Annotated in this window: 52 protein-coding genes and 1 pseudogene (1 of these 53 running past the window's edge); 25 read left to right on the top strand and 28 right to left on the bottom strand. The window is 44.8% G+C overall.

Features of this window, described 5'->3' with window-relative positions; translation table 11 throughout:
• From BLV54_RS02040 to BLV54_RS01990, 11 genes and pseudogenes are all read right to left on the bottom strand, one after another.
• Positions 1-827, bottom strand: the 5' portion of a protein-coding gene (locus BLV54_RS02040) for a CpaE/TadZ family protein (RefSeq protein WP_090567050.1). 340 nt of this gene lie to the left of the window's left edge; only the first 827 of its 1,167 coding nucleotides appear in the window; its start codon is at positions 825-827; the stop codon falls past the left edge of the window.
• 264 nt (positions 828-1,091) lie between these two features.
• A complete protein-coding gene (locus tag BLV54_RS02035; RefSeq protein ID WP_176969641.1) occupies positions 1,092-2,282 on the bottom strand; it encodes a pilus assembly protein TadG-related protein in 1,191 nt (396 codons plus the stop codon).
• A 64-nt stretch (positions 2,283-2,346) separates the two neighbouring features.
• On the bottom strand, positions 2,347-2,781 hold the full coding sequence (locus BLV54_RS02030; RefSeq protein WP_090567044.1) for a TadE/TadG family type IV pilus assembly protein: 435 nt from the start codon (positions 2,779-2,781) through the stop codon (positions 2,347-2,349).
• Between the two features lie 20 nt (positions 2,782-2,801).
• Positions 2,802-2,987: pseudogene (locus BLV54_RS02025) on the bottom strand (IS1595 family transposase); the annotation flags it as partial.
• Between the two features lie 51 nt (positions 2,988-3,038).
• Positions 3,039-3,380 carry a hypothetical protein gene (locus BLV54_RS02020; protein ID WP_090567038.1) on the bottom strand — a complete coding sequence of 114 codons (342 nt, stop codon included), beginning with the start codon at positions 3,378-3,380 and terminating at the stop codon, positions 3,039-3,041.
• Between the two features lie 13 nt (positions 3,381-3,393).
• The gene (locus BLV54_RS02015) at positions 3,394-5,052 is read right to left on the bottom strand and encodes a type II and III secretion system protein family protein (RefSeq protein WP_090567035.1); all 1,659 of its coding nucleotides are present in this window, start codon (positions 5,050-5,052) and stop codon (positions 3,394-3,396) included.
• Positions 5,053-5,077: 25 nt separating this feature from the next.
• Positions 5,078-5,908, bottom strand: coding sequence for a Flp pilus assembly protein CpaB (gene cpaB, locus BLV54_RS02010; protein WP_090567031.1), 831 nt, complete (start codon positions 5,906-5,908; stop codon positions 5,078-5,080).
• Positions 5,909-6,274: 366 nt separating this feature from the next.
• The gene (locus tag BLV54_RS02005; RefSeq protein WP_090567028.1) at positions 6,275-6,805 is read right to left on the bottom strand and encodes an A24 family peptidase; all 531 of its coding nucleotides are present in this window, start codon (positions 6,803-6,805) and stop codon (positions 6,275-6,277) included.
• A 102-nt stretch (positions 6,806-6,907) separates the two neighbouring features.
• A complete protein-coding gene (locus BLV54_RS02000) occupies positions 6,908-7,087 on the bottom strand; it encodes a Flp family type IVb pilin (protein ID WP_090567025.1) in 180 nt (59 codons plus the stop codon).
• 109 nt (positions 7,088-7,196) lie between these two features.
• Entirely contained in the window at positions 7,197-7,376 is a 180-nt protein-coding gene (locus tag BLV54_RS01995) for a Flp family type IVb pilin (RefSeq protein WP_090567022.1), read from the bottom strand.
• A 361-nt stretch (positions 7,377-7,737) separates the two neighbouring features.
• Positions 7,738-8,430: a LuxR C-terminal-related transcriptional regulator gene (locus BLV54_RS01990; protein ID WP_090567018.1), complete on the bottom strand. Its 693-nt coding sequence runs from the start codon at positions 8,428-8,430 to the stop codon at positions 7,738-7,740.
• A gap of 925 nt (positions 8,431-9,355) precedes the next feature.
• On the opposite strand from BLV54_RS01990, the gene BLV54_RS01980 reads away from it, so the two are divergent.
• Both BLV54_RS01980 and BLV54_RS01975 read left to right on the top strand, forming a co-directional pair.
• On the top strand, positions 9,356-9,787 hold the full coding sequence (locus BLV54_RS01980; protein WP_143032390.1) for a hypothetical protein: 432 nt from the start codon (positions 9,356-9,358) through the stop codon (positions 9,785-9,787).
• Between the two features lie 725 nt (positions 9,788-10,512).
• On the top strand, positions 10,513-11,655 hold the full coding sequence (locus BLV54_RS01975; RefSeq protein WP_090567007.1) for an acyltransferase family protein: 1,143 nt from the start codon (positions 10,513-10,515) through the stop codon (positions 11,653-11,655).
• 227 nt (positions 11,656-11,882) lie between these two features.
• On the opposite strand, the gene BLV54_RS01970 is transcribed toward BLV54_RS01975, so the two are convergent.
• Positions 11,883-12,194 (bottom strand): hypothetical protein, encoded by a 312-nt coding sequence (locus tag BLV54_RS01970; protein ID WP_090567004.1) that lies wholly within the window; start codon positions 12,192-12,194, stop codon positions 11,883-11,885.
• A 103-nt stretch (positions 12,195-12,297) separates the two neighbouring features.
• Here BLV54_RS01970 and BLV54_RS17145 point away from each other — a divergent pair, with 103 nt between their 5' ends.
• Together BLV54_RS17145 and BLV54_RS01965 are read left to right on the top strand one after the other, a co-directional pair.
• On the top strand, positions 12,298-12,411 hold the full coding sequence (locus tag BLV54_RS17145) for a transposase (RefSeq protein ID WP_143032389.1): 114 nt from the start codon (positions 12,298-12,300) through the stop codon (positions 12,409-12,411).
• A gap of 500 nt (positions 12,412-12,911) precedes the next feature.
• Positions 12,912-14,135 carry a hypothetical protein gene (locus tag BLV54_RS01965; protein WP_090567001.1) on the top strand — a complete coding sequence of 408 codons (1,224 nt, stop codon included), beginning with the start codon at positions 12,912-12,914 and terminating at the stop codon, positions 14,133-14,135.
• Positions 14,136-14,580: 445 nt separating this feature from the next.
• On the opposite strand, the gene BLV54_RS01960 is transcribed toward BLV54_RS01965, so the two are convergent.
• The 4 genes from BLV54_RS01960 to leuS all read right to left on the bottom strand — a co-directional run bounded on the left by BLV54_RS01960 (position 14,581) and on the right by leuS (position 19,388).
• A complete protein-coding gene (locus BLV54_RS01960; protein WP_090566996.1) occupies positions 14,581-14,997 on the bottom strand; it encodes an OsmC family protein in 417 nt (138 codons plus the stop codon).
• Between the two features lie 152 nt (positions 14,998-15,149).
• The gene (holA, locus tag BLV54_RS01955; RefSeq protein WP_090566993.1) at positions 15,150-16,169 is read right to left on the bottom strand and encodes a DNA polymerase III subunit delta; all 1,020 of its coding nucleotides are present in this window, start codon (positions 16,167-16,169) and stop codon (positions 15,150-15,152) included.
• A 51-nt stretch (positions 16,170-16,220) separates the two neighbouring features.
• A complete protein-coding gene (lptE, locus tag BLV54_RS01950; RefSeq protein ID WP_090566990.1) occupies positions 16,221-16,712 on the bottom strand; it encodes an LPS-assembly lipoprotein LptE in 492 nt (163 codons plus the stop codon).
• 75 nt (positions 16,713-16,787) lie between these two features.
• Positions 16,788-19,388 carry a leucine--tRNA ligase gene (leuS, locus tag BLV54_RS01945; RefSeq protein WP_090566987.1) on the bottom strand — a complete coding sequence of 867 codons (2,601 nt, stop codon included), beginning with the start codon at positions 19,386-19,388 and terminating at the stop codon, positions 16,788-16,790.
• Between the two features lie 117 nt (positions 19,389-19,505).
• On the opposite strand from leuS, the gene BLV54_RS01940 reads away from it, so the two are divergent.
• From BLV54_RS01940 to BLV54_RS01930, 3 genes are all read left to right on the top strand, one after another.
• Positions 19,506-20,303, top strand: coding sequence for a M48 family metallopeptidase (locus tag BLV54_RS01940; protein ID WP_256329040.1), 798 nt, complete (start codon positions 19,506-19,508; stop codon positions 20,301-20,303).
• 444 nt (positions 20,304-20,747) lie between these two features.
• Complete coding sequence (locus BLV54_RS01935; RefSeq protein ID WP_090566984.1) at positions 20,748-21,617, top strand: phosphoribulokinase; 870 nt, start codon at positions 20,748-20,750, stop codon at positions 21,615-21,617.
• A 95-nt stretch (positions 21,618-21,712) separates the two neighbouring features.
• Complete coding sequence (locus BLV54_RS01930; protein WP_090566981.1) at positions 21,713-23,962, top strand: UvrD-helicase domain-containing protein; 2,250 nt, start codon at positions 21,713-21,715, stop codon at positions 23,960-23,962.
• Positions 23,963-23,980: 18 nt separating this feature from the next.
• Here BLV54_RS01930 and BLV54_RS01925 read toward each other — a convergent pair whose 3' ends face one another.
• The 4 genes from BLV54_RS01925 to BLV54_RS01910 form a co-directional block, all read right to left on the bottom strand.
• Complete coding sequence (locus BLV54_RS01925; protein ID WP_176969640.1) at positions 23,981-24,760, bottom strand: BPSS1780 family membrane protein; 780 nt, start codon at positions 24,758-24,760, stop codon at positions 23,981-23,983.
• A gap of 302 nt (positions 24,761-25,062) precedes the next feature.
• A complete protein-coding gene (locus BLV54_RS01920) occupies positions 25,063-26,016 on the bottom strand; it encodes a homoserine kinase (RefSeq protein WP_090566978.1) in 954 nt (317 codons plus the stop codon).
• A gap of 83 nt (positions 26,017-26,099) precedes the next feature.
• Positions 26,100-26,474 (bottom strand): DUF2782 domain-containing protein, encoded by a 375-nt coding sequence (locus BLV54_RS01915; protein ID WP_090566975.1) that lies wholly within the window; start codon positions 26,472-26,474, stop codon positions 26,100-26,102.
• 52 nt (positions 26,475-26,526) lie between these two features.
• A complete protein-coding gene (locus BLV54_RS01910) occupies positions 26,527-27,246 on the bottom strand; it encodes an LOG family protein (RefSeq protein ID WP_090566970.1) in 720 nt (239 codons plus the stop codon).
• Between the two features lie 16 nt (positions 27,247-27,262).
• Here BLV54_RS01910 and polA point away from each other — a divergent pair, with 16 nt between their 5' ends.
• From polA to BLV54_RS01895, 3 genes are all read left to right on the top strand, one after another.
• The gene (polA, locus tag BLV54_RS01905) at positions 27,263-30,004 is read left to right on the top strand and encodes a DNA polymerase I (protein ID WP_090566968.1); all 2,742 of its coding nucleotides are present in this window, start codon (positions 27,263-27,265) and stop codon (positions 30,002-30,004) included.
• Between the two features lie 63 nt (positions 30,005-30,067).
• Positions 30,068-31,375 carry a Xaa-Pro aminopeptidase gene (pepP, locus tag BLV54_RS01900; RefSeq protein ID WP_090566965.1) on the top strand — a complete coding sequence of 436 codons (1,308 nt, stop codon included), beginning with the start codon at positions 30,068-30,070 and terminating at the stop codon, positions 31,373-31,375.
• Entirely contained in the window at positions 31,372-31,713 is a 342-nt protein-coding gene (locus tag BLV54_RS01895; protein WP_090566962.1) for a hypothetical protein, read from the top strand. Before pepP ends, BLV54_RS01895 begins: the two co-directional genes overlap by 4 nt.
• 431 nt (positions 31,714-32,144) lie before the next feature.
• Here the strand turns inward: BLV54_RS01895 and BLV54_RS01890 are convergent, their stop codons facing one another.
• From BLV54_RS01890 to argH, 4 genes are all read right to left on the bottom strand, one after another.
• On the bottom strand, positions 32,145-33,662 hold the full coding sequence (locus BLV54_RS01890; RefSeq protein ID WP_090566959.1) for a dynamin family protein: 1,518 nt from the start codon (positions 33,660-33,662) through the stop codon (positions 32,145-32,147).
• 143 nt (positions 33,663-33,805) lie between these two features.
• Positions 33,806-34,720, bottom strand: a complete 915-nt coding sequence (locus BLV54_RS01885; protein WP_090566955.1) for a fructosamine kinase family protein — start codon at positions 34,718-34,720, stop codon at positions 33,806-33,808.
• A gap of 3 nt (positions 34,721-34,723) precedes the next feature.
• Entirely contained in the window at positions 34,724-34,921 is a 198-nt protein-coding gene (locus BLV54_RS01880) for a hypothetical protein (protein ID WP_090566952.1), read from the bottom strand.
• Positions 34,922-34,963: 42 nt separating this feature from the next.
• Complete coding sequence (argH, locus tag BLV54_RS01875) at positions 34,964-36,370, bottom strand: argininosuccinate lyase (protein WP_090566949.1); 1,407 nt, start codon at positions 36,368-36,370, stop codon at positions 34,964-34,966.
• 420 nt (positions 36,371-36,790) lie between these two features.
• Between argH and BLV54_RS01870 the strand changes: the two genes are divergently transcribed.
• Positions 36,791-37,459, top strand: coding sequence for a hypothetical protein (locus tag BLV54_RS01870; protein ID WP_090566946.1), 669 nt, complete (start codon positions 36,791-36,793; stop codon positions 37,457-37,459).
• Positions 37,460-37,518: 59 nt separating this feature from the next.
• Here the strand turns inward: BLV54_RS01870 and murA are convergent, their stop codons facing one another.
• Positions 37,519-38,772 (bottom strand): UDP-N-acetylglucosamine 1-carboxyvinyltransferase, encoded by a 1,254-nt coding sequence (gene murA, locus BLV54_RS01865; protein ID WP_090566943.1) that lies wholly within the window; start codon positions 38,770-38,772, stop codon positions 37,519-37,521.
• Positions 38,773-38,891: 119 nt separating this feature from the next.
• Here murA and BLV54_RS01860 point away from each other — a divergent pair, with 119 nt between their 5' ends.
• From BLV54_RS01860 to BLV54_RS01825, 8 genes are all read left to right on the top strand, one after another.
• The gene (locus BLV54_RS01860; protein ID WP_090566940.1) at positions 38,892-39,281 is read left to right on the top strand and encodes a Rid family detoxifying hydrolase; all 390 of its coding nucleotides are present in this window, start codon (positions 38,892-38,894) and stop codon (positions 39,279-39,281) included.
• Positions 39,282-39,343: 62 nt separating this feature from the next.
• Complete coding sequence (gene recG, locus BLV54_RS01855) at positions 39,344-41,410, top strand: ATP-dependent DNA helicase RecG (protein WP_090566937.1); 2,067 nt, start codon at positions 39,344-39,346, stop codon at positions 41,408-41,410.
• Between the two features lie 51 nt (positions 41,411-41,461).
• Positions 41,462-42,151, top strand: coding sequence for a type 1 glutamine amidotransferase domain-containing protein (locus BLV54_RS01850; RefSeq protein ID WP_090566934.1), 690 nt, complete (start codon positions 41,462-41,464; stop codon positions 42,149-42,151).
• A gap of 459 nt (positions 42,152-42,610) precedes the next feature.
• Positions 42,611-42,973, top strand: coding sequence for a DUF1428 domain-containing protein (locus BLV54_RS01845; protein ID WP_090566931.1), 363 nt, complete (start codon positions 42,611-42,613; stop codon positions 42,971-42,973).
• Between the two features lie 199 nt (positions 42,974-43,172).
• On the top strand, positions 43,173-43,604 hold the full coding sequence (locus BLV54_RS01840) for a VOC family protein (protein WP_090566929.1): 432 nt from the start codon (positions 43,173-43,175) through the stop codon (positions 43,602-43,604).
• Between the two features lie 9 nt (positions 43,605-43,613).
• Positions 43,614-45,218: an efflux transporter outer membrane subunit gene (locus BLV54_RS01835; protein WP_256329036.1), complete on the top strand. Its 1,605-nt coding sequence runs from the start codon at positions 43,614-43,616 to the stop codon at positions 45,216-45,218.
• 137 nt (positions 45,219-45,355) lie between these two features.
• Positions 45,356-46,597: an efflux RND transporter periplasmic adaptor subunit gene (locus tag BLV54_RS01830; RefSeq protein WP_090566926.1), complete on the top strand. Its 1,242-nt coding sequence runs from the start codon at positions 45,356-45,358 to the stop codon at positions 46,595-46,597.
• A complete protein-coding gene (locus BLV54_RS01825) occupies positions 46,594-49,788 on the top strand; it encodes a multidrug efflux RND transporter permease subunit (RefSeq protein ID WP_090566923.1) in 3,195 nt (1,064 codons plus the stop codon). Before BLV54_RS01830 ends, BLV54_RS01825 begins: the two co-directional genes overlap by 4 nt.
• Positions 49,789-49,948: 160 nt before the next feature.
• Here BLV54_RS01825 and BLV54_RS01820 read toward each other — a convergent pair whose 3' ends face one another.
• Entirely contained in the window at positions 49,949-50,257 is a 309-nt protein-coding gene (locus tag BLV54_RS01820) for a c-type cytochrome (protein ID WP_090567123.1), read from the bottom strand.
• A gap of 566 nt (positions 50,258-50,823) precedes the next feature.
• Here BLV54_RS01820 and BLV54_RS17085 point away from each other — a divergent pair.
• The 3 genes from BLV54_RS17085 to BLV54_RS01805 are packed head-to-tail and all read left to right on the top strand — an operon-like array spanning position 50,824 to position 52,762.
• Positions 50,824-51,921: a DUF4214 domain-containing protein gene (locus BLV54_RS17085; protein ID WP_090566920.1), complete on the top strand. Its 1,098-nt coding sequence runs from the start codon at positions 50,824-50,826 to the stop codon at positions 51,919-51,921.
• A 56-nt stretch (positions 51,922-51,977) separates the two neighbouring features.
• A complete protein-coding gene (locus BLV54_RS01810; RefSeq protein ID WP_090566916.1) occupies positions 51,978-52,250 on the top strand; it encodes a TMEM165/GDT1 family protein in 273 nt (90 codons plus the stop codon).
• 47 nt (positions 52,251-52,297) lie between these two features.
• Positions 52,298-52,762 carry a sodium:proline symporter gene (locus BLV54_RS01805; protein WP_090566913.1) on the top strand — a complete coding sequence of 155 codons (465 nt, stop codon included), beginning with the start codon at positions 52,298-52,300 and terminating at the stop codon, positions 52,760-52,762.
• Positions 52,763-52,779: 17 nt separating this feature from the next.
• Here BLV54_RS01805 and BLV54_RS01800 read toward each other — a convergent pair whose 3' ends face one another.
• Positions 52,780-53,754 carry a LysR family transcriptional regulator gene (locus BLV54_RS01800; RefSeq protein WP_090566910.1) on the bottom strand — a complete coding sequence of 325 codons (975 nt, stop codon included), beginning with the start codon at positions 53,752-53,754 and terminating at the stop codon, positions 52,780-52,782.
• A gap of 73 nt (positions 53,755-53,827) precedes the next feature.
• Between BLV54_RS01800 and BLV54_RS01795 the strand changes: the two genes are divergently transcribed.
• The 3 genes from BLV54_RS01795 to BLV54_RS01785 all read left to right on the top strand — a co-directional run bounded on the left by BLV54_RS01795 (position 53,828) and on the right by BLV54_RS01785 (position 57,259).
• Positions 53,828-54,268, top strand: a complete 441-nt coding sequence (locus BLV54_RS01795) for a DoxX family protein (protein WP_090566908.1) — start codon at positions 53,828-53,830, stop codon at positions 54,266-54,268.
• A 25-nt stretch (positions 54,269-54,293) separates the two neighbouring features.
• Complete coding sequence (locus tag BLV54_RS01790) at positions 54,294-55,016, top strand: pirin family protein (protein ID WP_090566904.1); 723 nt, start codon at positions 54,294-54,296, stop codon at positions 55,014-55,016.
• A 638-nt stretch (positions 55,017-55,654) separates the two neighbouring features.
• Positions 55,655-57,259: a hypothetical protein gene (locus BLV54_RS01785; protein WP_090566901.1), complete on the top strand. Its 1,605-nt coding sequence runs from the start codon at positions 55,655-55,657 to the stop codon at positions 57,257-57,259.
• A gap of 39 nt (positions 57,260-57,298) precedes the next feature.
• On the opposite strand, the gene BLV54_RS15360 is transcribed toward BLV54_RS01785, so the two are convergent.
• Entirely contained in the window at positions 57,299-57,493 is a 195-nt protein-coding gene (locus BLV54_RS15360) for a hypothetical protein (RefSeq protein WP_143032388.1), read from the bottom strand.
• Positions 57,494-57,671: the final 178 nt, after the last annotated feature.

The raw sequence follows: 57,671 nt of genomic DNA, 5'->3' as shown, positions 1-57,671 counted from the left end.
ATGGGAAAGATCAAGTCAGCCTGATCCAGACACTGGATTGAAATGGCATCAAACGAACCTCCGATATCCAGAATAACAAAATCATAGTGTTTTCTCGCTACTTGTATCAGCAATTTAACATGTTCATGCTTTATTTCTGCTGCCTTATAGGGTTCATCCGGCGCGGGTAGCACATCGAAATTAGGTAGCACGTGAATCGAACTGGAAGATAGAAATGAGCCATCGAGCCGCTGGATTTGTTGCGTCAAATCGGCAATGGAAGTTAGAGGCGAACTATTATGGTGTATGAATAGATGGGCATCACCAAACTGCAAATCGAAATCAAATAATATAACTCGCTTATTTTCCAGTGATGCCAGGGTATAGGCGATATTGCTGGCCAGGAAAGTTGCACCACTTCCCCCTTTGCAGGGGATGAATGCCAGTACTTTCTCATCCTGCAAAGGTGCTTTGGCAAGCGTCATTCTTTGCCGGAAACGCTCGATTACATCGATCAGCATATCCTGACTGACAGGAGTGGTGACGATTTCACGCACACCTACACGCATAGCTTCAAGCAGAAATTCCTGTGTCTGTAGCGGACATACCATAATGACACCCACCTCAGGAAAACGGGAGGTGACCAGACTCAATAGCTGCTGCTCCGCTGGATCAAGCTGTATGCCTTCCAGTATCAGTAAGTCTGGATGCTCCTGCTCAATAAACGCCGGAATCTGCTGTACGCCGCCTGTTATCACTATCAAGGAATGCAATATATTAGAGTCTGCAAGATATTTCTGGATATCACTCAGACATTGCTGATCATGTGCAATGATTGCGATTTTCAATTGTTAGTTCCTCGGTTCACGGGTATAGATATTTTGTTCATTTCCAAATCGCCAGATATTTTATTAGCTTTACTTTGCTGTTCTTATTGTTTGTAAAGTTATCCTGTTCGACTGTATTTGTCGAAGGTCGGTGAACTTAGATTTCTTATTTGAAAATTATTTGATAACCCGCCGAAATACAATGCCACCCTTGGTTTCAGACTAAAAATGGTAACTACTCCTCAGTTACCTTATTTATTTAGACTGATCTACTACAGATCTTTTTTAGTAAGTATTCCCAGAGTAGTTCACTAATTTAGGCGGTAGCGTAACACCTGTATTCACTGCTCCTCCACCAGTCCCGGATACTTTACATTTTCCATTGGTAATAGGGTCATCTTTCGCGACTACTCTTGCTGTAGTAGCTTTAGTAGAGTCCCCTACAGCCTTAATGATATTCAAGCAGGCAAACCCAATGATCGGATTTTGAGCATGCTTAACAACATTCGTTACGATTGGCACAACCGTATAAGCGCAAGTATTATCGCCTGATCCATCAATATTGTCGCTGCAGTCGTTAACGTTTGAATAGAGGGTGGTTTTAGTGCCAGGCTCGATCCAGATATTGTCACCTACACCCAAACTATTTCCTCCATAATTTTCCGGTGGTGTTTTTACTCCGCGACTATAGTCAATTAAATTCCTTATATCAGACACGTTATTGGTACCCAATGTTAATGAACTCCATTGCCCTGTTGGGGAAAGCTCACCTATTGTGGCTTGGGCACAGGGATCATTCTTATCAGGCTTCTCTTTGATTTGAAACATATATTGAGTCAAATTTGGTGATATATTTTTTAGATCATTATCTTTCTGTACATTTGGATCATTTATTACTTTTGGTGCATTATTTTGTGAATCCCAAAAACTATCAAACATACATTTAGAAATTGCAATCGGGAATAAATTGTTGTTTTCCAGACGACCAGGGCTTGCGACTACCGCGACAGCTGTTGCACTCACATCAATGAAGTTAACACCCAAAACCTTCGCAAAGAATGTACTTATTGGACCACCATTATTATTTTTATTAATGACTACCTTGACTGCTGCCAGGCTATTGACACCATTTATGGCTTGAATATCGGGTATATTACCCGTTATATCCCAGTATCCGGTTGTAACATTCCCTGTCGATAAGAATGAGTTAGAAACCTTGTTCAAGCGAATAGCATTCAATGCTTCTCTTTCTGCTGTAGGCCAGTTGGGTGTTTTATTAGATCCTCCAACCATTGGATACAAGAATCTTGCTCCATTCAAGGCCGCCGTATCTGCGGCATTCTGAATCTCATTGCGAACGACATAAGCATAGCCAAGATCAATAGCTAATGAGGCAAAAGAAAGTAGCGTAACAAGCGAAATGGCTGTTATGAGAGCGATTACACCGCGTTGTGAATCAAGTGAATGATTGAACATTGGATTTCTACAATAGTTCTTTTTTTCACTATGGATTTGATCGCACATAATCTTCCGTTACATATTATTCATTGTTCATCACGGTTGTGGCAGATAATGTAAGTGGATTTGAGATTGATCCGCCAGATACGAGCGATAATAGATTACCAAATACAAGGAAAGTATAGTTGTATTGAACAGTGACCTGTATGGAAGCTCCCGCGGTTTGCGGTATAATTGAAGGGGAAATTATTACGTTTGGTGTTTTCGTTCCCACTCCAAAAGATACCAGATTATTAGAACGGTTTATGGCTATCTGTTGAACTTGTTGGGCTGTTAATTTTGGGGTTTTAAAAGCAATTGCAGATCGCGCAGCTTCCCGACTGGCGTTGGTGATTATTGCTTGATCATATAGGATTAAGCTAAATTCGATAATGCCGAATAATAAAAGTAAAAATGTTGGTAGAATAATGGCAAATTCAACCGCGACACCCCCTTTCTGCATACTTATTCTTTTCATAATCTTCACAATCCGTCAGGAAGCACTCGCCTAGCCTGATTCCAAAAGTTTTCGATGCCGTTGATGTGATTCTTACCCTGTGCAAATAGTGTGGGGTGGTTAACTTGTTCATGATAAAAATGGTTCACATCGAGCAAATTGTAACTGCGATAACAGCCTGTATAAGCCACGCCGTCAGGCGCTATCTTTCTAGTAATCAGCAGCATAGTATTTCTATCTTGGTGATATATGTTCATTGACGATTAACGATGCTGCCCTTAATTACCACTACTACCCTGACCACTACCAACCCCTCCGCCACTTCCACCAGTGGTTCCAACATTTACCAAGCTTCTCAGTGGTGCTGCTGGGTGTCTGAATGAATTCCGGTAATTATCAAAAATGGCATCGCCGGCCTGGCCATTGATACCCTTGACGGGTTCTGTATTGAGTGAGGCTTGCGGGTTGATGGTTTGCTGAGCCTTGGCAATGCTGACAGCCTCACCAAATCGTGCATCCAGTCGTGGAGAGATAGGCACGCACCCTGCTGCCAGGGCAACAATGGCCAGCAATAGGACTAAGAGTGGGCCTGAAATATTTGAGGATGTGATTGTTTTCATGTCATTCTTCTCCTTATTTCATTTGGAAGCCACCATGCTCGATCTGCGGAAAACCTATCCTGGCAGGTTGTGCTGGTTCGGATGCGCTTTCCATTTTGCCATGAATCAGGAACTCACCACGCTCAGGCGTAATGAATGCATCGGTTGGCAAGGGGTAATCTGGCTCGAGTGGTTTTACCAGGCGCGGTGTCACTACGATCATGAGTTCTGTTTTATCTGCCTGAAAATCACTGCTGCGGAATAGTGTGCCTAATATGGGTACTTCGCCAAGTACCGGGAAGCGCTTGACTTGTTCTTTGAAATTATCCTGGAGTAATCCGCCGATAACGAGTGATTGGCCATCGCTGAGTTGAACCGTAGTCGAAACGCGCCGAGTAGTAAAGGTGGGCACTGCCAGAACCTGACCCAATCCGGTAGAGGCCACATTGGTAATCTCCACCAGCTCCGATACCTCCGGGCTTACCCTTAGGTGGATACGGCCTTCTTCGAGTACCGTGGGCGTGAAACGGACGCCTATACCGAATTCTTTGGGCAGCAATCTTACCTGATTAGCGCTGGGAATAGGGATCAGGATTTCACCGCCAACGAGGAAGCTCGCCTCCTGCCCACTGATCGAGACGATATTGGGCTCAGCCAGGATTTTGACCAGCTTGTCTCTTTTCTCGGCATCTATGAGGAAAGCAGTCGCTTCCTCGAAAGTGGCATTCGTAACCCTGGGCAAACCTAAGTTGATATTGGCATTCAAATTTTTCGCCGTCAGCAGATTAGCAGCACCGCCACCAATCACTCCTGCCATGACCTGTGTCCAGGCGCTACCAGCTTTTTTGGCTGCCCGGGCAAAATCAAAACCGAGTTTTTCCGCGATGGTCCGGTTGACCTCGGCTACTTTGACTTCCAGCATAACTTGCTGGTTATCGCGCACACGCAGCAAATTGACGATTTTGATACTGCCCAAACCAGCGCCAGCACCGGCAGAATTTTCATCAGTCTGCATGCCTTGCCGTAAAATCTGCATTCCCTGCATTCCCTGCATTCCCTGCATTTGCCCCATCTGACCAGTCAAACTTGTTTGCTCGGTTCCATCCTTAGCCTTGGATTCCTTCTCCACTGCTACCCCATATCCAGAGCTTTGCATACCCATCATCATACCCAGCACAGAGGTACGGAGATAGGCGTCAGCCAGCGTAACTGCGCGGTCGACCTTGGTAGTGTCAGACACCGTGCCGGAAAGTACCAGTGAGTCACCTGCAGCCATAACTTTGATCTCTTTCTCTTCCGGCATGATTTCCTGCAATTTGGCTTGCAGTGCAGCGGCATCCATGAGAACGGTGACATCGACCACTTTAGTCTGGCCAGCGCGTGTCCATAAAATGATATTGGTGGTGCCGATCATCTTGCCTAGAATATACACCTCGCTCTGATTGAGCATTTTGATGTCGATCACGTTAGGGTTGCCGATTGATATGCGTGAAACCGGTGAGGGCAATCTAAGTATGGTAGATTTACCCAGCGTCACATCCATGCTGGATGCTGCTTTTTGCATATCGACTACTTTAAGATCGGCTGGAATGGACGTAACATTTTGCGCTAGCGCTGTTGCAATACTGATTGTCCACAATATGACCATCCAGAGTAAGATCGTGGTGAAATCAGATTGTCGGTGCAATTTCATTGAATTTGCCTTTTTTTATTTGTTTTTATTTATTGTGCGCTGGCTTTTTGAAGTCCCTGATGGATTCCACCTGAAGTCCCCGGATGATTTCGACCAATGGCATGGGTGTGTCAACAGGTTTGTAAACGACGTTTTCCTTGGCTTCAGGATTAGTATTAGTGGTTGCGACTTTTGTTCCGAGTAATTCTTCCGTGCGTACGCCATCGGTCGCACCGAGACCTCTGTCAATCTGATTACGCAGGACCAGCGATAACGTGCCGACACTGCGTGCCAGGTCGAGTTTTTCTGCTTGCTCCGGCGTCACTTCAAGTGTGACGGCATTGACTACTTTAGGTTTGATTTCATCACGGCCGAGATCCTGTTCCACAGCCAATACCAGAATCTGCTCCAGCACGATCTTGGAAATGGGATTCTGATGATCCTTAATATTGACCAGAATATCTACCTGACTACCAGGCAGCGCAAATCCAGCCACGCCTACTACATCGTTTACCCGCACGGTGATGGCGCGTTTGCCATCGGCAATGACACCTGATAATCCACCGGCAGTGCCTTCTGGCGCGAGTTTGCCTTCAAGTAACGGTTCACCTCGATATAGATTGATCTTGACGACGCGACTATCGAGCAATTTGATATCATTGAATGAACCAGATGGGATGCTGCCGCTTGGCCAGTCGATCGTTTTCAGCAAGTCGGGAGTAAGCCGCGTTCCAACGTTGATATCGTGGGCAGCCACAACGATTGTGGATGCTTGCAAATTGGCGCGCTCGTTGAGCCATTTCCCCGCCACTACTACCGCAGCAATGCCTAATAATAGCGAAACCACGATCATTCCTAGTGCGCCTGTGTTTCTCATTGGTATACCGTTTATTGCTTAATTGGGTTAGGGATTTTGTATTTCATCGCTGCTTGATTAATACAAAATCCTGTTGATAGGGGGAATATATTGAAAATGACGTTAATGTAAAGTTGAAATAAACCAGAAATAGCATTTTATTTTGTGGTTATGTCATCAGAGAGATGACATAAAACTATCATGAAAATGTAATAATCGATTGCTGAGGCTTACCATTCGAGCTGACATTAAGCAGCTGATCATTTTTGGTTTTTTAAAAACTTTATGCAAATCATCATATTTTCGATGTTTATCTTTGTGCTTCTACCTTTTTCTGATCAGATGCAGATCGCAAGTTCAGCTTTTCAGCTTAGATATACGCTATCCTTAAAGAGTCGTCGCCAGATAGACGAAGGTGCCAGCGGCAATGGCGACACCATAGGGTAGTTTGACAGCCGATTCAAGTCCGGTTTTTTCGGAAAGTGAGCTCATACCTGGGGAACCAGCTAAGCACATGAGCAGCATGATCTTGAAATTATCTATGAGCTTGGGTAACTTGCCTTTCAATAATACGACAACTATTGCTAAAATACCGCCCGCTAGTAGAATGTACACTGTAGTAATTAGCATATTGACTGGCCCGACAAAAGCGCCAACCATGGCCATGAGTTTGATATCGCCCGCACCCAAAGCGCGTAATAAGTAGAGCGGAAGTAACAAGACCAATCCTACGCCTAATCCTGCCAATGAAGTGAGTATACCTAACCCACCCATGTCCTGCGGGAGCAAAGAATTGAGTAATACGCCGATGATAGCGCCAGAAAAAACGAGTAAATTAGGAATACGGTATTGACGAATATCGTGCCAGGCTGAAAAGAGTAATAATGCTACCAGAATGGTGCTATTTAATATGTGCATGCCATACCTATAAAAACACCACCCGATATTGACCGAGTGGCGGATTTAACTCAAGATGTAATTACTAGTTTTAATATAAAAAAGCTAATTAATCTCTTTTAATTATGAAGTGACGGCGGTTGTTACTTTGCCAATAGCAGTACTTATTGCGGTTTTGATGTCAGGCCATAGAGCTGTAATTGCAGCAGCCATCACAGCAATAATTATGGCGTATTCAACGGCACCTATCCCTTCTTCGTCGTTAATGAATTGTTTTATCGATTGAACCAATTTGCTCATCATATTCTCCTCCCTTATTAGGGCTGGCAAGATCTGGTTGAAAACTAGCAGATTGAAGAGTGTAGTTAATACTCCGCAGCAAGCTGCGGAGTGCTTTATTAATCTCTTTTAATTATGAACCGACGGCGGTTGTTACTTTGCCAATAGCAGTGCTTATTGCGGTTTTGAGAGTAGGCCATAGAGCTGTAATTGCAGCAGCCATCACAGCAATAATTATGGCGTATTCAACGGCACCCATCCCTTCTTCGTCGTTAATGAATTGTTTTATCGATTGAATCAATTTGCTCATCATGCTTTTCTCCTTAAAATAAAATTATAAAAAGCGATTCTTAAAAATAAGTGATTTTGTCAACTACGGCAAGCGATTCTTAAAAATAAGTGATTTTACCAACCATGGCGCGATGCATTGTAGTGAATTTTTTGTTAAGTTATATTGTACTTTTGTACATCTTGCGGGTTATTAAGTGTATAATTTATTAATAGGGTTATGCTATTCAGCTAAAATTGGTTATCAGGTAGATACTGTGCTTACTGCAAGGTGCAATAACCATCAGGCATTGCGCCGTATGTCATATAAACACGCAGATCTGGTGCAATGCACTACGCTTATTGCACCCTACAGTTGCTGCTATTGAATTTTTCGGTATGCAGTATCAGGCAGAGATAGTGGGATAATCGCTGTCATTATCGTCAAATACCTGATTCGATGTGGCTGCGGTATCCTTGACGAGCAAGGCCAGTTTGATTCGATCTGAAATTGCCAGCTTGCGGAATATTTCAGTCAGGTGAGCTTTGACGGTCCGTTCGGTAATATCCAGTTGCCTGGCAATCTGCTTGTTGCTTTCACCGCGGCCCACCAGGATGGCGATTTCATATTCACGTTTGGTTAAATTTTCAAGCAGGCTATTTACTGCACGTTCAATGTGCTTTTTTTCCTGCATGGCCGTGGCCAGCTCATCCTGCATACGCTGTACCAGTTGGCGCCGTATCCATAATTCACCTCGCCGGACAGCTTCAACAGCGCGTCTGATTTGTTCGGATGGGGTCGTATCCAGGCAAAATCCTTTAATTCCCGCTTTGAATAATTTCCATTCATTTTCATCAGAAATGCCAGAGCTCAATAATATGATGCGGGTTTTGGGGCTCAGCGTCAGCAGGTTTTCAATTGTCTGAGTGCTATCCATACCGAGTAAGTCGTAATCAAGTAAAAGGATGTCAGGTGTTTTTCTTATCAGTTCGTTTCTGAGGGGGGTCAGATTTGTCAAGCAGTACGGAGTATAAATATCCGATAATCCTTGCTTCCAATGAGCAAGTTTATTTTCAGATGAACTGGCAAGTAAAATCAAGATAATTACTCCTGTCTGACTGAATAAGGGGCGTGTATTGTCAAAGCCGATTTAAAATTGACACAGTCATTTCAGTGAATTCCGAATCAATTCTGATATGCCACCTTACCTTATCATGCTATTTACATAATAAAAAGAAGATCTTTCACTTAACCTTTGTCATACATGTCACTCATTGGTGTTTTAATCAGTAGCCTACCCAGTAATTGGCACAATGCGTACGCACGGTGCAACACGAGATCAGATAAGGCGTGGGTGCGTGTGCTTCCTGAACAAGAGTTGTGTTCCACTGGCCGAACGGCAGGTTACTGATCACAATCAAAATACCTTTCTCATAGTGTGTCGCAGGGAATTGGAAGAACAGGTTTGCTTATTTTCGGTTCATCGGCAGGCAAGCCAGTTTCGTCCTTAATCATCAAGTCTTGTCAGTTATCCTGCTTAAAATCAAGCCATATTTTCTTAAAAATTTCATTTATATATACATCTTTCTCATAGTCACGAATAATTCCAGAATGTGGCCATTTGCTCAAATTGGTGTGGTGATTGCAAACATCATACTGTGTCCATTTATATTCGGCAATAACAGATGTTATTTCATAACGACATATTTTTTTCGTGAGATTGAATTAATAAATGAGGTACATACAGCGCAATGTCAGCTGATTATTTCACCTTATTCCTATTTCCAAATCGAATATGATGCGAAGGCAAGCCGCAGGCAATATAAATAATACGGTAAGGAGAGCTGACAAAATCAGGCTTGGTTTAAAAATGGAATAAGTGGAATAATGGATGCAATTTATGAAAGAAGGTATTGTGATGGCGAGGTGGATGACGACGTGAGAATCTTTCATGTGAAGAAGAAATTTCTTTTCTCGCGTCCTTTATGAAAGAGCATCGGCGGAAGATAGTTTGGGGGATAAAGATGAAAAGGTTAATTGTTTTAGCTCATTTCGCTGGACTATTGTTACCTATTACCAGCTACGGCCAAAGTCTGGGAGTGTTTTGCTGGAGACTTAACCCTTTTGTCGATGTTTTGTGTTTCGATATCCAGGATAAAGGGTTTGTTTTTGAGCTTACGGGTACTCAGAAAATTACTACCTTTGAAACGCCATCACATGGCGCAGCAAATCTCAACCGTTCTACTAATAAGTTTCATCTTGGGTTTACTACCCATTTCCCTAACAGGTTTCACACACAATTTTTTGTGTCTCTAAACACGGTTTCACTTAATGGCACTTGGACAGACAACCTTGGAAATTCCGGAGATTTTACTTTCCAGGGAATTGGGCCTATCGGTCCTGGGCTATCTAGCGGTACCGATGGCGATTATTTGAGCCATATTTCTTCACGATAATTTTATTTTTTAGCCTTTATTCAATGATTTAAAAATCATGTGTGATATTGCCAGCACTCTTTAGCGTAATTGAGACTGAGCAATATTTTTCTGCTGAGAGATTGATCACCCGTTCTACTTGTTGTAGGTTTCAGGTTTTTTTCCTGGTAACGAGAAAGTGCAAATATTAAGAGGCTTCAACTGAGGAAAATAGGATAAGCTGTTAGCAGATGTCATCTCCGGTGTTATATTTGTTAGCGGCGTTAAACAAATAGGAGATCAAAAAAACAAGTAACCGCTTGAATCTCCATTCATCGCATTTGTTTATAATCCCAGAAATTCCTTATGTCATGTTTCCAATTGGCGACAAAATAAATCTTTAGTAAATAAGATATTATTCATGAATGAATGATGATTATTCAATTATTAACGACAATATTTTTATGAATTAATCATAGAATAATAAATATGCCTTTGATAATAAAAAATAAATATATATGTGGCACACATATTGCTTTTTAGAACTTGGAGGTATCATAATGATAAATTTGTGAAGATTCTTGTAAAAAAGAATTAATTTAATGATATAAAAATATTGTTTTTGTATGAAATAAATTCATTCTGATAACTGTTTAATCAAGCTAATAATCGTAAAATCAAGTTATAACTATTAAATTTAAAAAAATTAAAAACTGCTAACTGATTCGATTCGGTAAAAAATATCGTCACTTGAAAGATCTTCTTTTATGATTCAAATGTTAAATATGAAAGAGATTCGCTCTCACACTGGCCTCCGAGGATGGGCAGCCATAATAGTTGTTCTTGTTCACTTTCGATCATTTATCCACCCATCCATTGATCCGGATGAGATGACATCCTTCCTTTCGAAAGGTTATCTGTGGGTTGATTTTTTCTTTATCCTCAGCGGTTTTGTGATGTCATATATCTATCGTATCGAACATCCCAAGCCTCGCGCCTTCTGTGAAATTACTCACTATCTGATTGCTCGATTTGCGCGAATATATCCGTTGCATCTAATGTCACTTGTAGCAGTCTTTTTATTCTTTTTCTTGGCTGCACTGATTAACTGGGATTGGGAAAGCAAATTCTGCTGCGTGTTTGATGACTCATTACGAAGTGCAGAAGCATTGATAGCCAATCTATTCCTTGTTCATGCCTGGGGTATGTTTGATTGGGTGACATGGAATCTCCCATCATGGTCTCTCAGTGCAGAACTTTTCTGCTATCTGATCTTTGCTGCTCTTCTTGCTATAGATGGTAAGGATAGGAAATTAGTCTTGGTTGTGTTGTCATTCGTTGTATTGTTTTACTATTCTTTTTCAATGGCGACTAATAGCGATGTTGATGAGAACTTTCGTTTGTCTGCCGTGCGTGCTGCATCAGCTTTTTTGATCGGAATCGTGCTGTTCTTGATGAGTCGGCTGATTTCTTCTATTCCAGACCACTATTTAACGTATATCCAGATAGAAGCAAGTATTACACTTTTGCTGGCTCTTCACTTCGGCATAACTGATGTTATCTCTATAGGATTGATGGCATTGATAGTTTTGGTTACATGGGAAGATCGTGGTGCTTTATGCAAATTGCTTACCACACGCCCTCTTTACACTGCCGGACTTTTCTCGTTCTCCATTTATATGTGGCATTATCTCATCAAGTTTATCGCTCAGAATGACTGGGAGTACTATACAGGACTATCATTGCAAAGTAGTGCAATGGGGTCGATGCTGTTCGTTGCTTGTTTATTGGTTTTGGTTATTCCAATCTCAGTTTGGAGCTATCGATTTCTGGAAATGCCGGCTCGTAAATGGATTATCGTTCGGTTTAATAGCTTAATTGAAGTTAAGTATGCAACCAAACATGCGTGATATTAATGCACGATTCACATAAAGAAGCATCTCTTTGTTAACTTTACTTTTAATTTTTTAAAAAATATTTTTTGTAAATTTCACTCTCACCTTTCAAGTGTTTATGCTTCGATGCGGAGTGCACGATTTTGCAAGTACATGGCTCGTTGCAACTCCTTTGAATGAAACGACCATTCCGCATCGTTGCGCCTTGCTCCGCACTCGCAAAACCGCATACTCCATTCCGCTCAACTGAGCGCTTTGATCTTTTTTCGTTTATAGAACCGTTGGGTCAATAGTTCAAAGCGTAAAGCAAAATAGACTGCTTCAGAAAAAGCCCTGAAGCGGCATTTGCTGTCTACTTTAGCATTGCCCACTCCCTTCTTTTTGCCATTGCTGGTGCGGATGCTACCCACACAGCGCCGTCGCATCAGATCTCTGACCGCTCGTTGTCCTCCGGGATAAATATACTCCGTTGGCAAGATGCCCAGTCGCATCAGGTGTGCCAGGTGAAAAGCATCGTGATGGTCACTGCTGTATTTCAATCCATCATATTGCATGGCTGCAGCGGTATTGACTCACTGCAGAGGATGGCATCTTTACCTATTTCGATTTTATTGATTTATCAACCGGGCCATTGGAAGGCATTAGCAACAAGAAGGCATGAACAACAAGATCAAAACATTGCACAAAATGGCTTTTGGTTTTAGAGATGTCGAATTGTTTAAACTAAAAATTATTGTGCTGCATGAAACTAATTATGTTCTGGTCGGCTGAATCCATAGTATGCAATTGCCGATTGGATCCTCATTCTTAACTAAAACCTACGATAATTTATTGAAATCACTCACATATTCGTAGGGATTCTTCAAGGTCAGATCCCTTTCTACTCGATTGAGCCTTTTATGATCTTCTTCTAATTAACGACAGAATAAATCATTTAAAAACATATGGTTATATGTTAAGCATGAAAATGTATCGTTAATTTGCGACAGAATAAATCATTTAAAAACATAGCATTATGCATTATATACATATCATGTATAAAAATTGATTAATTGTTAACGACGTTTTTTGTAATTTTCTTCTAAGGCCGAAACGTAAGCTATTGAATTATAAATATAATATATTTTGGCATGAATGTTGCATCTTATAAATTGCAACTTTTATATACATTAAAGGAGGCAAAGAAGAATTTGGATATAGCAATTCTTAATATCAACGTAGTTAATAAAAGTTATTTAATTAGTATTAGTTTGCAATAAAAGGAGAATAAGATGAGTAAAAGCAATAACCATATCAACAACAATATCCATATCACCGATAATGACCGTATCACCGACAATGGCCATGTCACCGTACTTCCAAGCGAAGCGAACCCTGGTGGAGGTGAAGCAAATCGTTATATTATCCGTGAATTGGGAAGGGATATGCATATCGATGGCTTTAATCCGCAACAAGGAGATACGCTGGTATTCGATAATAGCCTTGGTATAACGTCACAGGAACAACTGGCTAATTTAATTACAAATATCCATGTTGAGGCTAATAACTTCATCGTCAACTTTGGCAATAATGTAACGATTACGTTGGCAGGTGTACAGCCTGATCAGATCGGTTGGGATAATGTCGCTGTGGGCGAACCAAACCCAGCTGATCCAAACGCAACTGATCCAGTCGCAACTGATCCAGTCGCAACTGATCCAGTCACAACTGATCCAGTCACAACTGATCCAGTCGCAACTGATCCGGGCGCAGTTGATCCAGGTGCAGTTGATCCAGGCACAACTGATCCAGTCGCAACTTGTCCAGTTACAACTGATCCAGTCACAACTGATCCAGTCACAACTGATCCAGTCACAACTGATCCAGTCACAACTGATCCAGTCGCAGGTGATCCAGGCGCAACTGATCCAGTCACAACTGATCCAGTCGCAACTGATCCAGTCGCAACTGATCCAGGCGCAACTGATCCAGTCGCAGGTGATCCAGGCGCAACTGATCCAGTCACAACTGATCCAGTCACAACTGATCCAGTCGCAGGTGATCCAGGCGCAACTGATCCAGGCGCAACTGATCCAGTCACAACTGATCCAGTCGCAACTGATCCAGGCGCAACTGATCCAGTCGCAGGTGATCCAGGCGCAACTGATCCAGTCACAACTGATCCAGTCGCAGGTGATCCAGGCGCAACTGATCCAGTCACAACTGGTCCAGGTAAAAATGTCGATTGTCGTCCGGGAGAAGATAACCAGGGTGAAGATGGATCAGATAATTTTGTTTTCCATGATCTAGGACACTGGACAATTAACAACTTTAATGCGTCCGAAGATATGCTGGATTTCACTGAGTATGGTTTATCACGTGAAGAACTGGCTAGTTATATTACCAATGTCCAGGTTGAGGCTGATACCTTCATCGTCAACTTTGGCGATGATGTATCGATTAAGGTGATAGGTCAGTCGCCCACTTGGGATAACGTCAATACTGGGGAGGGTTAATAGCGTATCAAAAGAGGGGATTATGTCCCCTCCAGGAAGTTTGGGTTCAGAGTTTGATGGAGCCCTAGGAAATTACTAACCTTCAACGTCAGCAGTAACTATCTGATTCAAGATAGTTACTGCCTTATTCAAGCCTTTTGGTTGAACTTAGGTCAAAGTAGGTACCGAGAGTACATGGCGATTTTTAATAGTATTCGCCTGATATAGTATAGATGCCGGTTACCATGTCGTGCAGTCATTCCCAGCAATCAGAGTACAAAGGTAGCAGTCATTGCCACCAGCAGCAGGATCTGTAATCAGCTGACCAAGCGAGTGAGATTGAATTATTCCATTTCTAAATCAAATCTGACTTTGCCGGCTTCTCCTTGCTGTATTATTTATATGTAGAAACTGGACAATAACATTGACTATGGCGTATTTTTTCATTTCATTTTAGTCTACAAAGCTATTCTTCAATAATTTCAAAATCATGTGTAATATTGACAGTACTCTTTAACATGATAGAGGCTGAGCAATATTTTTCTGCGGAGAGATTGATCGCCCGTTCTATTTGTTGAGGTTTCAGGTTTTTCCCGGTGACGATAAAATGCAGATGAATATCTGTGAATACTTTGGGATCTTCAGAAGCACGGATGCCATCGATTTCCACGACGCAGTCGGTAACTTCCTGGCGGCTTTTCTGCAGAATCAGGATAACGTCAATAGAAGAGCAGCCACCGAGTCCCAGTAAAATCAATTCCATCGGACGTGGCCCCAGATTCTTTCCACCAATATCCGGCGCGCCATCTATTAATATGGAATGTCCGCTTTCGGTTTCACTTCTAAAGCTAATACCATCCTGCCATTTAATACGTGCTTTCATATTTTTTCCTGAGTTTCTGTGAGGGGGAATTTTTGCGATCAATCGCGTGGTTATTCCATTTCTAAATCAAACCTGACTTTGTCGACTTCTCCTTGCCGTATTATTAATACTGTCTGCGGCTCGCTCTTGCGTCATGTTTGTTTAGAAATGGATTAATGCATAAAAGACTGACGCGTTGTGAGGCGCAAGCCAAGCTGCAGTAATTCATTCCAAATATCACCCTGGGCGATACCTTTGATAATTCTGTCTATACTTGCTGCGTGTACCAGGGCTCGTAACAGTAATCGAGAGGGCAAGCGTTTTACAGCGGCCGCCATGATTTTCTGCTGCTGATTCCAGACTCGGCTGTCTTTTAACGCTTGTGCAAGTGGCTTACCTGCATCGAGCGCCTGGTGAATGAGTAGCAGCGTGCGGATGGGTTCAGTTAGCGTACTCAGAATCAGGGGAGGAGGGGTGCCTTCGCCTTGCAACCCTTCCAGGATACGGGTGTAACGCATGGTATCTGCTGTCAGCATGGCCTCGGGCAGGCTAAATACATCATAGCGTGCGACATCAAGCACAGCATCCTTGACTTGCTCGAAAGAAAGCATGCCAGAAGGATAGAGTAAGGCGAGCTTCTTGATTTCCTGCTGAGCTGCGAGAAGATTGCCTTCTACTTTATTTACGAGGAATTGCAAGGTATCTGGTGCAATTTGCTGCCCTTGGATATCGAGACGTTGCTGTATCCAGTTTGCGAGCCGGGAGTATTCTATCGGATCAGCTGTGACCATTACACTTGATTGTTCGAGCGTCTTAAACCATTTATTTGTCTGTGTCTGCTTATCGATTTTAGGCAGCATGATGAGCGTAATGGTATCAGCAGACTGGTTCTGACAAAGTGCTTCGATAGCGTTACTACCTTCTTTGCCAGGTTTGCCCGTAGGGATACGTAGATCAAGTATTCGCCGTTCTCCAAATAATGACGACTGACTCTTCCAGCGCTGTAGATTTGACCAGTCGAAGCGATGATCTACCGTAAATATATCGCGTTCTGTGTAGCCGTGCTGTCGAGCGTGATTGCGAATCGCATCCGCTGCTTCCATTGCGAGCAACAGCTCGTCGCCAATGATGGTATAAAGCGGCATGAGCTGTTTTTGCAGTTGACGAAACAGTTGATCAGAGGTAATGCTCATAAATCAATTTACTAGAGACACACAAGAATTAACGCTTTTTAAAAATAATCATTAAAGTTTGACTGCAGCCATTCGTCGAATTATCTGTTGCACGGCATCTGTCTGCATATCTTTGTATAGCATTTCCTCTTCTGCCGCTTTGGCCAGTACCTGTGCATCGAGGAAAGGAAGTACGCGTGTCAGAATAATCTCTTCCACAGGTGTAAGTGCTGCGCCTTGAGAGTCGAGCAGGCGCGCAGAAACGCGATAGCCCAACTGAAATTCCCTGACACGCCCACCAATTGAAAGTGATAATATTTTCTTCTCGTTGACCGCGCTGAGGATCTGAAGTATCGCCTGAGCCTTTTCTGGTTTATTAACAACTTTAGTCTTGGTGCTGACACGAATGGCCCGTTCTATATCCAGCTTGATAGGGTGGCCAGGTGGTGCAGCGACATAAATAGTATCAAACGGAAGGGTAGAGATCTGCCCGCGCAAATGGAAACCGCAGGCAGTTATGGCGAGTATAAGACTAATAGCAAGAAAGGCACGGATTGGTTTCATGATATGGATGCTATTTATTTCTGGTATAAAACCATCATTTGAGTCTATTCGTTCATCAAAGTGTTACCTCGTTCTCTAAACGACAATATTGACCAATCTTCCTGGAACAACAATCACTTTTTTCACTGACTGTCCTGTAATGGTTTTCTGAATATGCGCATGATCCAATGCTGTGCGTTCGATTGTTGCACGATCCGCATCTTTGGCGACACGTATTTGCGCACGTAACTTACCATTGACCTGAACGACAAGCTCGATATCATCCTGCACCAGCGCCAGAGGATCAACTTTGGGCCACGGCTGATCGAGCAATTCCGTGCCTGGCTTAAGCTCACGCCAAAGTGCGTGGCAAATGTGTGGGACGATCGGTGACAGCAGCAAGACAATGTTTTCCAGTGCTTCTTGCATGAGCTGTCGTGCAGTTAAATCGGTATCCTGGAGTTTAGCCAGCTCGTTCATCAATTCCATTACAGCAGCAATTGCGGTATTGAAAGTGTGGCGACGATCGAGATCATCGGTTACTTTGGCTATCGTCTGATGAAGCTGACAACGCAACGATTTGAGTTCGGCTGGCAGTGTTTCGGCAAGGAGCTGCCCATCAGGCACACCACCTTGCTGTAAGTGGCTATAGACCGATCTCCACAGGCGTCTCAGAAAACGAAAGGCACCTTCCACACCCGTATCGGACCATTCCAGTGTCTGGGTGGGAGGGCTGGCAAACATCATGAACAATCGTGCTGTATCCGCACCATATGACTCCACTAATTCCTGTGGATCAACCCCATTATTCTTCGATTTTGACATGGTACCAATGCCACCCGATTCAACCGGTTGATTATCAGCACGCAGCACAGCACCAAATCGTTTGCTTTGTTCGTCAAACTGAATGTCAATTTCCGATGGATTAAAATAGCTAATGCGACCTGTAGCCGTTTTCCTGAAGAAGATTTCATTTAACACCATCCCCTGCGTCAGCAGGTTTGTGAAAGGTTCATCAAGGGAGACCAATCCCAGATCACGCATGACTTTACTCCAGAATCGCGAATAGAGCAGATGCAAAATGGCATGCTCTATTCCACCGATATACTGATCTACCGGTAACCAATAATTTACCCGCGCGTCAGCCATGGCGGAACCCTGATCCGGGCAGGTATAACGAATGTAATACCAGGATGAATCGACGAATGTGTCCATGGTGTCGGTTTCACGGCGGGCGGCTTGACCGCATCGAGGGCAAGCGCATTCATAAAATGACGATGATTTTGCCAGCGGGTTACCCGATCCATCTGGCACCATATCTTCCGGCAATATCACGGGAAGCTGATCGTCCGGGACGGGAACGACGCCGCAATGATCACAATGAATCAATGGAATCGGGCAGCCCCAGTAGCGCTGGCGAGAGATACCCCAATCGCGCAGGCGATAACGCATGCGTTTTTCTCCTAACCCTTTTTGTTCCAAAGCGGTTGCAATCGCATCGACTGCAGCTTGAGATTCCAGTCCTGAAAATTCCCCTGAGTTAATGGTAATGCCATATTCAACGTAAGCCTGGGTAAGCATTAAATCGATTTCACCATCTTTGGGTTCGATCACCATCTTGATTGGCAAAGCATATTGGGTGGCAAATTCGAAATCGCGCTCGTCATGCGCTGGCACGGCCATGACAGCACCTTCGCCGTAACTCATGAGTACGTAATTGGCAATCCATACCGGAAGAGGCTCTCCCGTGAGTGGATGAAGCACGAACAGCCCGGTATCCATACCTTTTTTCTCTTGGGTGGCAAGTTCTGCTTCCATGGTGACACCTTGCTTGCATTCTTCAATGAATTCGGCGAGCTTCGCATTATTCTTTGCTGCATGGAGCGCAAGGGGATGTTCAGCAGCAACTGCGACATAAGTTGCCCCCATCAAAGTATCTGCCCGCGTGGTAAACACTTTCAAATCCTGAGGTGCGCCGGATGTTTTATCAGCGGGAAAAATGATATCGACGCCGTAGCTTTTACCAATCCAGTTAGCCTGCATGGTTTTTACACGTTCAGGCCAGCCGGGTAGTTTGTCCAGATCGTTGAGCAGCTCATCGGCGTATTGGGTAATAGCCAGGTAGTAACCCGGTATCTCGCGCTTCTCTACCAGTGCACCAGTACGCCAGCCGCGCCCGTCGATGACTTGTTCATTAGCGAGTACCGTCTGATCGATCGGATCCCAGTTTACCACCTGAGTTTTCTTATAAGCGATCCCTTTTTCCAGCATGCGTAAGAATAGCCATTGATTCCATCGGTAATAGTGAGAATCACAGGTTGCAATTTCACGATTCCAGTCGATACCAAATCCTAGGCTTTTCAATTGCTTACGCATGTATGCAATGTTGTCATATGTCCATTTGGCTGGGGGGACCCCATGTTGCATGGCAGCGTTCTCAGCAGGTAATCCAAATGCATCCCAGCCCATTGGTTGTAATACGTTATATCCCTGCATACGGCGATAGCGAGACAATACATCGCCTATTGTGTAATTTCGAACATGTCCCATGTGCAGCTTACCCGATGGATAGGGAAACATCGACAAACAATAATATTTAGGCATGCCAGGGGTTTCCGTCACATTGAATGCGGCGGTTTTTTCCCAGTATTGTTGCGCGTCTTGTTCTATTTCCTGAGGATGATATTTTTCTTGCATGTAACGAATTTCCTGGCAGTAAACAAAATCACGATTATACCGTGAACAATGCGCTTGATATGCTTCAACTGCTCATGATAGCCTCTTTTTACGAATATCTATCGAGAGGGTTTTGAAATGATGGCTGAATTATACTTAAAACCATTTTATGCTTTATTGTTCGTTTTTTTTCTGACTGCATGCGCCACAACACCAACTGGCAGAACACAATTGGCTTTTATGCCAGATGCAGAGGTGGATAGCATGGGACTGCAGGCATTTCAGAATTTGAAAAATGAAAAACCTATCAGTCGCAACGTTAAGAACGATCAGTTTGTGCATTGTGTAGCCAGCGCCATTGCACAAGAAGTGGGAGGAAATTGGGAAGTTGTTGTTTTTGAGGATCCGTCGCTCAACGCATTTGCACTACCAGGTAGAAAAATTGGCGTATATACTGGTTTGATTAATCTGGTTGATAATCAAGATCAATTGGCTGCGGTCATCGGACATGAAGTCGGTCATGTTTTAGCCAGACATAGCAATGAGCGCCTGTCCCAACAATTAGGTGCCCAAGCTGGCATAGCCTTGGTTCAAGCGGTGGCAGCGCCGCAGACAGCTATGGGCCAGACTGCGATCGGTTTACTGGGGGTCGGCGCAGAGTATGGGATCATCTTGCCTTTTAGCAGATTGCATGAAAGTGAAGCCGATACGATCGGATTGGATCTCATGGCCAAAGCAGGCTTCAATCCCGCGGAAAGCATTACATTATGGTTAAAAATGGCGCAAGCAAGCCAAGGTCCGCGTCCTGTCGAATTTCTTTCGACGCATCCCTCCCATACTACGCGGATTGAGGATCTGCAAGCACGCTTACCGCAAGCGCAACAGCTCCAGCAGCAAGCTAGGGCTGCAGGCAAGAATCCGCATTGTATGAAGTGATGATTCCAGACGTTGGTAGCTTGTAGCTATCTTACTGGTATGGGTGTTGGGGAGGAAGCATATCCGGGGTAGATTCTTTCCAATTTATATTTTGAGATGATTATCTGCAAAATAACGTGGAAAGGAGGTATCATACAGGGTTAATGCCTGAGAGCTTGTGAAAAAATCAGCTGCACGTCTCGATAGCCGCGTCGGGCGATACTTACACTTCGCCTATCTTTTGATACGTGATGTAATTACGTCAAAACGTAGTTGCATTAAAACTTCGTTTTATCGAAATCCGCAGCATTTATTTTATCGAAACTTGTCAACTCGTTTTCTTGTCGCTGCGTTCTGTCTATTTTGTTCTCAGCCACGCGCTACAGTTTTTGCAAACTCTGTGGCGTGGAGATCATCTATCTGGAAATTTAGCATTTTTTTTATATTTAAGGAGATAGTAGTAAAATGTCGCAAAAACATCCCGTTATTGCCGTGACCGGTTCATCTGGTGCTGGCACATCCACGGTTAAGAATAGTTTTGAGCATATCTTTCGTCGGGAAAAACTGAATGTCACTGTCGTGGAAGGGGATAGTTTCCACCGCTACGACCGCGAAGCCATGAAAAACGCAGTTGCAGACTCAGAGAAAAGCGGCGGGCGTGCTATCAGCCATTTTGGGCCAGAAGCGAATGAATTTGAGAAACTGGAAGCCTTATTCAAAGAATATGGTGAAACTGGCTCGGGTATGACCCGCTTGTACCTTCATAATGAAGAAGAAGCTGCTCCTTACAATCAAAAGCCTGGTACCTTTACTCCTTGGAAATCAATTGGACCCGGCACCGATCTTTTGTTTTATGAGGGCTTGCATGGGGGTGTAACAAGCGATACCGCGGATGTATCAAAATATGTGGATCTCCTCGTGGGTGTCGTACCTATCGTCAATCTCGAATGGATACAGAAAATCCACCGTGACACCAGCGCGCGTGGCTATTCGGCAGAAGCCGTAACGCAGACCATTTTGCGTCGTATGCATGACTATGTACACTACATTACTCCGCAGTTCTCACGCACACATATCAATTTCCAGCGTGTTCCAACAGTCGATACCTCCAATCCTTTTATTGCGCGTGAGATTCCGTCGTTGGATGAAAGTATGGTGGTCATCCGTTTCCGTGATTACAAGAATGTGGATTTTCCGTTCTTGCTAAACATGATTCATGATTCATTCATGTCACGCCCCAATACCATGGTCGTACCAGGCGGCAAAATGGGCTTGGCAATTGAATTGATTTTGACACCCTTGATTCTGGATTTGGCTGCAAAAAGTAAACAATAATTCCTCAAATCCTGCCTGGGGAAGGTGGTGAGTTTTATGATAATTTATCATGTACCCTCAGGCAGGGTAGACTGCAACGCTGTGTTTTCTGAGTTATGATTTCCTTACTTTCTGGATTGAATCCAGAGCAACACAAAGCTGTCACATTACCGCATCAATCGGCACTGATACTGGCCGGCGCAGGAAGTGGCAAAACACGTGTGCTGACAACCCGTATCGCCTACCTGATCCATTCAGGTCAGGTTAGTCCAAACGGTATTCTCGCTGTCACGTTTACTAATAAAGCAGCCAGGGAAATGATGGTGCGTATTGCTGCTATGCTGCCTATCAATACGCGCGGAATGTGGGTCGGAACCTTTCATGGCTTGTGCCACCGTATGTTGCGCGCACATTATCAGGATGCTGGATTACCAAAGACATTTCAAATTCTCGATATAGGCGATCAGCAAGCGGTTATCAAGCGATTGCTGAAGGATCTTGCAGTGGATGAGAAAGCATTTCCACCTCGGCAGATCCAATGGTTTATCAATCATGCAAAAGAAGAGGGGTTGCGTGCGTCTCAGGTTGAAGCGCACGACAGTTTCACTCGCAAGATGCTCGAGTTTTACCACGTGTATGAAACATTGTGTATGCGGGAAGGTATCGTTGATTTTGCCGAACTCCTATTACGGTGCTACGAATTACTGACTCATAACGAGATTCTGCGTAATCATTATTGGGATCGCTTCAGCCATATTCTGGTAGATGAATTTCAGGATACCAATCGATTGCAATACCGATGGCTCAAATTACTGGCAGGTGTGGATTCACCGAAATCTGCTGTCGTATTTGCAGTAGGGGATGATGATCAAAGCATCTATGCATTCCGGGGTGCTCATACGGGGAATATGCAGGATTTGGAGCGTGATTTTGCTATTCAGAAAATTATCAAACTGGAGCAAAACTACCGTTCCCACGGTAATATTCTGGAAGCAGCAAATGCCTTGATAGAACACAATCGCGGGCGTCTTGGCAAGAACCTGTGGACTTCTGAAGGGTGTGGTGAGCCCGTGCGTGTGTATAACGCTGTGACAGATTTTGATGAAGCTGCCTTTATCGCTGATGAGATCAAAGCGCTTCATTCAGAGGGCGTTGCGCTTTCCGATATCGCTTTACTATATCGATCCAATGCCCAGTCACGTGTATTGGAACATAGTCTGTTCAATGCTTCATTATCTTATCGAGTCTATGGTGGCATGCGCTTTTTTGAACGGCAGGAGATCAAGCATGCACTTGCTTATTTGCGATTGATTGCGCATCCTGATGATGATCATGCGTTGTTACGGGTGATCAATTTCCCACCCCGTGGCATTGGTGCGCGTAGCCTGGAGCAATTGCAGGATGAGGCAAAATTACACCAATCGAGCTTATGGGCTGCAGCCCACAAAAAGTGTGGCAATGAGACAGCTGCTATTTCTGATGAAAGCAAGGTAAAAAAAGGACTTCCAAGCTTTGTTACCTTGATCATGACGATGCAGCGTGCTTGTGTCAATTTGCCGTTACCCGAGATCATCCGTTACATACTGGCCCATAGTGGATTATTGAGTTATTACGGTTTGGAGCGTGATGGCGCAGAGCGACTGGAAAATCTGAATGAATTAATCAATGCAGCGACTAGCTTTGTGCACGAAGCTGAAGATGACAGTTTGATAGCATTTCTTTCCCATGCCTCACTCGAAGGAGGTGAGCATCAGGCAGATCATCATCAGGATGCCCTGCAACTTATGACTGTTCATGCAGCCAAGGGGCTGGAATTCCATACTGTGTTTCTGAGCGGACTGGAAGAAGGGCTGTTTCCACACGAGAATAGCCGCAATGAAGTGAATGGTCTGGAAGAAGAGCGACGTTTGATGTATGTGGCGATGACACGTGCACGGCGGCGATTATATCTGAGCTTTTCGCAAAGCCGGATGCTGCATGGTCAGACGCATTACAACGTTGCTTCGCGATTTATAACTGAATTACCAGATCATTTGCTGAAATGGCTACAGCCACTATCCAAGGCTAACAACGAGTCTTTTCAATTTGTTAATGAGCAGGGAGGATTTCCCCTCAGCAGAAATTCATGGGGGCAGCCGGTTGCCAGAGGTGTGAAGCCGGAAAGATTGGCTTCGGATTCAGCAGAACAGTCATCTAAACAGTCATCTGGTTGGCGTATAGGACAGAATGTTTCGCATGCAAAGTTTGGAACTGGGGTAATTATAAACTATGAGGGTCAAGGCTCTGACATGCGAGTTCAGGTTCAATTCAATCGTGCAGGAACCAAATGGCTCCTGCTGGAATATGCCAAACTGACACCTTTGTAATGAAGATCATTTGCAGGTTTATGAGTTACCTTCTGTACCTTCTTCCTTTTCCTTTTTCTCTATAGCTTCTTTGTCGATAACTGTGGATTCAGGGTGAAAAATATCCTGATAACTGACGTAGATGGAGGCAAATACAGTAGGAATATAAATAAAGAGCCCTAATCCATAAGGCATAATGGCAAGCACACCCAGTATGATGAGCACAATGGCATAGATCTGAAAGGGAATAACATTTTTCAAACAGGCAAAAAAGCTTTTTCGTATGGCAATAAAAGGTGGCATATTCTCGAACATGACCAGTAAAGGAGCAAACCAAATTGCCATCATAAGTGGAACCGTCAGCAGCAATCCAACGATTGATGCAGACAGAATATTATCCATCACGCCCATCAGTTCATGCTCACCAAATCTTTTTCCATAGAGCAGCATGTCGACCAGTGCGTTTCCTCCTATCATCATGAACACACCGATTATCAGAACTTGACCAATCAGATAAAATCCTCCTATCGTAATCAGCGGTACTGTATTTTTTTTGAAACCGAGAAATAAATGACCAAGCTCTAATTGATCACCCTGTTCCAAACTTTTGCAGCCTACCATGATTCCAGCCATAAAAACTGGAGAAAGGAGCGTGAAAATAAATTTTCCGAGCAATGGCAGAAGCTCCAGTGTAGCGGCGATTAATATGAGTGTGAAACACAGCAATATCCAGACAAATGGGGATAAGCGAAACAAATAAAAACCACTCAGTATCCACTGCAACCCTTCTCTACCACGAACCTGTCGAGCTTCTATCAATTTGTTCTCTCCAATAAATTTTGTTAATTGATCTGAAAATTTGATAACTTGCTAGAAATATTCACTATTTTCTGGAAATATGTGAATTACAACGGATGATTTTAATAAATTATGCCTGGGAGAAGAATTTCCATTTATTCACATTTCCTTTCTGGTTATTCCATTTCCAAATCAAACCTGACTTTGTCAGCTTCATCTTGCCGTATTATTTATACTGTCTGCGGCTCGCTCTTGCGTCATGCCTGATTTGGAAATGGAATTAGGGTTAATGATCAAGATAGCACGTAAATTATTTTAGTTGATTAGTTAATCCAGATTCGCATCAATTTGGAATGATTAGTCAGATGATATTTCAAAACTTCTCTGAAATGTGTCGGATCTTTCTTATGAGTGAGCTCTCCTTCTCGAGGCAAGTAGTAATCATATAAACGCGATATCCAGAAACGTAATGCGCCGGCACGCAGCATTTGTGGCCATGCCTTCTGCTCTTCGTTGATCAGAGGTCGTATGCGGTGATATGCTGTTAATAGTGCATGTGCGCGCATCTCGTCTAATACACTATCTTCAGATATGCACCAATCATTGATTGTGATAGCAAGGTCGTACAAAAATGCATCATTACACGCAAAATAGAAATCGATAATGCCACCGATCGATGTATTAATGAATAATACATTGTCGCGAAATAGATCAGCATGGATTACTCCCTGCGGGAGAACCTCTGTTTGATGTAATGCCTGAAATTGCAATTCTTCGCTAAGTAATATTTGCTCCTCTTTCGTAAGAAACGGCATTACTTCTTTTGCTGCCGTGTTCCACCATTTTAAACCACGTGGATTGGCCATCTTTACGGGGTAAGATAAGCCAGCTAAGTGCATTCTGGCTAACATTCCCCCAATCTCGGCACATTGTTCAACAGTAGGATGTGTCACTGATTTACCAGGTAAAAAGGTAACGATACTGGCCGGTTTGTCATTCAATTCACCTAACAGTTTCTGCCCGCGCGTAGCAATTGGATTGGGACATGGAATACCTTGATATGATAAGTGAGCCATCAGATTAAGGTAGAAGGGGAGTTCTGCTGCAGTTAGTTTCTCAAACAGTGTCAGAATGTATTTGCCAAGCGTCGTTGTAACCAGATAATTGGTATTTTCTATGCCAGATGAGATACCTTGAAGATCGATCAATGTACCGAGTGGATAATCTTGGAGCCAGATTGATAGTTGTTCCTTGGTAACCGGAGTAAAGACAGACATGAGTAAACAATGGAAAAAGCGTCAATAAATAGATTTAAGCCTTACGTGGCTATTATTTTCTCATGCCGATTACGTTTATAGTTTTAAAATCTGTAAATTTCCCACATCGGAACGTTTACACCATAACCTTCAAGATCACCTCGATGTGGCTCACCCACAGGACTGCGTTTATTTAAAAGGTAGAATGGTTTGCCAATGCGAGGAATGACTTTGATCATATATAACTGACCATTGACCCGATATTCCTCTACAGTCGCTTCTTTACCTTCTTTAATTGTTACTTGCGGTTCCAGGGAGGAATCGATCCCCAGATCAGGCAGTTCTGGTCCGTTATGGGGCGCTAAATCAGGCAGCTCGGGAAGTGGTGGTTGATCAGCTGGTTTCCGGGTAGATTGTGCGGATACAGGCAACGTAAAACAAATAGCACACAAAAATAGAGTAGTCTTTATAGGTTGCATGCTGATCTCCGGCGAATGGTAGCGTTCATTCTATCTCAAACAAAGTGAATTATTACAAATTAAGCTGGATTTCCTTCTCGGCAGCTGTGGGTTCAAAGCCAGAGGTTTCATAATATTGAAAGATGGCATTGACAATCTCGGCGGGCTCATCAATGATCTGAATTAGATTCATATCTTCTGGTAAGATATAACCTTCGTGGATGAGCACTTGCTGAAACCAATCAAGCAGACCACGCCAGAAATCCGAGCACACTAAAATAATAGGCATTTTTCTTGTTTTGCCAGTCTGGACAAGTGTGAGAGCTTCCATCAGTTCGTCCAGTGTACCAAATCCTCCAGGCATGACGATATAGGCTGTCGCAAACCTGACAAACATATACTTACGGGCGAAAAAATGGCGGAATGTTTGGCTGACATCCTGATAAATATTGCGGTGTTGCTCATGAGGGAGCTGGATATTAAGGCCGACGCTGGGAGCCTTGCCATAAAAGGCGCCTTTGTTGGCTGCTTCCATGATGCCTGGGCCACCACCCGAAATGACTGAGAAACCTGCATCCGACAATTGCCGTGCAATGGCTTCAGTTAATTTATAATAAGGGTGACTTGGTTCAGTTCGTGCGCTCCCAAATATACTGACTGCTGGCTGAATAAATTCTAGTCGCTCTGCGCCTTCGACAAACTCAGACATGATTCCAAATACGCGCCATGACTCTTTTGTCGGCAAAGGTTTCTCAAGAGATATAACAGCGCTTAGTTTTTCTTCCAAGCTCATAGAGGTTCTTTTCTAGATGAAAACGCTTTTGTTAGTTGATGGTTCATCTTATTTATATCGTGCTTTTCATGCACTACCCGATTTACGCAACCGGCAAAATGAGCCAACTGGCGCAATTTACGGTGTACTTAATATGTTACGTCGCTTGCACAAGGATTACCACGCAGATTATAGCGCGTGCGTGTTTGATGCAAAAGGCAAAACTTTTCGTGATGATATTTATCCGCAATACAAAGCGCATCGTCCTTCCATGCCGGCAGATTTGTCTGAACAAATTGCGCCATTGCTCGAATGTATCGAGGCAATGGGATGGCCTTTACTGATAATTGAAGGAGTTGAAGCAGATGATGTGATCGGGACTCTTGCTAAAAAAGCGGAGCAATCAGGTATGCAATGCGTTATTTCAACGGGTGATAAAGATATCGCCCAATTGGTAAATTCTGGTATCAAACTCGTTAATACCATGAGCAATGAGATTCTGGATGAGGCGGGGGTATTGAAGAAGTTTGGCGTAATGCCTGCGCAGATACTCGATTACCTGGGGCTGGTAGGTGACAGCACGGATAATATTCCAGGGGTTGAGAAAGTGGGACCTAAAACTGCAGTGAAGTGGCTGACCCAGTACGGCAGCCTGGATAATATCATCGCGCATGCCAGTGAAATAGGTGGGGTCGTCGGAGAAAATCTGCGCAAAGCAATGCCTTGGTTAGAGATATCACGCACATTACTGACGATTAAGTGTGATGTGAATCTTTCAACTGATTGGGAAGATCTGGTGGTTAGACCGCAGAATACTCAAAAGCTGGTAACACTCTTTGAACGCCTGGACTTTAAAACCTGGTTACGTGAGCTGCAGCAGAATAAGCAATCTGGCTCTGCTCAGTCAGATCCACTAGCTGCTGCACAGCAAGAGCAAATCAGTGCAGCAGCATCCATATCCAGTGAAATCACATCAGTTGCTTATGAAACTATTCTTACGGAAGATCAGTTGAACAAATGGCTTGCGCATTGCGATACAGCACCATTGGTTTCGCTCGATACTGAAACGACTGGTTTGAATCCACTGCAGGCGCAATTGGTAGGAATTTCGTTATGTATTGAACCGGGTCAAGCAGCTTATTTGCCACTTACTCACTGTTTTCCTGGTGCGCCACAACAATTAAATATCAATTTTGTGTTGAGCAAAATGAAATCCTGGCTTGAGAATCCAGCAAAATTGAAAGTTGGGCAGAATCTGAAATACGACAAACATGTTTTTGCTAATCGTGGCATCAGTCTGAATGGTATTGCGCATGATACCTTGCTGCAATCGTATGTGCTGGAATCCCATCATCCGCACAATATGGATAGCATGGCATTGCGCCATTTAGGTGTAAAAACGATTACCTATGATGAAGTAACGGGTAAAGGTGTCAGTCGGATTGGATTTGATCAGGTCATGCTTGATGAGGCGACGCGCTATGCAGCAGAAGATGCTGATATTACGCTGCAATTGCATCAATACTTATACCCGAAGATGGCATGTCAAACACAACTCGACTATATTTATCGCCATATCGAGATGCCGTTACTCAATGTGTTATTTCAGATCGAGCGTAATGGGGTGTTGCTGGATGTGGACCTTCTCCAGGCGCTAAGCCGTGAGCTGGAAAAGCAATTACTGGCGCTGGAACAGCAGGCTTGTTTGATTGCCGGGCAAGCATTTAATTTGAATTCGACCAAACAAATCCAGGAAATTTTATTTAACCAGCTTAAATTACCGGTTATCAAGAAAACACCCAAAGGCTCACCATCGACCGATGAAGACGTTTTACAGCAACTCGCGCTCGATTATCCGCTACCTAAGATTCTGCTTGAATATCGTGGCCTGGCCAAACTTAAGTCGACTTACACGGATAAATTACCTTTAATGGTGGATAACAATACCCATCGGGTACATACCACTTATGCGCAGGCGGTTGCCGTAACCGGCAGGTTGGCTAGCAATGACCCAAATTTACAAAATATACCGGTCCGCAGGCAGGAAGGTCGACGTATTCGGGAAGCATTCATAGCACCCCCTGGTAGTCGTATTATTTCGGCGGATTATTCTCAGATTGAATTGCGCATCATGGCGCATATCTCTCAGGATAATGGGTTGCTTAAAGCATTTGCTGCCGATGAGGATATTCACCGTGCCACTGCAGCGGAAGTGTTTGGCATATCGCAGGGTCAGGTTGATCAGGAACAGCGTCGCTATGCCAAAGTAATCAATTTTGGACTCATTTATGGTATGTCTGATTATGGTCTGGCAACCCAATTAGGAATTGAGCGTAGTGCCGCGCGTATTTATATCGATCGCTATTTCGCACGTTATCCCGGGGTCGCTGAATATATGCAGAGAATCCGATTGCAGGCCAGGGAGAAAGGATATGTCGAGACTGTATTTGGTCGTCGATTATGGCTGCCGGAAATCAACAGCGCCAATCACAATCGTAAACTGGCAGCGGAGCGTGCCGCTATCAATGCACCCATGCAAGGCACTGCAGCAGATATCATTAAGCTTGCAATGATTGCTGTGCATGAATGGCTGATAAAGGAAAAAATGCACAGCAAGCTCATCATGCAGGTTCACGATGAATTAGTCTTGGAAGTACCTAATGAAGAAGTCGATATTGTAAAACATGTATTGCCAGATTTAATGGAAAATGTCAGCAAACTTAATGTGCCCCTTCGAGTCGAAGTGGGTGTGGGTAATAATTGGGAACAGGCGCATTAGTCTTTGTGAAAAAAGCCATTTTGCATTGCTTTCCCTGAGGATTCCTGTAAAAATCAAGCCACTATGAATCAAATCAAAACTTTTAGCGATCGGCGTTTACACTTATTGTCACAAATGCAGAAAGGCGCTGCCATCATTGCAACGTCTCCTGTAAGACTCAGAAATCGGGATGCTCTTTATCCCTATCGCTTCGATAGCTATTTTTATTATCTAACGGGTTTCCATGAACCTGAAGCAGTCTTGGTCATTATTTGCGAGAATGGTCAGAGAAATGCTGAACAAATACTATTCTGTCGGGAAAAAGATAAGGAAAGTGAAATCTGGGATGGTTTCCGCTATGGACCCGATGCTGCACGTGAAGCATTTGGCTTTGACGCAGCTTATCCCATAGCCAAATTGGATGAATGGATACCCAAACTACTTGAGAATCAACCCACTATCTATTCCATGTTAGGGCAAGACACAACATGGGATACGCGCCTCATCAGCTGGGTTAATCAGGTAAGAGAACGGGTACGTAGCGGCGTCTCAGCACCCCACGAAATACGTGATATTCGTCACATTTTGGATGAAATGCGCTTGTTCAAAAGTGAGGAAGAGCTCTCACTCATGCGCCATGCGGCAAAAATTTCTGCGGGAGCACATTGTCGTGCGATGCAGAAGACTAAACCTGGCATGTATGAATATGAAATCGAAGCCGAGCTATTGCATGAGTTCCGCCGGTTGGGCTCACAAGCGCCGGCTTATACGCCTATCGTGGCAGGGGGCGCCAATGCGTGTGTGTTACATTACATCGAAAATAATGCGCAGTTACAGTCTGGTGATTTGCTGCTTATCGATGCTGGTTGTGAATTTAATGGTTATGCAGCCGATATCACCCGTACATTCCCGGTAGATAGAAAGTTTACTTCGGTACAAAAAGATATTTATCAGCTCGTGCTCTTTGCTCAAATGGCAGCAATCGCGGCAGTCCAGCCAGGGAATACCTGGGATATGCCCCATCAAGCTGCTTTACAGGTGCTGGTCCAGGGATTTATTGATCTGGGGCTTTGCCAAGGTAGCGTGGATGACGTGATTCAATCAGAAGATTACAAACGTTTTTACATGCACCGTACGGGGCATTGGTTGGGACTGGATGTTCATGATGCGGGGGAATATAAACAAAATGGTCAATGGCGCTGTTTATCCCCGGGAATGACTTTGACAGTGGAGCCAGGGTGTTACATTCGTCCAGCAGATAATATTCCGCAGCATTTCTGGAATATTGGGGTACGTATCGAAGATGATGTGGCAGTGACAACTGCTGGTCATGAAGTGCTGACTATCGATGTACCTAAAACGGTGGCAGAAATAGAGGAGCTAACACAATGAACGATAATCGCAGAAAAATAATCATCAGTAGGACAATTGATTATAAGCATTCAGAGTCATCGCAGAACGGATCTGTCCCCGGTGGTTCACCTTGGCAACGCTGGTTATTTTTCTTAGCACTTCTTCCTTTATTTATTGGTGCGATGTTGCTGGGGATGGTCTTTTTTTCGATTTTTTTTGCTTTAATTGTGGTAGTGGCTGCGGCTATAGGAATAAGATTCTGGTGGCTGCGGCGCAAACTACAAAAAACTGGAAAGTTTGAGGGAGAAGAGAAGTCCATTGTAATCGAAGATGCTGAGATTATTGAAACCAGGACTAACAAGTCTGAGCACAAGTAATTTTGATTGTAAATTAAACCTGGATTCCCCAGATCATCGCTCGCTCTGACGTAGCATTAACGAATATAATAACCTTTCCTATAAATTTCATTTTTACCTTCTGAGTGTTTCCGCTTTGGTAAGGATTGCGCGATTTTGCAAGCCCATGACTGCGGTTGCAACTCTTTGGAATGGAACGATCATTCCGTGTCATTGCGCCTTGCCCTGCACTCGCAAAACCACACACTTCATTCTGCCCAACTGAGGGATATAGGAATATAGCTTAAAACAAGCTTTGTCGATTTCTTCTCGTCATACTGCTTATCCTGTCTGCGCTTTACTAAAGCAACCCCCCGGCAAGGCCGGGGGTTTTTGACTAGAAACCAGTCTTTTAAAAAACAGGGTTAACTTTTTTCAACATAGTAGGGTGGTTGCTTTATTTTGATCTTTTCTTATGCTTGCTCAGCCTTGGCTTCAGGTATGGTGACGCTTTCTGCTGCAGGTTGCTCTTCAGCTGCAACTTCCACTTTGTGACCAGAAGGGTTGGTAAATTGATCGTTCAATGATTGGATATAGTCATTGGCTTCGCTTTTCACCTGAGCAAGAATATTTTGATTTGAGTTATTCCAACCGGCAGGTTTTTGTAAAAACATGGGTCGATAAGCCGCTGTACTCTTGATGAATGCCTGGGTGTATTGCTTGCAGGCAGTGTGATCATGACCAAATTCTGCAGGGAGTTTTTTGATCATATTGTCTGCTACCTTACTGCGAATGGTGAAATGAATATAGCCCATCACACCCGCTATTATGCCAAGACCAACAAGTGATGATGTTTCACAGGCCATAATATTTTCAGCAAATATTTTCAAGAGATTCCAACTATCAGTTAACCAAAAAGCAACGCCACTTAAAATCAGCAAGGTACTGAATAGGATACTATCAAACAAAATTACTCGTTTTTTCCAGTTTTGGAGCATGCCGGTAAGTTTGTGGATAACCTGGTTGCCGATGGTTTCAGCCGTTTGTTCAAGCATGCCGGCTATACGATAGGATCGTTCAACTTCAATTTGCTGCATACGCGTATTGAGCTCCGCCATATCTTCTTCACGTTTATTCTCATAACGTTCCCGGATGAGTGGATCTTCAATCGGCGTAGCGGCTTCAGGATTATAAATCCGGTAAAACTTGCCAGCAAATAAACCTGCTTGCGCCAAGGAACGCTGCCAGGCAGAGACGACTTCTTCAGGATTGTCTTCTTTCGCGGTCACATCCATTTGATTAAGGATATAAACGAATTTATTGGCGTCAGCGCGATTAATGGTGCCTGCTACCAGATATTCCAAAGTATCTTTCATGGCGCCTGGCTCGGGGTGGCGTGCATCAAAAAATACAAGCACCAGATCGGATAAATCAATGATATGCTGCGTCAGACGTAAAGTGGCGTTACGTTGACTATCCGCATCAAATCCAGGAGAGTCAATCAAAATCTTGCCACGGATTTTTTCAGAAGGACACGTTTTTAGCTGGATGTAAGCATCAATGCGCTGAGGACCGGCTTCTGAAATCTCTGCGATACTTCGACTGATTTGGTAAAAAGGGAAACGCGGATCAGCATCCAATGCTACGCCCGGTAACGTTTTAACTTCATCGTGGCTACTGTAGCAAATAACCGTAAATTTATCATCGACTGCTTGATTACCCGTGCGTTGCAAATGCAGGCCCAGGTAAGAATTGATAAAAGTTGATTTGCCAGCTGAGAATGTTCCCAGTACCGCAATCATCGGCCACCAGGTGACATAGGTTGCGTAAGATTCGTTTCTATCCAGTAAACCGATATTCTGGGCTACGTGATCTAGTTTGCGAAAACTGTGAACTGCCTTAGCCAATACCGGATTATCCGGATGTTCTTCGGCAAGATGTTTTTCGAGGCTTTTAAGACGCTTGGAAATATTTGTTGAGCTTTGTGCCATAACAGTCCCTATTTGATTCGTTAAATAACAAAGAGTCTAATTAATTAATTATTATAACGTTTAATCCGACTTTGATTTTATTCTATAGTGTCTCTCATGCCTTTACAATCAGGCAAAAAATAGTAAAGCTCTGCACCAAAACTTTATCTTATCTCAGCAAGCAATCTATCCATCATTTGCTCTGCCTGGCGCAGGTATCCACTTCCAAACAGATTCAGATGATTTAAAACATGGTAAAGATTGTAAAGTGTTTTGCGAGTACGGTAGCCCACCTCAAGCGGATAGGCGTCTTGATAGCTCGCGTAGAACTGGGGCGGGAATCCCCCGAAAAGCTCAGTCATCGCAAGATCAGCTTCTCGATCTCCATAGTATACGGCAGGATCAAATAGTACAGGTTGTCCTGTCGAATCAAACGAGTAATTGCCACTCCATAGATCACCATGCAATAGGCATGCGTTGATACGTGATCCAGTAAAGAACACGTCCAGATCGGCTATAAGCCGCTCACCCTGGGTTTGTAGTTTGCCTTTATAGTCGTTTATCTGAGCAAGCTGGAGTTGATATCCTAACCGATTATGACGCCAGAAATGAATCCAATCAGAAGAACGGTCATTTTTCTGTAAAGTTGAACCAATTGTATTATTACGAAACCACCCGAACTGGTCAGAGAAAGTACGATGCATACTGGCCAGTCCTGTACCTAATGCTTCCGCATGTTGATTGGGTGTATGCCTTAAGTCCAGGTATTCCAGCACCAGCCAGGCACTGAAATCATTACGACCCCAGCACTTGGGTTCAGGAACGCGCAAGGTATGAGAATTTTGTATTTCTTTAAGACCAGCCGCTTCTGCCTCAAACATTGGCAGATTGCTTGCTTTGTTCAGTTTGACAAAATAGTGCTGCTCATTACCTTGAATATGGTAAGTCTCGTTGATACATCCGCCGCCAACAGCATTGATCTTTTCCAGAACAAAATGAGTATTCAAAGAACTACAGATTTGTTCTGCGATCTCTAGCCAGGGAGACTGGGAAGATAAGTTACTGGATGATCGAATCATGATTTAACCTAAATACCGCAATTGGACGGGGTGGAGCGTGTGGTGATCCAGATGCGAGGCAAGGCACGATGAAGCCACAGGGCCATCCCCTGCAACGAAGAGCAACGCCGCATTCGCGCCTGAAGCGACATATGATACACCTTGTAGCGGCTCCACCATTCTGGTGAATGAGAAAATTTCGAAAATGCTGCTATATGTCATGGGCTTAGCTCTCCAATCAAGCAGTCAATTGCAGTTTTAAGTTCAATGATTAGATAAATCTTTTCTGGCCTGCATAATCGCTGCACGGACCTGCGCTGGTGCTGTTCCACCAGGGTGGTTGCGGCTTTTCATTGAGCCTTCAAGTGTTAAAATCGAAAAAATATCCTGCTCGATGATAGATGAGAACTGCTTCAATTCAGACAGCGAAAGTTCGCTTAAATCACAGCTTTTATTTTCAGCAAAACGAACCGTTTTAGCGACGATTTCATGGGCATCACGGAAGGGGAGACCCTTTTTGACCAGATAGTCTGCCAAATCGGTTGCTGTGGCATAGCCCCGCATTGCCGCGTTACGCATGACGTCATTATTTACGGTTATGCCAGGAAGCATATCCGTATAAATACGGAGTGTATCTACCAAGGTATCAACAGTATCAAATAGTGGCTCTTTGTCTTCCTGATTATCCTTGTTGTAGGCAAGTGGCTGGGATTTCATCAGCGTCAGCAATGCAACCAGATGACCATTAATACGCCCTGTTTTTCCCCTGACCAGTTCAGGTACATCAGGATTTTTCTTTTGCGGCATAATGGATGAACCTGTACAGAAACGATCTGCCAGTTGAATAAAATTGAAGGCAGAACTCATCCAGATAATCAGTTCTTCAGAAAAGCGCGAAAGATGGGTCATGATCAATGCTGCGCAGGTACAAAATTCAATTGCAAAATCACGATCCGATACGGCATCGAGCGAGTTTAGGCAAATACCATCAAAACCAAGCGTTTGTGCGACCATTTCACGATCGATGGGATAACTGGTTCCAGCTAGTGCCGCTGCCCCCAGAGGTAATTTATTGACACGTTTGCGACAGTCTAGCAATCTGGCGACATCTCTGCAGAGCATTTCATAATAAGCCATCAGATGATGACCAAATGAAACAGGTTGAGCCACCTGGAGATGGGTAAAACCAGGCATCACTGTCTCTATATGTTGCTCAGCCAAATCCAGAAGAGCCCGTTGCATGGATTGGATAAGATTGACGATCTCATCAATCGAAGCCCGCAGATAAAGCCGGATATCAGTAGCTACCTGATCATTGCGGGAGCGGGCAGTATGTAATCTTTTCCCTGCATCACCAATCAATGCTGTCAGACGTTTCTCGATATTAAGGTGAACATCTTCTAATTCGATTTGCCACTCAAAGATATTATTGCGAATTTCTTCAAGAATCTGACTGAGTCCCTGTTCGATAGCAGTCAGATCAGCTGGGCTGATTACACCCACCGCTGAAAGCATTCGTGCATGTGCCAGGGATCCTTGTATATCGTATTCAGCCAATCGTTTATCAAAATTTACTGAGGCGGTATATCGCTGAACCAATTGAGAAACAGGTTCATTGAATCGCCCTGACCAGGTTTTGGCATTATTTTCCACTGCGGTTTTCTTCTCCATTTAGAATGAGTTTATTGAGTTGGTAAAGTTTAAGTTTAACCCGGATATTTCGCCAGGACGCGGGATGACGGTGAGGAGATTTGCGAGCAGATTTACGTATCCCGCACCAAGCTATTATCTACGACTATTGGCGTGAAGTAGGGACGGAAAAGATGCCACAAATCTCCTATCAGTGCCTGCGAAGGCCAGTGAGTGCAAGTTGGATTTGTATAAAACTGTCCGAGAACGCTCATTCATCAACTTTTGCCTTATAGTAGAGGTCGATTTGGTGAAATATCCGGGTTAAGGAGAGCATATTTTACTTCTTGCAACATACTTTACCCATCCATACAAAATATTATGAACTTTTCTTTTCCTTCAATCCGGAATAGTGGATAATTGGAGCTTTTCTTTCCTGTCACATCAACAAGGAGCTATTTCATGACAGATCAGTACAAACAAAATGAAGGCGATCAAAGCGAAAAAAGCAAAATTGAGTGGGCTAAACCCGCTTCACTTATGAACGTATTGAGTGAAAAATTTGCCCCCATTGCCAAAATCCAGCATATGCAATTACCGGCATGGTCGCTTTTTGTTTTTTTGGGGATTTTATTATTGGTTATTGCATGGAAATATATTGCGGTTAGTCAAGCTGAATCCCGCGTGGAGAAAGAGCGTGCTGAAATCGCCCAAGCTCTTGAAACAGAGCGTTCAATATTGATTAGAAAGGCACGTGAATATGCTGATAGTCAATATGTCAAAGAAGAAGAACGTTTTGGCCAGGTTTTGTCATGGGCAGTACGAGGCGAATTAATCCGCAATAACCTAGATCAGGTCAGCCAATATCTGAATGAACTGGTTAAAATGAAAGATACAGAACGCGTTGTTTTGATCAGTGATGATGGCAAATTGCTTGTTTCAACAGATAAAAAGCTGGAAGAAGCAGAAGGGAAAGAACTCTATCCTGCTGAGGTACTTCAAAAACGAAAAATTACCATGATATCGGATGTTAATGGTAAGAAATTGCTGGTTATTCCAGTTATGGGGCTGAATTCTCGCTTAGCTACAGTGGTTGTTAGCTACAAGCAATCTGCGTTAGCTGGCAGCTAATTTTTACTTCAAATTCTTATAATCCAACCCCAGTAATGATTTACTGGGGTTTTTTTATTTTAGTTTATGCGTGCTATCTGTGCCCCCAGTTGCGCTAATTTTTGCTCGATACGCTCATAACCACGATCAAGATGGTAAATACGATCAATGATTGTTTCACCCTGCGCGATCAATCCTGCTATAACCAAGCTTGCTGACGCACGTAGATCAGTAGCCATAACACCTGCCCCATCAAGCCTTGGTATGCCATGCACAATGGCAGTATTGCCTTCTACCGTGATCTCAGCATTCATGCGTTTCAATTCCTGAACATGCATGAAGCGATTTTCAAAAATTGTCTCAGTGATGATGGCAGTGCCATTAGCTACGCTATTGAGCGCCATGAACTGGGCTTGCATATCCGTTGGGAAAGCAGGGTAGGGAGCCGTTCGCAAGCTCACTGACTTGGGTGGCAGGTTCATAGTGAGATGAATCCAGTTTTTTCCTGAATTGATGATGGCACCTGCTTCCAGCAGTTTATCGATGACTGCGTCCAGCGTACCTGCTTGAGCTCCTTTAAGATGAATTTCGCCGCCACTGGCAGTGACTGCAGTCAGGAAGGTTCCTGTTTCAATACGATCAGGCATCACATCATGCGTGCAACCATGCAATGCCTTGACACCTTGAATAGTAATGACATCTGTTCCCGCCCCCTCAATTTTTGCCCCCATTTTAATCAGGCACTGTGCCAGATCGATAATCTCGGGCTCCCGTGCAGCGTTTTCCAATATCGTCAAACCAGAAGCGAGGCAAGCTGCCATCATGAGATTCTCGGTACCGGTCACAGTGACGATATCCATCACAATCCGTGTTCCAATTAACTTTTTAGCTTTGGCATGAATATAACCATGTTCGATTATGATTTCTGCACCCATGGCTTGGAGACCTTTGATATGCTGGTCTACAGGGCGCAGGCCGATGGCACAGCCCCCAGGCAAGGAAATGATGGCTTCACCCTTATGGGCAAGTAGCGGTCCAAGTACCAGTATGGCAGCACGCATGGTTTTGACCATTTCATAAGGGGCGGTTGGATTGGTAAGATCGGCAGCAGATAACTCCATTTCTGACTGATCGTTTGTTAAGATAGTTACGCCCATTTGTTTCAACAAGTTCAGCATGGTCGTGACATCTTTGAGATCAGGGACATTTCTGAGAGTGAGTGTGTCATTTGTCAACAATGAGGCGCACAGCGCTGGTAATGCTGCATTTTTTGCGCCAGAAATGCTGATTTCACCAGAAAGTGGTTTACCACCATAAATAACGAGTTTTTGCATGGATTTGTTCGAGGAATCAGAATTGCGGTAAAAAAAGTTGATTTATTGGAATATACCTAAGCGCTTAAACAAAAAAACATTAACTGAAGTTATATTATTTTAATATTTGAGGAGATAGAATGAATAAACAAATTATCCAGACGACTGATGCCCCGCAAGCTATTGGCACTTATTCGCAGGCAATACGAGTGAGTGGAGGTGAGGCAGTCTATCTTTCTGGCCAAATTGGACTGGATCCATCGACTATGCAAATGGTAGAAGGCATCGAATCACAAATCGTGCGTGTCATACTCAATATGAAAGCAGTGGCAGTGGCAAGCGGTGGCAGTCTGGCTGATATCGTCAAATTAAACGTTTATTTAACGGATCTTGCCAATTTTACCAAGGTTAATGAAATCATGGCCAATCATTTTAGCCAGCCCTATCCTGCGCGAGCAGCGATTGGTGTGGCAGCTCTTCCACGTGGCGCACTGGTTGAAATGGATGCCGTGATGGTACTGCCTAAATAGTAAGGCAATAGTGCAATTATCCAGGTGGAAATGTAATAACGAAGGACAATCAAGCGACTCACTTGAACGCGCTCAAAAGCAATCCCTTTTCTTGTATCAATCCCCAACTGCAGCAAAAGCTGGTCAAATTGGGTATTCGCAATGAATTAGAACTGATTTTGCATTTACCGCTTCGTTATGAAGATGAGACACGGCTTTACCCCATCAGGGATATCCCTGGTGGTAAGACTGGTCAGGTCGAGGGAGTTATCGTTCATAGCGAAATCATCACGCGTCCGAGACGGCAATTGGTATGCCAGATAAAGGATTCCACTGGAGTCCTTTATCTCCGCTTCCTTCATTTTTATCCAAGCCAAGTGAAAGCTTATTCGATAGGGGCTCGGATAAGAGTGTTGGGCGAAGCACGCACCGGTTTCTTTGGCCTGGAAATGATTCATCCCAAGTGCCGGATCGTGCGTGAGAAATCGCCGCTCGCTGACACCTTGACGCCTGTTTACCCAATAACAGCGGGCATTGCACAAACAACCATTACCAAACTGATTCAACAAGCGCTCAGTAATAATCATAGCAGCGAATACATGGCGGAAACGCTGCCGGAAACAATATTGATGCAGTATCGTCTGTCAGGATTTAGAGAAAGCATCTGTCTTTTGCATCAACCCCTACCCGATGTCGCCATCGGTTTATTGCAATCTCGCACCCATCCGGCCTGGCGTCGAATCAAGTTCGACGAGCTATTGGCGCAGCAATTATCCATGCGCATGCATTATCGTCAGCGACGAAGTTACCAAGCACCTGCTTTACAGGAGAAAAACCATTTAACCCAAGCACTGCTTGCATCGCTTGCTTTTGATCTGACTGATGCACAGAAAAAAGTACTTGTTGAAATCAAGCGAGATCTTTCAGCTGAAAACCCCATGCAACGCCTGTTACAAGGTGATGTGGGCAGTGGCAAAACGATTGTGGCTGCGCTGGCAGCGTTACAAGCAATCGAAAATGACTATCAAGTCGCTATTATGGCGCCAACCGAGATTCTTGCTGAACAGCATTATCAAAAATTTTTGTCTTGGCTTGCTCCGCTTGGTGTCACAGTGTCATGGTTATCCGGTAGCCAGAAAAAGAAACAGCGTGATCATGAGCTGACAGAAATCGCAGCAGGTAATGCTATGCTGGCTATCGGCACACATGCCTTGTTTCAGGACCAAGTCCAGTTTTTCCGATTGGGGTTAGTGATAGTCGATGAGCAACACCGATTCGGTGTGCATCAACGCCTGGCCTTGCGGCACAAGGGGAGTGAATCCAACTGGTTGCCGCACCAATTGATGATGAGCGCAACTCCAATCCCGCGTACGCTTTCGATGAGCTATTATGCTGATTTGGATGTGTCGGTCATTGATCGATTACCACCGGGCAGATCACCGGTTATCACCAAACTGATCGATGAAAGCCGGCGCAATGAAGTCATTGCGCGGGTACGGGAAGCATGTCATGCAGGAAAGCAGGCCTATTGGGTCTGCCCGCTGATTGAAGAGTCCGAAGCATTGCAGCTTAATACAGCAGTCGAAACCTATGAGGTACTGAGCCAGACTTTTCCTGAGTTAAAGATCAGTCTGATACATGGCCGATTGAATGCGCAGGTTAAATCAGCCATCATGACCGCTTTCAGTCAAGGAGAGGTTCAGTTATTGGTTGCCACTACCGTGATCGAAGTGGGAGTGGATGTGCCGAATGCTTCATTGATGGTGATTGAGCATGCAGAGCGTATGGGCTTATCACAGCTTCATCAACTGCGTGGTCGTATTGGCCGTGGCAGTGAAGCGGGAATATGTGTGTTGCTATATCAGAAACCATTGTCTCAAATTGCGCGCGAACGGCTGCGCATCATTTTCGAGCATAGCGATGGTTTTGAAATTGCACGGCAGGATCTCAAACTGCGGGGTCCAGGAGAATTCCTGGGCACACGTCAGAGCGGCATTCCGATGCTGCGCTTTGCTGATCTGCAACAGGATATGGATTTACTCGAAGCAGCAAGGGCCGTAGCAGAAACCTTGTTGTGTGACTATCCAGAAGCAGCCCAGCGTCATCTTCAGCGCTGGTTGGGGGAGAAAAAGGAGTATCTGCGGGTATGAGAGTAAAGTATGCCTCCTGCTTATCGGCATATTAATAAAAGGAGATAAGTTATGGGTAAGAAGATTCTCGTCGTTCTAACCAGTGTTGAGAAGTATCCGAACTTGAAGTGTGCCACCGGTCTGTGGCTAGGCGAAGCCGTTCACTTTGTCAAGAAAGTCGAAGAGGCTGGTTACGAGGTGGATTATGTAAGTCCCCAAGGTGGTTATACGCCAATTGATCCTCATAGTCTTGTCATGGCAGACGATATTGACTGGACCTGGTACCACAACAAGGGGTTCATGAATCGTCTTGGCTCCACATTAAAGCCTAGTGAAATCAATCCTGACGACTATGTTGCCATCTACTTTACTGGGGGACATGGGGTAGTGTGGGACTTCCCTGATAACGCGGCACTTCAGGCCATTGGTCGCAAGATTTATGAAAAAGGAGGCTATGTGTCGTCTGTTTGCCATGGCGCTGCAGGTTTGCTGAACATCAAACTGTCCGATGGCACCCTGCTGGTGAAGGGGAAAAAGGTTACAGGTTTCTCAAACGAGGAGGAAAAACTTGTCGAGCTGGACAAGTATGTGCCTTATCTCACTGAAACCGAACTGGTTGCTCGGGGCGCCATCTATCAAAAGGCGGATGAGCCCTGGACTGCCTTTGCCGTTGAGGACCACAGACTCATCAGCGGTCAGAATCCAGCATCAGGCGGTGCTGTTGCTGAGCTCCTGTTGAAAGCAATTGAAGAACACACCTGACTAGCAAAGCACTCAACCAGATACAGAGTTCACTGTGTGGGTTCTGCAGCTGCGAGCATCGGTATCTTTGATCATGTTATTCCATTTCTAAATCAAACCTGACTTTGTCGGCTTCACCTTGCCGTATTATTTATACTGTCTGCGGTTCGCCTTCGTGTTATCCTTGATTTGGAAATGGAATTAGGAATGAGCCTGTAGGGCAATAAGCTCAGCGCATTGCCCCCGGATTGACTGAACAACAGATCGGCGTTATCTGTTTAATAACCGCTACCACCAACGAGAGAATACTATGCTGACCAGATTGAACGGCTGGTGTATTGCAACTTAGGAAGAAAAGTTGGATCATTTTGGTTTCAAAATCTGGAAAAATCTCGGATCGCCATATTTTCGTTTGCTGACTAGGTGATTTCTAGCAAAATGAATAATCTGAATCACCTTTATTTAAAAGGAAACCATGGTATGAGCAATTATGTAGATGGATTTGTGATTCCACTCCCGAAAGACAAGATTAACGATTACAAGCGTATGGCTGAGCAAGCGAGCCAGATCTGGAAAGAGCACGGTGCGCTCGATTATTGGGAATGCATCGGCGACGATCTGGAAGTCAAGGATATGATTTCTTTTATGAAGATAGCCAATGCAGGTCCTGATGATACTGTAGTGTTCGCGTGGATCGTGTTCGAATCCCGTGAACATCGTGACGCTGTAAACGCAAGGGTCATGGCTGATCCTCGTTTGAAGGAAATGTGTGACCCTGCCAATCAGCTATTTGATTACAAGAAAATGGCATACGGTGGTTTCAAGACGCTGGTGCATGCTTAAGCAGGGACACACCTATGCGGCGGACGTAATTCCATTTCTAAATCAAACCTGATTTTGTTGGCTTCTCCGCCGTATTATTTATACTGTCTGCGGTTCGCTCTTGTGTCATATTTGATTTGGAAATGGAATAAGGTAAGCTGGAGGAGCTCATCTAGCGAAGTCAGTCATCATTGACTAATCTTAAATTCAAGGAACTATCATGCCAAACACATGTATCGAGCCTTACCTGTTTTTCAGTGGACGTTGCGAAGAAGCTCTCGATTTCTACCGTACAGCACTCGGTGCTCAGGTAGAGATACTGTTGCGTCACAAAGACAGCCCTGAACCCTCACCGCCTGGCATGCTACCGCCAGGCGGTGAAAACAAAATTATGCACACAACTTTCCGTATCGGTACAACTACACTGATGGCTTCCGACGGATGCCAGGAAGGTGCGGGTTTCAGCGGCTTTTCCCTGTCGCTTAGCGTACCGACAGAAGCCGAAGCTGATCGCGCTTTTGCCGCACTTGCCGATGGTGGTCAGGTGCAGATGTCGTTGACCAAGACATTCTGGTCACCGTGCTTTGGCATGCTCACCGACCGCTTCGGTGTTGGCTGGATGATCACTGTCGCGACCAGACCGTCTCAATAAGGTAAAGGAATGACGGAAACATGGCTTGGTTTTTTATGCTTCTTGGGAGATACGGGAGATACAAATAGGAAATGGTGTGCTATTGTATTTAAAACATTCTTGTTTTTGAAGGTGGTAGCTGCTTCGTTTATGGGTTCTAAAATGGTCGGTGCAATCAACATGGCTTTTGTTAGATTTAGCCAAACATCCCTGACACCCTGTCTATTAGGGATGAAACGCTATTACTGCCGGAACAGCTGGTTCCGCATGGTGTGGTTACTGCCGATTTTGTTGCTCGCATCCTGTGCCATGGGGCCTGACTATGCTCGGCCTCGTATCGATATTGCTGACAATTTTCGTATGACTGAGACGGAAGGGCAGTCTCTTGCCAATCTTCCCTGGTGGGAGCTTCTTCATGATGAAGAACTCCGGCGGCTTATCAATCAGGCTTTGCTGGAGAATAAAGACCTTAAACAAGCTGTAGCAAGTGTTGAGGAGCTACAAGCACGTCTCAATACTGCGCGCATGGATTTTCTACCCAAAATGGACGTATCAGCTAATGCCCCAGCGGCTGGCAAGCTCGGTGGATTCGCTCCTCCCGGATTTCCGTCATCTTTTAATTATTTTGGCCAGACAATCCTGAATTGGGAAATGGATATCTGGGGCAGGATCCGTCGCTCCAATGAAGCTGCTCGTGCTGATCTCCTTGCGCGTGAGGAAAACCGCCGCGCCGTCGTTCTGACGTTAGTCAGTGGAGTGGCGCAATCCTACTTTGATCTTTTGCAATTTGATATGCAGCTGGATATTGCCAAGCACGCATTGTTTTCGTGGGAAGAATCGGTTGCCATTTCCCGGGCGCAGCTGCAAGAAGGGGTCATTTCCCGCCTTGATCTGGATCAGTTTGAGGCGGAGCGGGCAAATGCCGTTGCCCGAGTGGCTGAGCTTGAGCGATCAATGATCCAGAAGGAAAATGAGCTCAGTGTGTTGTTGGGAAGAAACCCGGTATCGATTGCACGCGGGCGCCCTCTGACAGAACAGCTGATACCACCTGAAGTACCCGCTGGCCTGCCTTCCGAGTTGTTGCAACGACGTCCTGATATTCTTCAGGCAGAACAAACTTTGGCGGCTGCCACTGCCAGGATTGGGGTAGCCAAAGCGGAACGATTTCCCAAAATTTCATTGACGGGCTTCCTGGGTGTGGCCAGCCCGTCATTGTCCAATTTATTGCTTTCTGATGCCAAATTTGGTGTGGGTGGAGTTGGGCTGGCAGGCCCACTACTGAACGCACAAAGCCTGGGTTTTGAGCAACGAGCTGCGGAAGCGCGTGCAAGGCAGGCGTTGGCGCAATACGAACAAACCATTCTGGTGGCGTTTAGGGAGGTGGAAGATGCGCTGGTAGCCATTCGTACTGCCAGCGATCAGCGCAAAGCACAACAAGAGCAAGTCGAAGCACTGCGCTCAGCTTTGCGTGTAGCGGATCTTCGCTACCAGGGAGGCATCACCAGCTATGTCGATGTGCTGCTTGCCAAGCGTACGCTGTTCGATGCCGAATTTGCGCTCATGGCAACGCATCGCCTTCATCTGGTATCGATCGTTCAACTCTATAAAGCCTTGGGTGGCGGATGGATGCCGTGATGATAAAAAGTTGTTGAGGAAGTAAAGCTGAACTTTGGCAGAAGCTGAATTCTCTAATAGATTTTTGATTATCATATCAGCTGTCTTTCAAAGACCCTTTCCTTGATAAGAATAACTAAAAACTAAGAGTCGAGTCTATGTACCAACCAATCAAAGGGCTAATCGTATTAATCGCTCGCACTGGGCGTGCCATGATGAGCATGAGTGTCGGATTATGCCTGGTTCTGCTTGCTGGCTGTGCCAAGGAACCATCCACCAATTTATCACCGCCTATTCCTCAAGTGGAAGTCATTACTGCGACTGCACGAACGATTGAAGATGAGCCGGAATTTATTGGACAGACTGAGGCCTTCCGCCCAGTGGAGATTCGATCGCAGGTAAGTGGTATTATCAAAAAAGTTTTTTTTACGGAAGGTCGGAATGTTAAAAAAGGAGATCAACTGTACCTGATTGATCCCGTGCCATTTAAAGCCATTTACCTCAGCAGCAAAGCAAAAGTAGCTGAGGCCCAGGCGCGACTGACTCTGGCTAAACAAGATTTGGCTCGTGTGAAACCGCTGCTTGAGAAGCAGGCTGTCAGTAAAAAGAATCTTGACGATGCCGAAGCCGAAGTGCTGGCAGCTAAAGCTGCTCTGGAAGCTGCACAAAGCGATCTGGTTAAAGCAAAATTTGATCTGGACAACACCCTGATCACTGCCCCGGTGAATGGCCGTATAGGTCGTAGCCATTTCTACGAAGGGCGGTTGATTTCTGCCCAGACTACCTTATTAGCTACTATCGATCAGCTGGATCCCATGTATGTCAATGTAAGCGTTCCTGAAAGCTATCTGCTGCGTCGTCGCCGCGAACTTGCCGAGCAAAAAATCGAGAGACCCGATATCTTTCAATTACGGGGGGTAATGACTTTTTCTGATGGGAGCGTGTACCCGGGGGAGGGAATGCTCGATTTTGCCGATATTGCTATACGACCTGAAACAGGTACGCTGCAAGGGCGATTTAAATTTCCCAATCCGGAAGGGAAAGAAGCGCCAGGACGCTCCTACTTTTATCCTGGTCAGTTTGTCAGAATTCGCCTCAAAGGTTATATTCGAACGAATGCTATTCTCGTCCCTCAGCGCGCTGTGCAGCAGGGAACGATCGGTTCATTTGTCTATGTGGTTGATAAAGAAGAGAAAGCAGAGCTCCGACCAGTCCTGGCCAGCGCCTGGCATGGCGATGAATGGTTGATCGATTCAGGTTTGCATGTCGGAGAACGCGTAGTGGTAAGCGGGTTTCATCGCATCCTGCCAGGAACGCAAGTAAATGCTGTTGAGATTCAGAAAGAAGGCGCTTCTTCCTTGATTCATTCCGAAGAACAAGTCATGCATAACGTACCATGAGCTCACACTTTTTCATTGATCGGCCCATTTTTGCATCGGTCCTGTCTATCATTATTGTCGTAATCGGTCTGGTTGCTTTACAGACTCTGCCGATTGCGCAATTTCCGCAAATTACCCCTCCCATGGTGCAGATCGATGCGGATTACCCTGGTGCTAGCGCGGAGGTAGTCGCAGAAGCGGTAGCACGGCCAATCGAAGTGCAGCTACCCGGTATCGACAATCTGCTTTATTACGAATCAACCAGCACGAATGATGGGCATATGACGTTGAAGCTCACATTCGAGATTGGAACGGATATCGATATCGCCCAAGTGCAAACGCAGAACCGGCAGCGCCTTGCCGATCCCCAACTTCCTGATGAAGTCATTCGCCAGGGTATCACCGTAAAAAAGACCTCACCTGATTTGTTAGCGGTCATTGCGTTGAGCTCGACTGATCCTAAGCACGACAATGTCTTTCTCTCGAACTATGCGTTGCTGCGGATTATAGACAATATCAAGCGGCTGCCGGGTGTGGGGGATGCCATTATCTTCGGCGGACAGAACTATTCCATGAGAATTATTCTCGACCCTGTCCGTATGGCGCAGCTCGATCTTACCCCAACTGAAATTGCAGCCGTTGTTCGCGATCAGAATCGTGATTTTCCGGCTGGCAGAATAGGTCGTGAGCCTTTGTCTAAGGCGACAGAGCTTACTATTCCGGTCATTACACGCGGTCGCATGAGCGAGGTCAAGGAATTCGAAGACATGATTGTGCGCGCCTACCCGGATGGTTCTATGGTGCGGTTGCGCGATGTCGCGCGTGTAGAGCTGGGAGCCCAGTCCTATGATCTTGTAGGAAGATGGAATAGTAAACCGAATACCTTTCTTTTAACCTTTCTTTCTCCAGGTGCGAATGCACTTGATACAGTGCAGCGGATACGTCAGGAAATGGACCGGCTGGCCAAAGGTTTTCCCGCAGGTGTATCGTATGATATTCCCTATGACACGACTACATTTATCGATGTTTCCATCAAAGAGGTGGTGAAGACCCTCGTTGAAGCAACGCTGCTGGTTATTCTGGTTGTTTTTATTTTTCTGCAAAACTGGCGAGCGACGATTATCCCAACCGTTGCGGTTCCGATCTCGCTTATTGGTACACTTGCCGGCATGGCGGCACTGGGGTTTTCAATTAATACGTTAACCCTTTTCGGCATGGTATTGGCGATTGGTATCGTGGTGGATGATGCAATCGTAGTGGTAGAGAATGTCGAACGCCATATGACCAAAGGCGGGCTGGCACCCCGCGAAGCGGCAAAAAAAGCCATGGAGGAGGTAACCGGCCCTGTGATTGCGATTGTGCTGGTATTGGCTGCCGTGTTTGTGCCGGTCGGCTTTTTGGGAGGGATTACCGGTGAATTATACAAACAGTTTGCAATTACCATTGCGCTCTCTGTGACCATTTCCGGCTTCGTGGCGCTGACTCTCAGTCCTGCCTTGTGTGCTCTGGTTCTTAAACCAGGTCATGGAGCTCCCAGTGGATTCTGGAAAATATTCAACCGGCTGTTTGATTGGGTGCAGGCACGCTATGTAGGCACTGTCGGAGCTATCATCAAGCGGTCAGTGATGTCCATGGCGATCTTTCTGGCGTTGCTCTTCGTTATCCTTGGTTTATTTAAGGTCACCCCGGGGAGCTTTCTGCCGGAAGAAGATCAGGGTTATTTTATTACTGTCATCCAGTTGCCGGACGGTGCTTCCCTGGCACGAACAACTGAAGTTCTGAATAAGGTAGAACATTATTTCCAGTCGATTCCTGCTGTTCATTCGACAGATACACTGGCTGGTCAGAATTTTGTTTTTGGTACACGTGGAACGAATCAGGCAACGATGTTCGTCCCGTTGCATCATTGGGATACGCGCAAAAATGCCGATGAGCAGGTGCCTGGTTTGATTGCAGGAGCTTTCCAGGAGTTTGCCAAAATCCCTGAAGCCTTGATTCTGGCTTTTAATGCGCCTTCGATCAGTGGATTGGGCACCACAGGAGGTTTCACGGTTCAATTACAGGACCCCAGCGGGGGTGATTTTGCCGAATTTGCAGCAGCTGCTCAGGAATTTGTCACCAAGGCCATGGCACATCCAGCGATCGCGGTAGCCGGCACCAATTTCCGTGTGAGCTCGCCCCGGATCTATGCCCAGGTAGACCGGGAGCGGGCTAAAGCATTGGGTGTGCCTATTTCTGAAGTATTCGATACCATGCAGGCTTATTTTGGCAATCTGTATATCAACGACTTTGTGAAATTTGGCCGCATTTACCGTGTACAAACCGAAGCCTTACCCGAATATCGCTCCAACCCGGACGATATTAGCAAAATCTATGTGCGCGCTCGTAGTGATAATACGCAATCCATGATTCCGCTTGACTCCGTTGTGACCACTGAGTTCAGCAGCGGGCCAGACCCGGTTACTCATTTTAACGGCTTCAATTCAGCACTCGTTCTGGGAAGCGCCGCACCCGGTTATAGCTCAGGACAAGCGCTGGACGCGCTGGAGCAAATAGCGCATGAAATCCTGGCACCGAAAGGCTACACGATCGATTGGAGCGGCATCTCCTTCCAGGAACGTAAGGTCGGCGGGCAATCTGTGCTGGTATTTTTCTTCGCGTTGCTCATGGTTTTCCTGGTGCTGGCCGCCTTATATGAAAGTTGGTCTATCCCGTTCGCTGTTATTCTGGCGATACCTTTTGGCATGCTGGGAGCGCTGCTGGCTATCTGGACGCGCGGTTTGAGCAATGATATTTATTTCCAGATCGGGCTAATTACCTTGATTGGGCTGGCCGCTAAAAATGCGATTCTGATCGTCGAGTTTGCCAATGAACGTTATGCAGCGGGTCAATCTTTAACCGAAGCTGCGCTTGAAGCGGCACGCCTTCGATTCCGGCCTATTGTCATGACATCCATGGCCTTTATTCTCGGTGTATTTCCACTGGTGATCGCCTCTGGCGCTGGTGCAGCAAGTCGAAATTCCATCGGAACGGGCGTGTTCGGCGGAATGTTGGCCGCTACTTTTTTAGCCATCTTTTTTGTGCCGCTCTTTTTTGTACTGGTTAGTAAGATGACTCACCGTGCTAAGCATCCTATGCCTGAAGCCAGCCAAGTTAAAACTAATCATGCTGAAACAAGAGGTTCCTCTACTTCAGAAGAAAAATCAGAGTAACTATTGGTGATTCAGCAGTGAGTTTGACTATGCATCTTGTTCCTTCAAGATGGACGATTTCAAATTAGCTGCCATGATGATCTCTGCGTCTGAAGCACTCTGCTTAACCAGCTTATTTCACCAGGCCAGCCTGGTGAAATAGACAGGTTAACCAGTAGACTTACTTGGTTTTGCTGTTGGCGAGAACATATTCCGCCAAACGATCCGCAGGTTCGCCCGTAATGTTAGGGAAGGCAGTCATGCCCATACTACCTCCCTGTACTTTCTTGATGATAGCGTCTTTATTCGCCATTGCAGCGCTCAACATCAGCACGCTTCCATCGGTATTGGGTTTATGGCATTTAGTACAGTTCAGGCTGAATATCTCCTCACCAGTGGCAGTTGCTGCAGGGGTGTAATTATCCGTTTTGCCACAGCCAATCAAACCTGCCAATCCCACAGTTGCTAATAATACGGTTACTTTTTTCATCGTTATGCTCCGGTTTATTTTTTCAAGATTACCAACTTGATAGTTACGCTGCAATCTAGCGAGGACGAACATTACCTCTTGCTGATCCCAGTGGTCAAGGATATTGTTAATTTCTAATCAGTATTTCTAGTATTTCTGGATGGGAATATGGCAAGTTTGACTGACGGTAGATCGATGATGTTTTGCAGTTAACATGAATAAATAGGTAATTCCCCGACTATATTTAGGAATTATCTATTTATTTATAGATCAAATTTATAGATCGAATTGTTTTTATCATTCAACCTAGATTCCTCAGTTGGGCGGGATGGAGTGTGTGGTTTTGCGAGTCCAGGGCAAGGCGCAACGATGCGGAATGGTCGCTCCATTCCAAGGAGTTGCAACGCAGCCATGTGCTTGCAAAATCGCGCAATCCGTCCCGAAGCGGAAACACCCAGAAGGTGAGAATGAAATTTATAGGAATGGTTATTATATTCATAATGTTAACATCAAAATGAGCGATCAACCGAGGAATCTAGGTTCAATGCGCGAGTATTTCTTTTCATTCCTGCGCGAAGGAGGGTCCTATGTCATTTCACCTATACCGTATCAATGAGCTTTATTCGAACGCTGATGGCACTGTCCAGTTTATAGAATTGGCAGTGGGCAACGTTAATGGGGAATCATTCTTGATGAATCATGCTATTTCGGTTAAGCAGGGTGATACAACTAACGCTTTCACATTTCCCAATAATCTTCCCAGTATAAATACTGCCAACACGACAGTGCTCATCGCAACCCAGGGTTTTGCTGATCTTGGCATCGTAACGCCGGATTACATTGTTCCTAACGGATTTTTGTTTACCAATGGTAGCGCGACTGTCAATTATGCAAATGTCGATGAGATAACTTATGGTTCGTTACCGCTTGATGGCACGCACTCTATTGACCGCAATGGTGCAACCGGGACTAGCTCACCCAAAAATTTTGCTGGAGAAACTGTTCAAGACAATTTAATTGTCGGCACCGAAGGCGTCGATAATCTTACTGGCACCCCTGCTAACGATATTTTGAAAGGGCTTGGAGGTAATGATATTTTGAATGGGCTTGCAGGTGATGATTTGCTGGATGGTGGCGCTGGGGCAGATACCGTGGTTTATAACAGCAATCGCGCGGATAATACTGTCACTCCAACGGCATCAGGTTTTACTGTGAGCGGGCCGGAAGGCAATGACACACTGGTTGATATCGAGCGGTTCGATTTCCTGGATAAAAATCTGGCGATTGATCTTGGCCAGGGTCAAGCTGCTGGCAATACCGTGCGCCTCATCGGAGCGGCCTTTGACGCACAGAATATTACCCCCGAATTCGTGGCTATCGGCTTACAGTTATTTGATAGTGGTCGCTCGATATTGGAAGTCAGCCAGCTGGTCATCAATTCTCCGCTATTCATGTCACTGGCAGGCTCATCCAGCAATGTTGATTTTGTCAACCTTGTTTACCAGAACGTAGTAGGTGTACCGCCCTCGGCAGAGCAGCGAGATTTCTTTGTTGGCTTATTGCAAGGCAGTGGGGGTACCATGACTCAGGCTGAGGTGTTGGTGTTAGCAGCAAATTCCGTTGCGAATGAGACCAATATCAATCTCGTTGGTTTGAGCCAAACCGGAGTTGAGTTCGCTGGCTGAAGTTTCTGATTTGGGTTATTGATGGCGTGGTTCAAAAATAATTTTTACTCTTTCAAATGGACTACAAATTATTACTCACTGTTTTTGCTGCTGTGTTTATCGCTGAGTTAGGAGATAAAACTCAATTAGCCACCATGCTGTTTGCGGCAGACAAGGAAGTAAGCAAACTGACCGTATTTCTCGGCGCTTCGTTGGCACTGATATTGACTTCGGCCATAGGTGTGTTGCTGGGTGGTGTGATTGCCCAATATATCAGTGCAAAACATCTGCATTATCTTGCAGGAGTAGGATTTATCGGGATTGGTATATGGACGTTGTTGAAAGCTTAACTCTAAAAGTATTTTAGAGTTAAAAATATCCATTTGCTTAATCTTTTATGATGACTCGATCAGCGAGATTCTGGTTAGCTGCGTGTTTGGCTGGCGTAGCTGCAGCAATATTCTCGACTGTTGCGCAGATCTTGCTATGGTGGTTTTTCTGGGATGCACTGCCTTCGATTTTATATCGTGATGTACGTTTTGCTGCAGCGATCATCATGGGGGAGGGGGTGTTACCTCCGCCAATGACAATGGATTGGCAAATTATGCTCATTGCGACAGGGATTCATTTTGCCCTTTCAATTATCTATGCGCTTATACTTTCCTGGTTGATTCGTCCTCTTGCCATGAAAGCTGCGCTGATCGCAGGTGGTTTATTTGGCATGGGATTATTTGTCGTCAATATGTATGGTTTTGTCAGTATTTATCCGTGGTTTGTCGAAACGCGGGATTGGATTACGTTGGTTGCGCACATAGTGTTTGGTATTTCTGCTGCAGCTATGTACAAGGTTTTAGCCAGGTGAACGGTAGCATATGAATTTCATTGATCGGGGTTCAGTAATGGATGGGATAGCAAACGCTGGGTCATAAAATCGAGCAGGATTTTGACCGCTGCGGATTGATGTTTACGAGTGGGATAAACCAGAAATAATTGATCGGTTTCAACAACATACTGCTCAAGGATATTTAACAATTGACCGGCCAGTACTTCAGCATGACACATAAATGGTGGCATTAAGGCAATTCCCGCGCCTGCTACTGCAGCATCTTTCATTACGCTGTAATGATCTACGCTCAACTTGCCGTGAAGTTGAGTCTCAGTGCGGTTATTCGGTGCTTTTTTATGAGAGAGGCAGCTGGCTTGAATAGTTTGCTGATGGGTATGGCGGAACAGAATGCTTTCATGTTTTGTCAGTGCCTGCAATGTATCTGGACGACCATACTTGCCTAGATAGTAAGGACTCGCGTAAAACCTGAGCGGCAGTTCACTCAGTTTTTTGGCGACCAGGCTCGAATCCTGTAATGTACTCGCACCCATGCGCAGTGCCAGATCAAATCCTTCCTCGATTAAATTTACCAGGCGTGAGGAAAGATCTACTTGCACATACACCTGCGGATAAAGCTGCATGAAATCTGCAATCAAACTGCCCATAAAAAACATGCCAAATTCTATCGGCATGGTAATTTTTAAGTGACCTTCTGGTTGCTCATGCATATTTTTGATGCGGCACAATACATCCCCGATCTGTTCCAATGAGGCATTAGCCTGCTCATAGAGCAGCACACCCGCTTCCGTCAGGCGTAAACTGCGTGTGGTGCGCTGGATCAGACGAACAGCCAGATCATCTTCCAGGCGCTGGATTGCTCGACTGACTGACGCTTTCGGCTGGTTCAACTTGCGTGCAGCTGCGCTGAAACCGCCTGTGCGGATGACTTCTTCAAATATGACTAAGTCGTTGAGATTGATGAGGGTAGGTAGCATAATTGTTCCATTATTGATAACAGTTTTTCCCATTATAATTTACTTATCTGTTATCAGGAACAATAGTAAAGTATCAGCTTGATCATTTACTTTTGGAGAAGCAAGCATGTTTCAAATAATTCACAATACCGTTACTCGTTTCTTGACCCAAGCCACTGTAGCCAATGTATTATTTCTAATATCGCGTGTATTGATAGCGTATATTTTTGTCATGGCCGGCGTTAACAAGCTGGGCGTGGGCTATGAGGGCACAGCCCAGTATATGGCCAGCATGGGGGTATCTTCCTTTTTATTACCCTTAACTATCGCACTTGAAGTGGGAGGCGGTGTGGCATTGATACTCGGCTGGCAAACACGCGCTATAGCCCTCTTGTTGGCTGGATTTTCGGTTGTCACAGGCATTATTTTTCATGGTGGCTCAGCCGATCAGATCCAGCAAATCATGCTGATGAAAAATATCAGTATGGCAGGAGGCCTGCTGGTGCTTGCGCTGACCGGCGCGGGACGCTTGTCGTTAGACCGCAAACTGTATGGTGATGGCGTCTAATTTTTTACAGAAAAAGGAGATCATCATGTTAGAACTTAGACCTGCAAACGCACGTGGTATTGCCGATCTGGGGTGGTTATATTCGCAGCATACGTTTTCGTTTGGTAATTATCAGGATCCTGATCAAATGGGCTTTTCCGATTTGCTGGTAATCAATGAGGACCGCGTGCAGCCTGCACGTGGTTTTGCCCCTCACTCCCATGAGGATATGGAGATTTTTTCCTACGTGCTGGAGGGTGCGCTGGAGCATCGTGATTCGATGGGAACCACCTCAGTCATTCGTCCAGGAGATGTGCAAATAATGAGCGCTGGGACTGGTATCACCCATAGTGAACATAATGCTTCAGCGTATGAACCAGTCCACTTTCTGCAAATCTGGATTGTGCCTGCTCAGCTGGGGGTGAAGCCGCGCTATCAGCAACACCATTTTGACGCAGCTAAAAAACGGGGATGTTTGCATTTGATCATTTCACCACATGGTGAACATAAATCGCTTTCGATCCACCAGGATATACGGGTATTTGCGGGGCTATTTGATGGTGATGAACAATTCACCTGGCATCTGCCGGAAAACCGCTATGCCTATGTGCATGTCGCCCGTGGTTTACTTGAGCTGAACAACCACCCTATGGTCGCAGGTGATGGGATGCGGGTACGAGACGAACGTGAACTTCATTTTAATCATGGTCAGGCTGCTGAGGTATTGGTATTCGATTTAAGCTCCAGAGAGCTGCCTTACGAGAAATAATAGCAACAATGGTTTAATCTGGATTCCTCAGATTATTCCATTTCTAAATCAAACATGACACAAGAGCGAGCCGCAGACAGTATAAATAATACGGCGGAGAAGCTGACAAAATCAGATCTGATTTAGAAATGGAATCAGGTCATGGTTGAAGCGGATGAAGTTATTATGGAGAGTGGCAAAACTCTCCCTCAACAGAACTCGCTGGATGAGGATTTCCGCAACGACTCGCCTGTGTTCATTCCAAACTAAGCTTTTCGACACCATCACCAATGGTGGGCTCATCGGGCCATCAGCTTTCCAAGGTTCTTCGGTTGTGCTTATGGCCTATTCCTGTTGTGGGCTGCAACGTAATTGATGCAGCAACTTACCAGCTAAATAGAATTCGATTCACTGTAACAATCAGTCACGACATCCATCATCATTATGATCTGCTATGCTAGCGGCATTGCGAGCAAGTATCATTACTCGATTTTTTTATATTGATCATTATCGCTAATCTTTGCTGCCATGGCACAGGATTTTGACCGAGCTGCCGACAGTATAAATAATACAATAAGGAAAAAGGAAAAGCCGACAAGGCCAGATTTGATTTAGAAAATGGAATTAGGCATAACAGAACATGAACTAAAGGATCATTGATGAAAGTATCAACCAATTTGTACCTGGGAGGAATTGCGGCGATTTACGTGTTGTGGCTATGTTGTTGGCTAGTAGTGGGAGATCAGGCTTTTGGGGTGAACTTTAACAAATGGGATCAGGGTCTGGTGACCGTAGCTGCGGTGCTTGCAGCCTTCATTGCTGCATTGAAGGTGGTCAGGCCTTATTCTGTATTTATGACCATCCAGGGCGTTGGCCTGATCCTGCTGACGATCTCCTGGCTGAGTCATGACTCGGATGGAATTCATAATTTTTTGTATTTTATGCAACCTGGCCTTCCCAATTATTCGAATATCTGTTATAGCGGATTTGTCTTTAGTTGGGTATGCGCTTGGGGTTATCTGGCGATAGAGCTGTGGCATCGTTATCCCCCGACAGCGTTGACCAAGGCAGTTTTTTCTCTCTTGTTTTTTGGCTTGGCATTGATTCTAGCGAGCTTTTATTACTCTCAATATAACTCGAGTCTCAACACCATAGCAGGGCGGCTCGATGCAGTGACTGCTGGTCTGGAATTTCTAGTGTTGCTGATTGGTCTGGGGTGTATTTTATTGAAGGCACCGTTTGTTATTAACTGGATGCTGTTGGCAACAGCTTTGTTGATAGCGAGTGATATGGTTTACAGCGAACAAGATGTGCCGGCAGGTATTGAAGCTGTCTGGATGTTCGGTCAATTTTTATTATTGTCTTCCTATTTGCTGTTATCCGAGATCAGGAAAGAAAATCTTGAAAAAACCCATGATGTGCATTACTACGAAAACAAGATCAAGCGCTCAAGGTCTGATCTATCAGGGGTTCTCATCCTGCTCTCCTTGGGGGGATTATTGATGATGGTAGTGCTGGGTCTGATTCATATTCACGTTGTATGGAAAGCTTTTTTTGCGGTTCTGTTTATCGTTGCCCTAGTGGTCAGCGTGGTCTGGTTAACAGATCATTTTGACGATGGTGTGCAGTATCTTAAAAAATATACTAAACGCTTGCATCAGAACCGGCTGGAGCATGCAGACTGGCGGGCTGAAGATGGACGAATCCACACTACGCTGCTGTCTACTGGATTGGGTGAATATCTTGATTCACTCAGTCAGTCGGTGCGTCAGCTTAAACAGGATGTCATTTTTCTTGGGCCGGAAAGGCTTTATCCCGAAGTTGTAAGGAGCGCTGGGCTAGGCCAGATAAGCTGTTTTATTGTCATGCCATTTAGTCTTGAATGGTCTGATGACGTGCACCGTATCCTGTCCGGTGTCTGTAAATCATTAGCTGTTCAGCCGATGCGCGGGGACGATGTGTTTAAGCCCAGCGATATTCTGGTTGATATCTGGCAAAGTATTAACATCGCAGATTTCGTCATCGCCGATATTTCGGGAAGAAATCCCAATGTGCTTTATGAACTCGGTATCGCCCATACCCTCGCCAAACCAGTGCTGATCATTTCAAAAAATACTGATGATATACCGATCGATCTCAGCACCCGCCGGGTTATTATTTATGGTCAGAATGGAACGCGCTGGCAAGACGATCTTGAAACCAAAGTGACTCTGGCAATCCAGGAAATCATGCATGCTTATTCGCTGAATATCTCAGCGAAGTAAATTTGATTACCTGCATCGTAATGTTTCCTCCATTCATTCTTATACTTTCGCTAAATTTTCAGCTTTCGTTTCATCGGTTTGGACATTCTTGTCATAAATCGCTACGCTCATCCGATCGATATGCGCAGCCAGATCAGCATTAGTGAGCTGGTTATATTGTGATAGATCTACGGTATAGGGCAGATGTAATTCCATTTCCAAATCAAACCTGACTTTGTCGGATCTCCTCGCCATATTATTGATACTGTCTGCGGTTCACTCTTGCGTCATGTTTAATTTGGAAATGGAATTACTACCCCATTTTGTGTTCTTAATTAACGTGAGTTCGACATAAGAATCACAACCCTACAAGTGGAAGAGCTTGAGTGAATCTGATATTAAGTGAAGGTTTCTTCTCGCGGAACGTGTAAGC

The sequence above is a fragment of the Nitrosomonas sp. Nm33 genome, from assembly GCF_900107265.1.
GTDB lineage: Bacteria > Pseudomonadota > Gammaproteobacteria > Burkholderiales > Nitrosomonadaceae > Nitrosomonas.
Note: the sequence above shows the minus strand (reverse complement) of the source record. Positions and strands in the feature narration are given on the sequence as shown.

Excerpts from the sequence above, each read along its gene's own strand:
- lptE (WP_090566990.1), bottom strand. The coding sequence starts at position 16,712 with ATGAAACCAATCCGTGCCTTTCTTGCTATTAGTCTTATACTCGCCATA.
- BLV54_RS15360 (WP_143032388.1), bottom strand. The coding sequence starts at position 57,493 with ATGGCGAGGAGATCCGACAAAGTCAGGTTTGATTTGGAAATGGAATTA.
- leuS (WP_090566987.1), bottom strand. The coding sequence starts at position 19,388 with ATGCAAGAAAAATATCATCCTCAGGAAATAGAACAAGACGCGCAACAA.
- BLV54_RS01980 (WP_143032390.1), top strand. The coding sequence starts at position 9,356 with ATGAAAAGGTTAATTGTTTTAGCTCATTTCGCTGGACTATTGTTACCT.
- BLV54_RS01840 (WP_090566929.1), top strand. The coding sequence starts at position 43,173 with ATGCCAAACACATGTATCGAGCCTTACCTGTTTTTCAGTGGACGTTGC.
- argH (WP_090566949.1), bottom strand. The coding sequence starts at position 36,370 with ATGGAGAAGAAAACCGCAGTGGAAAATAATGCCAAAACCTGGTCAGGG.
- BLV54_RS01850 (WP_090566934.1), top strand. The coding sequence starts at position 41,462 with ATGGGTAAGAAGATTCTCGTCGTTCTAACCAGTGTTGAGAAGTATCCG.
- BLV54_RS01935 (WP_090566984.1), top strand. The coding sequence starts at position 20,748 with ATGTCGCAAAAACATCCCGTTATTGCCGTGACCGGTTCATCTGGTGCT.
- BLV54_RS02035 (WP_176969641.1), bottom strand. The coding sequence starts at position 2,282 with ATGTTCAATCATTCACTTGATTCACAACGCGGTGTAATCGCTCTCATA.
- BLV54_RS01915 (WP_090566975.1), bottom strand. The coding sequence starts at position 26,474 with ATGCAACCTATAAAGACTACTCTATTTTTGTGTGCTATTTGTTTTACG.
- BLV54_RS01785 (WP_090566901.1), top strand. The coding sequence starts at position 55,655 with ATGAAAGTATCAACCAATTTGTACCTGGGAGGAATTGCGGCGATTTAC.
- BLV54_RS01880 (WP_090566952.1), bottom strand. The coding sequence starts at position 34,921 with ATGACATATAGCAGCATTTTCGAAATTTTCTCATTCACCAGAATGGTG.
- BLV54_RS01885 (WP_090566955.1), bottom strand. The coding sequence starts at position 34,720 with ATGATTCGATCATCCAGTAACTTATCTTCCCAGTCTCCCTGGCTAGAG.
- BLV54_RS01795 (WP_090566908.1), top strand. The coding sequence starts at position 53,828 with ATGTTTCAAATAATTCACAATACCGTTACTCGTTTCTTGACCCAAGCC.
- BLV54_RS02005 (WP_090567028.1), bottom strand. The coding sequence starts at position 6,805 with ATGCACATATTAAATAGCACCATTCTGGTAGCATTATTACTCTTTTCA.
- BLV54_RS01800 (WP_090566910.1), bottom strand. The coding sequence starts at position 53,754 with ATGGGAAAAACTGTTATCAATAATGGAACAATTATGCTACCTACCCTC.
- murA (WP_090566943.1), bottom strand. The coding sequence starts at position 38,772 with ATGCAAAAACTCGTTATTTATGGTGGTAAACCACTTTCTGGTGAAATC.
- BLV54_RS01960 (WP_090566996.1), bottom strand. The coding sequence starts at position 14,997 with ATGAAAGCACGTATTAAATGGCAGGATGGTATTAGCTTTAGAAGTGAA.
- BLV54_RS01940 (WP_256329040.1), top strand. The coding sequence starts at position 19,506 with ATGATGGCTGAATTATACTTAAAACCATTTTATGCTTTATTGTTCGTT.
- BLV54_RS02020 (WP_090567038.1), bottom strand. The coding sequence starts at position 3,380 with ATGAAAACAATCACATCCTCAAATATTTCAGGCCCACTCTTAGTCCTA.
- BLV54_RS01920 (WP_090566978.1), bottom strand. The coding sequence starts at position 26,016 with ATGTCTGTCTTTACTCCGGTTACCAAGGAACAACTATCAATCTGGCTC.
- cpaB (WP_090567031.1), bottom strand. The coding sequence starts at position 5,908 with ATGAGAAACACAGGCGCACTAGGAATGATCGTGGTTTCGCTATTATTA.
- BLV54_RS01890 (WP_090566959.1), bottom strand. The coding sequence starts at position 33,662 with ATGGCACAAAGCTCAACAAATATTTCCAAGCGTCTTAAAAGCCTCGAA.
- BLV54_RS01975 (WP_090567007.1), top strand. The coding sequence starts at position 10,513 with ATGATTCAAATGTTAAATATGAAAGAGATTCGCTCTCACACTGGCCTC.
- holA (WP_090566993.1), bottom strand. The coding sequence starts at position 16,169 with ATGAGCATTACCTCTGATCAACTGTTTCGTCAACTGCAAAAACAGCTC.
- BLV54_RS01930 (WP_090566981.1), top strand. The coding sequence starts at position 21,713 with ATGATTTCCTTACTTTCTGGATTGAATCCAGAGCAACACAAAGCTGTC.
- polA (WP_090566968.1), top strand. The coding sequence starts at position 27,263 with ATGAAAACGCTTTTGTTAGTTGATGGTTCATCTTATTTATATCGTGCT.
- BLV54_RS01820 (WP_090567123.1), bottom strand. The coding sequence starts at position 50,257 with ATGAAAAAAGTAACCGTATTATTAGCAACTGTGGGATTGGCAGGTTTG.
- BLV54_RS01845 (WP_090566931.1), top strand. The coding sequence starts at position 42,611 with ATGAGCAATTATGTAGATGGATTTGTGATTCCACTCCCGAAAGACAAG.
- BLV54_RS01805 (WP_090566913.1), top strand. The coding sequence starts at position 52,298 with ATGATGACTCGATCAGCGAGATTCTGGTTAGCTGCGTGTTTGGCTGGC.
- BLV54_RS01910 (WP_090566970.1), bottom strand. The coding sequence starts at position 27,246 with ATGAGCTTGGAAGAAAAACTAAGCGCTGTTATATCTCTTGAGAAACCT.
- BLV54_RS01835 (WP_256329036.1), top strand. The coding sequence starts at position 43,614 with ATGACGGAAACATGGCTTGGTTTTTTATGCTTCTTGGGAGATACGGGA.
- BLV54_RS01995 (WP_090567022.1), bottom strand. The coding sequence starts at position 7,376 with ATGATGAGCAAATTGATTCAATCGATAAAACAATTCATTAACGACGAA.
- BLV54_RS01965 (WP_090567001.1), top strand. The coding sequence starts at position 12,912 with ATGAGTAAAAGCAATAACCATATCAACAACAATATCCATATCACCGAT.
- BLV54_RS17085 (WP_090566920.1), top strand. The coding sequence starts at position 50,824 with ATGTCATTTCACCTATACCGTATCAATGAGCTTTATTCGAACGCTGAT.
- BLV54_RS01970 (WP_090567004.1), bottom strand. The coding sequence starts at position 12,194 with ATGCAATATGATGGATTGAAATACAGCAGTGACCATCACGATGCTTTT.
- pepP (WP_090566965.1), top strand. The coding sequence starts at position 30,068 with ATGAATCAAATCAAAACTTTTAGCGATCGGCGTTTACACTTATTGTCA.
- BLV54_RS02000 (WP_090567025.1), bottom strand. The coding sequence starts at position 7,087 with ATGATGAGCAAATTGGTTCAATCGATAAAACAATTCATTAACGACGAA.
- BLV54_RS01810 (WP_090566916.1), top strand. The coding sequence starts at position 51,978 with ATGGACTACAAATTATTACTCACTGTTTTTGCTGCTGTGTTTATCGCT.
- BLV54_RS01895 (WP_090566962.1), top strand. The coding sequence starts at position 31,372 with ATGAACGATAATCGCAGAAAAATAATCATCAGTAGGACAATTGATTAT.
- BLV54_RS02015 (WP_090567035.1), bottom strand. The coding sequence starts at position 5,052 with ATGAAATTGCACCGACAATCTGATTTCACCACGATCTTACTCTGGATG.
- BLV54_RS02030 (WP_090567044.1), bottom strand. The coding sequence starts at position 2,781 with ATGAAAAGAATAAGTATGCAGAAAGGGGGTGTCGCGGTTGAATTTGCC.
- BLV54_RS01860 (WP_090566940.1), top strand. The coding sequence starts at position 38,892 with ATGAATAAACAAATTATCCAGACGACTGATGCCCCGCAAGCTATTGGC.
- BLV54_RS01870 (WP_090566946.1), top strand. The coding sequence starts at position 36,791 with ATGACAGATCAGTACAAACAAAATGAAGGCGATCAAAGCGAAAAAAGC.
- BLV54_RS01830 (WP_090566926.1), top strand. The coding sequence starts at position 45,356 with ATGTACCAACCAATCAAAGGGCTAATCGTATTAATCGCTCGCACTGGG.
- BLV54_RS01790 (WP_090566904.1), top strand. The coding sequence starts at position 54,294 with ATGTTAGAACTTAGACCTGCAAACGCACGTGGTATTGCCGATCTGGGG.
- BLV54_RS01825 (WP_090566923.1), top strand. The coding sequence starts at position 46,594 with ATGAGCTCACACTTTTTCATTGATCGGCCCATTTTTGCATCGGTCCTG.
- BLV54_RS17145 (WP_143032389.1), top strand. The coding sequence starts at position 12,298 with ATGAACAACAAGATCAAAACATTGCACAAAATGGCTTTTGGTTTTAGA.